Below are 57,671 nucleotides of genomic sequence, written 5' to 3'. Positions count from 1 at the left end.
AAAATACATCAGGCTTTTGGCAGTGTATCTCGACAAACAAATGCCATTGCGTTCGAATCATTAGGCGCATTTACTATTTTTTCTCGAAGTCAGAATACAGCTTTCATAAAAATTCTTAGCTTAAATCAGCGAGCACCGATGATAGGTCGAAGAATTAACCCTAACTACGAGTTTAAACGGCCACTTAACATCATTATAAATCAGCACCCATCAAAACAAACCACGCAATTTATTGAATATATGTTGAGCACAAAAGGACAGAAAATGTTAACGGATAATGGGTATTTTCCATTAGATTAGCCTGAGCGTCTTTCAGGGAATACTGTTTACTCAGCTTTTTGGCTGTCGCTTTTGTTAGCTTCTTGTTGATTTTCCTGTGCGGCTATTTTAGCGCGCTCTGCTTTTGAAATATAACGAGGCTTATTTTTACGATGTAGCTTAGCATTGGCTTTTTTCTGCTTTGCTTTAAGCGTTTCGTTGATCTTCTTTTTGCGATTCATCTGGTACCTACACTTCACTAACTTTCTTCAATTTAACTACAATAATCATTTTACCAGAAAGACCAAACGGGCGCTCTACCTCATTGATTTCATCGGCAGAAATAGCTAATAGGTGATGTTTAGGGACAATTACAGGGGACTCTTGTGAAGGATGCATTAATGCTATATCGCTTGTTACCGAGTAAATATATGTGAGTTCATCTACGGTAAAATTTAAATCAGTTACTTCATTAAAAGTTAGTACATCGGCCTGGTAATTCCCTTGTTTAACCATCACATTAAAATCATCAATTGGGCCGCCATGCAATAACGACATCGTTTGTGCGCCACCGTCAAAACAAGAATACTGCAGTAAGTCGCTTAATTCATCTGTTTGCTTTTTATCGTGGGTAAGGCTCACCCCTTGCCCAGAAATCAGTACTAGTTTTCGTGAATAACCACTGAAGTTAGAAAATACGCCATTTTGAGCAACTGTGGCTATACTTAATCGCCAATCAAAATCGTTAATCGTACCACCCGGGCTAATGGCTAACTCAAGCGTATGTCCTAAACCATTTTTCCAAGGGATTTTTCGATATTGCTGTGGCGAAATTAATGTAAACATAAGAAACTGCAGTTATTAAATGGATGCGCATTATAGCAATGAATTAGTATGCTAAAAGGCCAATATCGCGATTAATTTCTTGCGTAGCACACTAATTTGTTCAACCTATCACTCATCTGATAACCAAGCTGTGTAACCATTAATGAATTGGGTCCAAAAAGCGGGACACTGTGAGGCCTCAATTAGCGAAGCTTGCAATTTTTTGATCAGAATTGGGTCGACTATCGTACTCGATTCAACAACAAACATAGCACTGCGCTGCTGACCATGGTCAAATAACACTTGCAGACAAGCGATAAACTCGGCTAGCGATGTGGCTACTTGTTCTATTTCCCAAGTATCCTCACCTTTAAATGCAGTAAATACTGGGCAGTCATCATCGTTTAAATCAATAAAATAAACATCACCCAGTTCAGTATCTTTGGCAATAACCAACCAACTGTATTGCCAATCGCCTTCACTCTCGCCAGACAGAGATTGCCCCTGAGCATCCAAACCATATCCTATTTGCCCACGCGCTACTTCATCTTCATTGATAAGCAATTCAAACCCTTGAGGACCAAAAAATATATTCTTCTGTCCGGTTTGATTCAATAGTGCAAGCAGTTCTTCGTGGTTCATGGTTTTCACTTAAATTTCTAGGCGATATTGACGAATATGCGCATGCCACTATTTGTTGGTGTGAATGAGCGCATAAGAGTTGGCGCCAATTATATACGCGATACACTTATTTCACTATGGATTTATCTACCAGCAAGCCTTGTTATCTCACTAAATACAACTGAGCCATGTTTTAATATGTTTTGCCAATTCTTTTGGCTTTTCAAGTGGCAGCATGTGGCCACGACCTTGGGTTTTTATTATCTTGTGATGGGGGGCTAAACAGTTCAACTCTTCTATCCAAGGCCAATTCACCAAAGGGTCTCTCTCACTAGCATAAAGCGTTACCGAGATCTCAGTATCAGCTAATCCCGTTAATAAGTTTTCTCGATGCGTTGTATTTAGCATTTGACTGAGCAGTGTCTCCTGCCCTAATTGCCTGTCCATCGCTAAAATTTGCCAAATGATACTCTCTCTATTGGGTGAAGAATGTGTTTCTGTAGAGGGCTCGTCAAGGTAATTGCTCGCCTTTTTTCTGGTCATACCGCTATAGCCATGGCTTTTTACCCAACTCATTAAGCTTTGTCGTTGATTTATTTCATGTTCGCTTAAGTTCGATGGGCTATTAGCGACTACCAATACTTTCTCTACCCGCTCGGAGTGGTAGCATGCTAAATAACTTGCGATATAACCACCGAGTGAAAAACCGACTAAGTTAACTTTTTCATCCGGTAATTGAGCGAGTAACTGCTGCGCAATTTGTTCAAATGTTAGATGATTAGGGATAGCAAGGTGCTCAGGCGTATAAATACCTTTTAGCTCATCAATCACTGGCGACCAAAGCTGCTCATTACACATGGTACCAGGAATAAAAAATACACGTTTAGGCATTAAGATAAGTCGAGTTGTTTGGGTAAGGTAATGGTTGCAACAACACCTTGAGCATCGGTGCGATTACAAAGTGTTAATTCGCCACCTTGATTTCGTATCAGATCACGACTGAGGATAAGCCCTATGCCTGAGCCGTCGGGCTTTGTTGAATAAAAAGGAACAAACAAATTATCAGGATTCATGATGCCTGTTCCTGCATCAATGATGACAATATTGATTGTTTGTTGTGTCTCTTGCCAGTTCATTGCTACTGGCATATCCGCTTTTGATGCTTCAACTGCATTTTTAATCAAGTTAATCAGCGCTTGCTCTAATTGCCCTAAATCAACCATCACTTTATAATTTTCTTGCTGGGCAATAGTAATTTGAGGAAACAAAGCGTCAATACGATTATTGATATCGTCACTCGTGGTTATTTGTTTACTGGCTGGTGGTAATTTACTAAAGGCACTGTAATTCTCAACAAACTCCAGCAGTTGTAGCGAGCGGTTTTCAATCACTTGTAGTATATTTTTTTCAACCACTTGTTGCTCATTGTTAAGCGGTCCCATCAGCTTCATTTCCTGAAGCGATTGCGACATTGAATAAATAGGCGTAAGTGAATTTCTCACCTCATGATTTAACACACGTATCAATCGCTGCCACACTTGCTTTTCATTGTCTCGCAACTGCTGCTCTATAGAGAACAAAACCAAGAGTTGATAGTTTCTTCCATTGCGCTTGATCACATGGGTATTTACTTCAAACCTTTGCTTTAATGCCCCACTTTCGTCTTGCTGCCATTGGTGACACGATTTCGATAGCCCAAACGCGTTAGCATGTTTTCCTAATAATGAATTTACTGGGGTTTGATTGAGTGCCGAAAAGCTGGCATTAGCAGTATAGAGTTGATCATGATGATCTAAAACCAGGATGGGTAATTCCAATTCCTTGATCAGGTCAAAAACAAAGGATTCATTATGCAAATACTCATTGCGCTTGCCCGCTAGTTTGCTTCCTAATTTAGCAAAGTCTTTTTTCAGCGCATTAATTCTACCGCCAGTATAACCCGCTAAATGCCAGCTATTAAATTCATCATTGCCCAAAGAGTCCAATTGCAAGCCAATACGTTCAAGCACGTCTGTCGTATAGCTATAACAACGATAAAACAGCCACATACTTGGAATAAGAAAGGCAAGTATTATGGTTAAACTCTCAAGAAAGTCATACCCTTGCGACCAAATGATATATGCACAAGGCAATAGCGGCAGTAGCACCGAAACACTAAACAATAAGACTAATCGGGTTTCTAACGAATACTTCGCCGACAATTCATTTCTCCAATTCTTTGGGATCTAAGTCAAACTTTTCTAGTCGACGATAAAACGCTGATTTACTCAAACCTAAATACTCACCGGCGACCATGACATTGCCGTCATAATAACGCAATGCTTGAATAATGGCCTGCTTTTCGCTTTCTTCTAACGTCATCAGCGGTGAAGAGGTGGCTTGTTGAGCGTTGTATTGGCTTAATCCAAGCGATAGTGTATCTAGGCAATTATCGTCAGACATTATTACAGCACGTTCAATACAGTGGCTTAATTCGCGAACATTGCCCAACCAAGTATGCTTAACCATAGCCGCTTTAGCCTCTGTCGCAAGACTCATGCCTTCGCGTTTATATTTTTGTGCATGTTTTGCAAGCATATGCTTTGCAAGTATTAAAATATCGTCAGGTCGTTCTCTGAGCGGCGGAATATGCAACTCAACCGTATTTAACCTAAACAATAAGTCTCGTCGAAAATTATCTTTAGCAATCAACGCATCTAAATCTGCGTTGGTTGCAGATAATATTCTCGCATCGGTTTGACTGGTGTGGCTTGAACCAACAATTTCATATTCTCCGGTTTCTAATACCCGCAACATTTTCGCTTGAAGTGCTTGCGGTAGAGTCCCTATTTCATCTAAAAATAGCGTCCCTTTTGAAGCTATGTCGAATCGACCGAGACGATTTTCTTTAGCATCTGTAAAGGCACCTTTTTTATGGCCAAATAGCTCACTTTCAAATAAAGACTCTGGAATTGCTCCCATATTAACGCTAACAAAACGATTATCAGCACGAGCAGAATGTTGATGAATATATTTAGCTAGTAAACTTTTTCCTGTCCCATTTTCACCGGTAATCAAGATATTGGCATCGCTCATTGCAGCGCGTTGAGCTTTACGTAATAGTGAAGACATTTCGGGCGAGCTAACAAAGCCTTCCACGTGGACACTGTGGTTTAAAGCAGTATAACGGGCATTTTCCTGATGAAGCTCTGCGCTTTGTAGTTGCTGCTTCACGATTGAGACCAATCGTGTGTTTTTCCACGGTTTTTCGATGAAATCAGCAGCGCCAAGTTGCATCGTTTGCACAGCGATATCTACACTTGCCCATCCTGTCATCATCACAACGGGAATTTGACTAAATTGCTCTTTAAGCAGCCTTAAAAAATTCAACCCTTCATCGCCTGAGGTCGTGTCTAAGCTAAAATTCATGTCTAATAAAATCAGATCAACATGTTGCGATTTTAATTGTTTTACCCCTTGATGGGGACTGTCTGCTTCAAGACAAGTGAAACCATGATTGGCTAAGGCAATAGACGCTGACATGCGAACATCAACTTGATCATCAATGACTAAAATTACACTCATATATAACGCTAATTCTCTTTTATTATTATTTATCTCGACTCCTTAACCACTATTTTTCATAGTAGTTAAGGAGTATTCGTCGATTACTCGTTGCGCAGCGCACGCATTGGTCTATTTTTAATGATCTTTTGCATCGGTCGATAACTAGCAAAAAGTGCAATCACCACTGTCATCAGTAATACCGGCAGTGCTAAGCCAAATTCAAAACTTAACCATTGACTCAATTGCGTTTTATATAAGCCATAAATCGCAATAATTGCTACCAAGGCGATGGCAACTCCAATAGTCAAAGGCATTACAGCATCTTTAACTAACAAAGCATATAAGCGCGATTTTTTAGCGCCAAGCGCCATGCGAATGCCAAACTCAAAACGTCTTAGTCCTAAGTTATAACTGATCACCCCATAGATACCGACACTGGCAAGCAATAGCGTAAACGCGGCCAATATATAGCTAACGTACAAAGTTATCTTATCCAAGTAAATAATCTTATCATGCTCCGCTTCAAAAGAGCGGAACTCCCATATGTTCATTCTTGCATCTTGCTCTCGCAGAGCGCTCAGTAATTCAGCACGCGACAGAGTTTGCCCTTCGTTAACCTCAATGATGTAGTTATAAGAAAACGGCTGGCCTGGCCACCAAATATGTTTACCTTGGTCTTGATCATAATAATTGGGGTGATTAAAGTCTTCGGTAATCCCAACAATTTCGTTATCTTCATTACGCCCTTCATATACTTTACCTAACACATCACCTTGCGGGTCAAGCATGTACGCTAGGCTTTCACTGACCATGACTTCATGTTTCTCTGCGCGAATCGCCGCTTCACTAAAAGTACGTCCTTTAAGAATTTTCAGCCCTGTATGGTCAAAGTACTCAGGCCCAACCCACGCCTGAGGAATAAAAGGGGTTTGCTCTCCTTGCTTACTGGTTATTGTCGCTTTAGTAATACGAACTGACACGGGACTGTGACCTGTAGAGATCCTCTTTATTTTTGCAATTTTCCCAAGTTCACTTTGAACCTTAATTTGCTTTTCATAGCGCTCTGCCATAGACAGCTCTTTATTTTCATTACGAATAAAACCAATCACTGAATAGAAGTTTTCAATATGACTACCCATAGGACGATTTAAGGTTTGATGTGTTTTGGTCAGCGCCAAACACGCAATAATTATCAATGTTGAGGCCAGTGCCATTTGCAAACTCACCAACACGCGAACCGTTCTTCCTGAAACCTGATTTACACCACCTTTACCACTGGATTGTAACTGTGTGCTTAATGCGCGGTAGTTAATCAAACGCGAGGTAACAAAAGCAAAAAGATAAGCCAATAAAAGGCTTAACACGGCCGCCATCAGCAATAAATTCATGTCGATAGCTATTGACTGAACTAAAGGCAGTTTACCCAATGCTAAAAACTTAAACAGCTTTATGCCCCAAGCTGCAATAAATAGTGCAATCACCAAAGAGCTAACCATTAGAATTAACGTTTGCAATAAGATAGAAGAGAACAGCAATCCTCGTTTAGCTCCTAGCACCGCTTGTAGTGCCAAGGTTTTATGTTGAGCTAGTGCACGAGAGAAAAATAGATTGCTGACATTCACGACAGCAATGACAAACAGCCCCAATGTGCCAGCCAGTAAGAATAAGCTCAAATGCCCCTTATCACCTAACTCTACCGAGCGATATAGTGTGAGTAACGGCCTAAAATCCGTGGCTGTATCGTAGCCTTCAATCCATTCCGCACGAATCGATTCAATACTGTCATCAAAATCTTGGTACATTTCGTCATAGCTCACCCCCACCTTTTTAGTACCGACCATTTTTAATGAACCATAGGTGTTATCCCAGGGGTTATCCCATTCGCCATCATTGTAAAAACGTCGATCTGAGCCAAAATGAAGCCACAAATCAGATTTTCCTTCATAAAACATGTACGGCGGTTCATAGCTAGATGACACCACGCCGATGACCTTGTAGCTGTACTCCCCTTCTTGAATTGATTTTCCTAAAATATTCGGATCTTGATTGTAGACACTGCGCCAAAGATGTTCAGAAATTAAAATATTATCAGACGCTTGATCTATGTTTAGGTCTGACGAAAATGTTTGCCCTAGCACCAGCTTTACATTAAAAAGTTCGAAATAATCAGGCGTTGTATAGGTCACTGTATATTTAGGCTCGCCCGGTAAATTGGTGATCATAAATTCAGCTGGACTAATAGCGGCAGCTCGTTCGAAACTATTTTGTGTTTTAAACCAGTGGACTATTGCCTTATAACTTTGAAAGTGTGCATGAGTGCCCGATGGCGTATCTACTTCCTGCTCAAGCACATATAGATTTTTCTCGTCTAAAACGTTTAGCGGCTTTATAAAATAACTATTAACCAGCGAAAATACGACAAACAAGGTCGCCATCGTCAAAGACATAGTAACCAATACTGAGCTGACAAAACCCGGCGCCTGCATTAGCGAAGAAAATGCCAGTTTTAACTGGCTGGATATTTTGGTGAATTTACTCATCATTACACCGCCTCTGGCTCAGGGAAGCGCACGCTTTCAGGTTCATCATAGGACTTATTATTAGGCATTGACTGCGCATTCGATTGTTCGATAATTTTGCCGTCGAGCAAGTGTATCTGCTTGTTCGCGTGTCCGGCATAACGGGGATCGTGAGTTACCATACAAATGGTGGTGCCCACCTTATTTAACTGGCCTAAAATGTCCATCACGGCATCACCATTTTTTGAATCCAAGTTCCCTGTTGGCTCATCCACCAGTAATATTGATGGCTCGCCAGCAAGCGCTCGCGCTATGGCAACACGTTGTTGTTGTCCGCCTGATAATTGATTTGGCTTGTGTGATTGGCGATGCTCCATTTCAACCTGCGATAGTGCTTTGATAACGCGTTGTTGGATTTCTTCGCTTGAAAGCGCTTGTTCGCGGTAGGTTAATGGCAATGCCACGTTGTCAAAAACGCTTAATTCATCTATCAGGTTAAACGACTGAAAAACAAAACCAATATGCAAATTGCGCAACTCAGCTTGTTGATCCATTTTTAACGATGATGTGTCTACCCCTTCGATTTCGTAACGGCCATCAGTCGGAGAATCTAATAAGCCTAGAATAGACAATAAAGTCGATTTACCACAGCCAGAGGGACCACTGATTGATAAGTAATCACCTTGATTAATATCCAAGTTTATGTCCGTTAATGCCATTACTTCAATATCAGAGGTGGTAAAAGTTTTTGACAAATTTTTCAGCGAAATAATACTGCTTGTTTGTGTAGGTGTATCCATTATTGCTTCCTTTTCTTATATTTATTCAATTCAGTCTATTAGCTCAATTGTTGATTGCTGTCGCCATTGCGTCATATCCGAAACAATGACTTTATCGCCGCGCTGAACACCCTTAACCACTTGAATTTGACTTCCTGAAACTGTACCAAATTCTAATGATGTCAGCTGAGCTGTTTTTTGATTATTTGCAGCGACGAAAATATTCTTTGTCGTGTAAGGCTGAGTGTTACTCGGTTGTTCGACATACAGCGTATCAGCAATTTGTTTAACTAAAATTTGCCCTTCTACGGTTAAGTCCGGACGCGCGTTGGCGGGCAATTTCCCGAGTAAATCAAGTTCAATCATTACGCGTCCGTCGGTAACTATCGATTCAATCCGGATGACCTTAGCATCAACCGTTTCGCCAAAGGTATTGACGGTCGCCAACATGCCGATGGCAATTTGATCCGCTTGAGAATGCTGTACTTTTAACTGTGCAACGAGCTTCTGATCTGAGCCAACTAGAGCAAGTTGTGAACCAGCAATTACACTTTGGCCAATTTCTACAGGCAATGTTTGCAAGACACCATCTAGTCCCGCCCGCACCGTTAGTCTGTCGTGACGTTTTTTAATGGTTTGAAAGTTCGCCTGATATTGAATGACCAAATCCTGCAGGATATTGGTACGCTCTTTTTGCATCGCTTTTAGTTGAGTACGTCGTTTCTGCTCAATATCGACACGTTGACTCAATTGCCTAACATCAAGTTGCGTGCGTTTGTAATCAAGAATACTGACGATGCCTTTATCAATGAGTTTTCTTTCAGCTTCCGCTCTTAATTGGGCAATCTCCAAATCACTGTTCAGCAAGGCAATTTGTGCTTCACGTTCTAGCAATTGGCTTTTATGCGAGATGATTTGCTCTTTTGCTTGCGCCTGCTGGCGCCCTAACTCTAATCGAGCATTAACAAGCTCTTGTTCAAGTTGAGGATCAGAAAGAGTCAAAATCACGGTGTCTTTCGTTACTCTTGCGCCGGGATACAGTGAAATGCTTTCAACTGTCGCTTGTGACTGGCTGGTCAACATCCGTTGATTTTTAGCTTTCAATCGACCATAACCGCTGACCTTTACGTCAAAATCCCCTTGTAAAACCGCGGCAATTCTTATGTCAGCAGCTGACGGGGTAGCATCAATATTTACGGAAGAAATTGCCCACAATGATACGCTCAATAAAGACACTGTTAGCACAATCAGCCTAAGAGCTCGGTAACGTTTATTGTCGGTTCTATTTAATATGGTGGTCATTTCCATATTGCTGTCCATAGTTTAATGTGAGGTTACGAGAGGAGATTGCTAAATGCATACCAATTCTTTACTCATTGAAATTAAAGACTTTAATTCTTACCATCTTAAAAATGAAACAGCTAAAGTCCCAAATTTGGGAAAGGTAGTATAAAAAAGGGAATTCACTCGTTTGTTGGAAAGAGAATCAATTGAACAAAAAAACTAGTAAGCATCGTATTTAATATGCGCTTTATTAATAACTTGAAAAATAATATTCAAAAAAGAATAAATGTCCTCAAGAGTTACCTAAAATTTACATTCACTTCTATAGTTAAACCAATATCACCTTAACATCACTGGATGTGAAGCAACGGTTTGTTTAACAAGGAACGTTCAACTCTGTCCTGTAGGGGTCAAAAATGAACAATACGAATAAGCTATTCTTTTACTTGATCATACTACTGTTTACCGAGTCGGTCGTGTTAGCATTTTTAAATCAAACCTTTATTGAAGCGTTTGTGATTGGGTTGCCAGCTCTAGGAATAGCAATTTACTTCATTAACGTCATGCCTGATGCGAATCTCACTAAACATGTAGCCGCGCTATCAGTGATGATTTTTTCTTTTCTTCATATCCATCAAACTGGCGGTTTAATAGAAGTTCACTTTGAAATATTCATATTGATGGCCTTTTTAATCATTTTTGGTGATTGGCGGGTTTTTGTTTCCGCGATAGCCATTGTTGCAGTTCATCATTTATCGTTTTATTTTTTACAATCCAGTGGACAGCCCGTTTATTTATTTGATGAATACCGACTGAATTTTAATAATGTCGTCATCCATGCGGTCTATGCACTGATTGAGGCCTCTATTGCCGGCTATATTGCGAAACTTATGAAAGATGAAAGCAGTATAGGTATTGAACTATCAGACATAGCTAATAGCGTCACCAAAGACCCGACGGCTATTGATTTGAAAATACGTGCGATAGAAAGAAAAAGTGATATTTTGGACAACTTTAATAACTTACTGCTTCTATTTGATCAAGTGATCACGCAAGTTAAATCACGTGTTAGCAAGCTAAATCATAATGCGGAGCAGTTGAACGCTGCAAAGGATGAATTAGAACAATCATCAGCAAATAGACAAGTAGAAACAGATTCCATTGCAACGTCTGCTGAGCAAATGGCCGTGACAGTTTCTTCCATTGCAGAGGAAACGGCACAGCTAAGCGATCAAATGCAGGCGGCCAACCAATATACGCGGGAAACCAATGTTGACATTATTGATATCAATAAAAAGAACAAACAGTTAACCCAAGCACTGGAAACCACCAGTAACGAAGTCTCTGAACTAGCCAGCTCTAGTCACGCAATCACAACGGTATTGACTGAAATCACAGGCATAGCTGATCAAACAAATTTATTGGCTTTAAATGCGGCCATCGAAGCCGCTAGAGCTGGTGAACAAGGGCGTGGTTTTGCCGTTGTTGCGGACGAGGTTAGAGCGTTGGCGAACAGAACCAAGGAAAGCACAGATAAAATTAGCGAAACCCTTAATGTATTGGTGACGTATTCAAAAAGCACAACAGTGTCTATGGAAAAATGCATCTCTGTCGTAACAGAAGTCATCGAAGTCACCGACAAAGCCATCGCACAAATTGAGCAAGCATCTGCCATAGTGGAAACCTCAAGCGCTATCGCGATAAACGTTGCTGCGGCAGTAGAGCAACAATCGTCCACTACCGATGGTATTGCTCAAAGTACGGAAACGCTGCGGGCAACCGTTCAAACAGACATTGAAAAAATAGAGTTGCTTTCAGTTGAAGCGGAGGCACTTAAGTCGAGCGCAGCTGAAATGGAAGCCAGTGTGGCAAGTTTTAAATAACATGTCTTTCTTGAGCAGGCACACAGTGCATGCCATCGCCGTGCTTTTATGGCTGATTTGCACATTTGTTGCCTTTAGCTACTTTATTCGCCAACAGCTAGTCGCCTTTGATCCTAAGCGATCTCTTGTCAATATCGAGCAAGAAACATTTCAGCTGAAGCTCACCAGTCTTGTGCGCCAACCGTCACAACAATTGGCCAATACCGTTTTGCATTTTTTTGAAAAAAAATGTCGATGCAATAACATCTCAAAGCCACATATAAACAAGGTATTATTCAACGCAAGAAAACAAAACATGAGCATCATCAATGTAGAAGTGAGTAATACCAACTTAGTGCCAGCAACCCCCGCTATGGCGCTAATTGGCAGCGAAGGTGAACTTGTTTATTTTGGGCCCTACGGAGCAGGGATTGGCTGTTCAAATACTGTAGGGTTCGCAGAAACTGTTTTAAATAATTACTTCAAAGGCTATAACACACCAACGATTATAAGTGACATTGAAGGTTGCTATTGCCACACCGCATTAGATACATGATATTCACAGGCAAGGTAACGACGTCCGTTAGTCGCCAATTAAAGTCTACACGCCTTTCACTTTAACCCGATTATTGGTATCCCTACTTGTACGGATCAGGTCATTATTTTGCGGGATTTCCGTTAACTTAGCTTGCCTGTCATAAAGCACAACATTGACTGTTGCAGCTAAATTTAAGCAACCCTTGGTTGGCACATAAACAACAGCATCAGCTTTATCAATAACGTCTTGGCTGATAGTACCGTCTTCCGGACCAAAAACATAATAAGCGTGACTTGGGTGTTCAAATTCAGGTAGTGACACAGCGCCTTCAACAAGATCGACACAGATAATCGTCATTTCTTCAGGTACATTATCAAGCAAGCAATCCTTGGCCGTTAATGGAATCGTCGAGGTTCTATTTTTAGTATCGGTGTTAAACTTAGCAGCTCGAGCGAAACGCTCGCCACTGTAAAAGACTTGGTCGGCATTAAAGCAGCCCGCAGCGCGCATAACTGCACCGACATTGGTTGGACCTTTAGGGTTAGTTAAACCAATATGGACGGTATTTTTTTTCATTAATGAATATTCTTTTAGATTACTTTCTACTTGCTAGCGCAATTTTTGAGTTAAGCGGATCGCGAAACGTAAATTATCTTGGCAAGAAGAATCACAATAATTGAGCACTTATTAGTACCTGATAAGTGCTCAGTAAATTGGCGCATATATTACTTAATTAGTGACCAAAACACTATGGTAGAAATTAATGAACAGATACAAGATTTGAGTCGGCCTTGTTGTTTATTAACAATTTATTGGCTATACACGCTTTCCCCCGTATAAAAGCAGGTAAAGCAGAGTAAGAGAGCCGACTCATAAATGTTCTTACCTTTAGGCTGCAAACCAATATGATGTCCATTTAGCAGCTGCACTATTTGGATATGGTATATTCATCAATGATCAAGCTTCTGCTTATCCTCACAGTTTTCTCCGTGACATGTGTTTAGCCTGTGTTGCTCTTCTTTATCTTTGATTAGAATTTGTTTGATATCTTCCATTCTCTGCTTAACGGCTACTCCGTAGCTATGATCGTCACCCCACACATCTTCAAGCATTCGTATGGTCTGGTAGTCATGATCGGCAAAAATTTTACCCGCTCGTTGTGCACTCTTGGCGCTGTTTCCAAGTAAAGTTAACGCTTCAATACCTAAATTTAGTGCAGAATCGAACGTTTCTCTTTTAAACGAGGTGATACCTATGTTCATTAATTCATAGGCATGTCGTCTATCAAATGCCCTTGCTGCAATGGCTAAATCTGGGTAGTGTTTTTTAGCGATACTGGCTATTTCTAGAATTTTATCAGGATCATCAATTGCAATAACCAATAATTGCGCAGCTTTAGCGCCAGAAGCTTCTAATAAATCTTGTCTTGCTGCATCTCCATAATGAACTCTATGACCAAAGCGCTTGAGGAATTCAATCTGGCTTGGGCTGTGATCGAGTATGGACAAATGGTAGCCTTGTGCCGTCAGTAGCCTACCAATAATTTGTCCGAAGCGACCGTAACCAGCAATTATTACGCTGTTAGTTGGTTCAATTTGCTTAGGATCATCATATTCGTCTTGTTTCTGGCTAGAGCTGTTTAGAATTTTTTCATATACCATGATCAACAAAGGTGCAAGTAACATTGATATTGCCACGACTAATGTTGCCAACTTACTTTGTTCTTGGCTAAGGATATGGAGGGATGTAGTTAAAGATAACAATACAAACGCAAATTCACCGCCTTGAGCTAATGCCATACTAAACAGTAGCTTTTGCTTACTTTCCATTTTAAAAATCATTGCCAGTATGTAAAGTACAAACGCTTTAACGACAATCAATGCCGCAACTATCATTATAACTATTGCATAGTTTTCCAATAGCAATGGAAAATCTATCGACGCGCCAACGGCAATAAAGAACAAACCAAGTAATAACCCTTTGAAAGGCTCAATATCTACTTCTAGCTCGTGCCTAAATTCACTCTCAGCTAATACGACACCGGCCAAAAATGTCCCAAGAGCTGGTGACAAACCAACCTTTTGCATGATAACGGCTATCAATATCACCAAAAACAAGGCAAACACGGTAAATAACTCCCTCAAACGAGTCTCTGCAATGTACCTAAATAGAGGCGCTGATACATATTTACCTGCAAGTATGATTGATGTGATCACAGCTACCGAAATAATAACCTGTAGGTAAGCTGGGAAGTGCGCAATTAAGTTGCCATGTCCTGATAAACTTTTTACATCATCACTAAATGCTAATAGTGGGAGCAGCGCTAAAATAGGGATGACAGCTATGTCTTGAAACAACAAAACTGAAAACGCATTCTGACCTGCCTCCTGTTTTGTCCAGCCTTTTTCATTGAGAGTTTGCAACACAATAGCCGTCGAGGATAGAGCCATCATTAAACCTATCGCCAAAGACGTTTGCCACTGTAAAGATAAAAACTCAACACATATGGCAAAAATAAATATTGTTGTGATGAGCATCTGAAGGCCACCGAGACCTAGAATTGAGTGCCTTAACTTCCATAGTCGTGATGGTTGCAGTTCTAACCCCACAAGAAAAAGCATCATCACAACGCCAAATTCGGCAAAGTGCATAACGTCCGTTTGATCACCAACAAGCCCTAAAAGAAAAGGGCCTATCAATATCCCTGCCAATAAGTAGCCAAGTACAGATCCTAGCCCTAAACGTTTTGCGATTGGTACGGCCAAAATCGCCGCAGCTAAATATACAACAGCCAGCTCTAACATATTATGCCCTGCCCATGCCCGTTATTATTATGATATTCAGTATATGACGCTTTTGGAATTTAAGGGGGCTGTCGATAGTAGAAAATTAAAAACGATATGATTTTACCCACACGAATACATAAACGGCCTTTGGTTTACTCTCAAAAGCTAATGTGACTTTCACATTTTTTTAACGCAAAAAATGTATACTTAACCGTATTCCTGTTGCAACCAACAATTTAACCCGCAGTTAGCCATGAAAAATGTATATAACCTCTTACTCTTTGCTGTAATTTTCTTTTTTAGTTCAAGCAATTACAGTTTAGCCGATGTTGCGAATGATATAGATACTATTAGCAATAAATTTGATACGAGTATTTCTGAGTTTTCATTAGAAAAGGCAACTTATCTTGTTTATTTCGGTCATGACAACTCTAACCTTCAAGTTCTCGTTAGTGACAATAGTCGTAGGAAAAGTAGCGAAGCCTCAGCGTTGTTAACTCAGCATAAAAAACTCATTCAATCACGAAAAGAACGTGTTATTAACGTCCTAAAGGGGCAAGAGTTTCAAGTAATTCGCAGCTACAACGCCGTACCTGCCATCGTTATTCGTACGTCTACAGAGGTAATCAAAGCACTTGCCAAATCACCGTTGGTACAAAACATAGGTTTAGATAACAGTGGAGGAGTTGGTCACCTTAACGAAGCAATTCCACAAAGTAATATTGACTTAGTTAAGGCAATTCCTTTATCGGGTGAAGGCATAGAAGTCGCAATTATTGACTCTGGCTTAGATGAAAATCACCTAGACTTTACTGAAAGAGTTGTCTCTCGTGCCTGTTTTTCAAGTGATTGTACTGAATCGATTTATGATCAACACGGCCACGGCACTAATGTCACAGGAATCTTAGCCGGTGCAGGCACCATTGCACCACAAGGCGGGGCTCCTAATACTCAGTTGCATATTCTTAAAGTCTTAGATGCCAACAATAGCTTTGATTCGTCATCTCAAGTCGTTGCAGCACTTGATCACATTATTACTGAATTACCCAACGTTAGCATCGTAAATATGAGTATTGGCACTAGTGCACTGTTCACATCAAGTTGTGATGATAGCCGCAGTTGGACAAAGCCTTTGGCTGACGCTATCAATCAACTGCATGCCAGAGGCGTCACGTTGTTTGCCTCAGCAGGTAACGATGGCAATAAGGAGGCAATAACGGCACCTGCCTGTCTGCAAAACGTCATTGCTGTTGGCGCTACGTGGGATAGTCGTATCAGCAGCTATACGGGGTTTTGTACTGAGCCATCTCCTATTGCCGGAGAGCTGACTTGCTTTAGTAACAGCAGTGATAATGTCGATATTGTCGCACCCGGCGCAACGATTACTGCAACAGGAATAAATAGCGGCATATCACACTATAGTGGTACCTCAATGGCCGCCCCATTTGTCGCATCTTGTGCAGCGTTACTTCAACAAGCAAAACCTAGTCTAACGCCATTGGAGCTTCGTAAAACATTGGTAGAAAATGGCGGCGCTATGGTTACTGATAGTGAAGGTAGAAGCTTGCCGAGTTTAGATTGCTGGCAAGCCTATCAATCATTGAATATAGAAGAAACTCCAATTTTAACTCGGCTCAGCCCCTCATCACCATATACAACAACAGAACACTCGGTAAATTTTTCAGTAACAGCAAAGGATAATGAAGATGGTGATGTTAGCGATCAGGTCATTTGGTTGGTCAATGAAGTTGAATCTGATGTTACCGGCGACAATTTCATCAACAGCTTTGATGTTGGAGACTATACTGTCACAGCAAAGATTGTAGACAGTGCCAATAATGAGGCTCAAGTTAGTTGGCAGCTAAGTATAGTTAACAAGCAGCTTTATCCACCACAATTAACAATTAACTCACCCAATGAAAACAGTCAGTACCAAAGTGATCAAACGGTGACTTTTAATGCCATAGCTATTGATGTCGAAGATGGAGATATCAGCGACGCTATACAATGGTATGTGAATAATGAATGGATAGGTCAAAACGGTGTCTTAAACACCTCATTTGCCGCAGGTACTCATATTATCACAGCCGCAATAGTTGATACTGACCAAAATGAAACGCAAGCAGAAATCACGATTATTGTTAATGAAGCAACTGTAATTGAGCCGCCCTCTAGTGGTTCTAGCTCTGGAGGGGGTTCAATAACTCTGGGCTTATTAATCCTATTATGTAGTCGATTGTTCCTTTTCAAGTATAACAGGTAGTTGATTACTAATTACTCAGTACAAATGAATATGCTCCTTGGTTAGGTACTACCTCTTCGACGGGGCTAATATCGATAGTTTTGTTTAATAATGATTAAACCAACAGCTTCCTAGCGATGTAAATGTGTTTGGTTAATGCTTAAACTGTACACATACGGCACTCACTAGTAATTTACATTAATTTAATTTTAATATGACCTTATACACGAATGGTCATATTTGGAACAGCTACATTAGCTGCATCCACCACCTGATGTACATTAGGTGCAATAAGTGGTCCCAGTTGATAACTAGGGTTGTTGTCTGGTCCCCAACCCAAGTTATCCAATTGCGCATTTAGAGCAGGGTTATCTGGTGGTGCAGGCACCTGAATCGGCATATTGACGTTGGGATAATTGTTATCTACTCCAGTTCCCCCATGTGGCGTTGCATTGTTTTTGGTGAAATTCATTTCGCAATTGAACACCGTATTATGAATGTCCCCAACATGAAAGTTCGCCATGTTTGGGTTTTGCACTCTCACTCGGTAGTGAAGCCTTCTGTGAATATTGTTCGCAGCTTGCGCAGGATCAATTTTTAAGCTGTTTAGATTCATTAGATGTGCCTTTACGTGATCTTCAAAAATGCTTGAATGTTGCCCGTTAAACGCTGGAGTAACCGGAAACAGGTTTTGCGGAATAGCCTGCCCTCCAAGATTAGCATTCAATAAATGACCTTGATAAAGTTTTGGCCAATTACCATTGGTATAAGGAGAAGGGGTTGGAGCAGCGGCTGTTCTAGAGCCGGTTTTAGGGTTCGCCGGATCTAAATACGCATCCGTGTCAACACCGACAGTTAAGTCACCAAAGTGGAGCCCTCCAGCCCAATAATGTAAGTTACCTTGCTGAAACGAAATTTCAGTGGCTTTTTGTATTGTTTTACCATTCACGATACTTTGTTGGTTTAAGGATTTTCGGCAACTAACCGAACGGTCTGGCTGGCCAGTAATATTGGCCTTTTGTTGTAATGATTGCTTTCCTTTAACAAATTCTAAGTTTAAGTGCGCATTGGCATTTTGAGTTGACGCTTTTAGTTGCGTTAGTTGCTTGGCCTGCATACTAGTATTAGACGCCCGTTGAAACTTTCTTAGAGCAACAACCTCACAACGATTGTCTTGCAAAGCCATCGGCCTCCTTAATGATGTTCTTGCTCTAGTACCAACTGATATGCTCTTTCGACTATTGTCTGTTCGAGGTGAATGCGGCTTAATTTTTGAAGCAAACATGTTGTTTCCTTAGTGGCACTTTCTATAAAAAATAGAAGCCGATTGAGAATAAAGCAACAATTGTGAGTAAGTAAAAACTTAGAAGTAGCGAGTGATAAAAAAGAAAAACAGATAGCAGAGAGAATGGCGGGACGGAGGCTGCCGAAAACAATAAACAACCACTTGTTTACAAAGAAATTTACAGTAACTAAAAGCACATAGATGTTACCACCAGTGTTACTAAAATAAAAAATCAACATCCATGAAGTTGAAAACAACATTTTAATAAATTGCAACTAAAGACTTTACATATATAAGCCGTGTATCAATCTGACCGCCTCGATTAATAAAACTCAATCAAACCTGATAGTCTCATGTGTGCCAAAAGCGGAAGATGCTCCCTTACAAAGCGGTCTTATAAGCCACCAAAACTGCGAGTCACGGGGTCTTAGCTTTCATCGCTGCAGCGAAACTATCGAAAGAGTGCAAACCTGAATTATTGTCCATCAATAACTCCTCACATGCTTTCTCGCCGATGTGTTGTCCGAGTGCACGGTAACATTCGAACTGTTGTTCATCAAAAAACTGGTCTGCTGTCGATTGATGTGGGAAACTCGGATTTTGGTTACGATATTCTTTGATCACCTCATTCTCATCGTCAGTGTATGATGACTTTAAATAGAGTAAATAACCCACTTCAGGGTCGGAGTTGATATTCTTGTTTGAAGGGTAAATGATCTTTCCAAACGCACAATGTTCTTTGCTTAGGTTATCCTTCCCTTGATAAACGGCCTCTTCACTATTTTCTACACGAATTTTATCGACGTCGATGTCGATTTTAATTCCTAAGTCAATTTGAGCATAACGAATAAGTGTTGCCAAGCCGTTAAAGGTGAGGTCTGGATCAGCTTCCCCATCTCCTATAATAATGAACTTACATCGGCGACGTAAGAGTTCAATACCTGCTAGATTTTCAATATGACCGCCATCTGAGAGGTTGATCCACTTATGGCGCCCATCTAGTTTCATTAACATCTCACGAATCAGAGCTCTAGGAGGCACACGCCAACGGAAACGTTCCCAGAGAGTGTCGTAACATTTTGGCGAATTCTTACTTTTATTTACCTCACTACTAGATACAGATACATCGGCATCGATCTGAGTTTCCTGCTTTCTTATACCAGCATCACCAGTACCCTTTTTGTCGCGCATCAGTGTACTAATACTTGCACCTAAATATCCTCCTCCCGAGACCGATGACATAAAATCTATGTGGTCGAAGATGCCTTTTTTATGTAACGCTTGTACAATCCCCAAGTTGATCGTTGCGGAACGTATCCCTCCCCCAGATAACCCTATGCCCACCAGACTATGCTTTGTCGTACACTGCTTGAACGGAGATTCGTTCACACTGTGGAGTTTTCGACCATTTGATGGATGTTGATATACATTCTTCCAACGTTTCTCAACATCCTCCAATTCTTTTTCAAAAACCTCTTCGAAACGACATTCACCTGTAACATTTGTATCCTTCGGTTTTGTCTCCTGGATTTTATGCAACAGGCCTGGGTTAGGGAGCCAGTATCCTAGACGAATATTGAGTATTACCATAATTGCAACGAACCCTGGATTAGTTCCTCGTCCCATGTTGGGGGAAGCGGCCGCAGCCGAAATGGCCATAGCAGTCGCTAGACTCATTTGAGGATGAACTTGTTCCATCAATTCAGTTCTACAGTAGCCTGTGCGCTTTCCTCCAATAAAATTTTTGCTGAAAATGAAAAAATCACTTGCTCGATCTCTGATATTGGGATCAGTGCTCCCTTGTAAGTTCAGGCAAACATTGAGTAGGTGATATGGGGCTGTGGAACCATCATCATGCTGCCCGATATCGCTTAAGTTGATGTCTTTCTCAATTGAAATATCATCTTGGTTTTCGATCCCCACTAGGTAGGCTGATGCCAATCGATCGCGATACAAACTGTGTATGGAGGTTCGATTTACATCAACAAACAGCCAACAAAATAGATAAGCTTCAACGGCCAGAAACAAAACAAAATAGTGATTCTCTCCTGTGGCCGTGTATTCTTCAGTTAAAACGACGGCGAGCAGCTGTTCGCTATAGTACATTCCAATGGCAATGATAGCCGCAAGGGTAAAGAGAAATAAGTACTCTGCCCATTTGAAACTTTTATGTAGTGTCCCAACCACCACAACCACAACAATCAACAGAATAAATACTATTGGCACTATATAGAGAACAATATTAAGGAGGCCATCAATAGCGGGACGGTATACTAGGAATTCTGTCACATATAATATAACGAGGAACGGCAAAAATACGCCTAACAGTCCAATTAAGAACATCACTAACTTCTTTTTCGCTCCTGCAAAAACCGAAATCAGTTTGCTCGCACCACTTAGGATAGCCACTGAAACTCCTATCATCGATGCGAAGATATTATTCCAATTTGAATCTGGACTTACCAAGAACTGATGGAACTTGTCTACTAATAACGGAAGAGCTTCAAACAAAGCAAACACAAGGACAAAAAGTAAGGCCATACCAAATTGTCGTTCAAACCTATCTCTTTGGTTGACTGAGCTCCTACTACTAGTTCTCTCGATGCTTTTATTATGAACAGCAATTTCACTTACCAGAACATAAATAGGTGAGAGTAGGCACCAGAGCAAAGCGATTAGGCCGACCCAGAGTGTAATAGTAAAAGGGACCGGCATTGGCACGCCGTGAGATTCTTCTAATTTACCAGAACCCGGTGTAGTAAGTTCGCGGATATGTTTAAAGAGACATTCATCAACCGGATTTTCATTTTCGCAAGGCACTACTCCTTTTGATAATTCAGTGGCGTCTGACTTTGTAGTTTTTTTGATTTCTTTGCCAAATATTCTTAGCTGATTGATTTCGGGGTAAGCTTCTTTCATAAGCAAACGATTGAGCCGCCGCAGGCAAGAATTTGAACGTAAAAAGGAACTCTCGCCAACAATTTTCCAATACCCAATACTTCCTTTCGAGCATATCTGTTTGATTACTTTGTCTTTATCCTCTATTTTTTGGTCAATGAGTTCGCGTATGAGTCCAGTCTTATTAGGTTGCAACTTAATACCTTTAAAACGTTCAGGATCGTAAATCAATTCACCGTCTATGATTTTTCGAAATTCATGTGACAACGCTATTTCAAATTCATTCCCTTGAAAATCGTTTTCCAGCAAATTTTTCGTCTGTTCAGATAGCTGTCCTACAATCCATTTGTCAATATTTCTGGGTTTTGTTTTTAACTGTTTAGCGAGCTGTGTAGAGTTTTTCAATGAAAGTTCGTGTGTCATATCTGCTAACGACCGCAACTGCGGTCCATAAAGATGACCAATGACTGCAGAAATAATCAAAAGTAGAGATAGCAAAATCAAAAAATTGAGAAGGACGCCTCTAATGAGTACACCTGCCATCCTGAAATAATCCAAGAATCCTCGAGTTGCCATATAATTGGAGTGATTGCGTAGCCATGTGAGGTACACTGACTCTTCAGGCCCATTGGTCAAAGGAAAAGGAAACTCACTTAACTTGTGATCTTTTTCATTGTTATTTAAGTTGCTCATCTCTTTCTCCATGAAAAAAGAAGAACGATCCCTGTTATGACTGAATACTGCAATTCGAAAACGGTATCACACCGATTCACTCTCAGAGAATAGAGATTGCTGTGATAATTGAAGGTAAAAGTAAGATTAGCACATGGGAAAATTATTACTTAAGAATTGAATACAAACCGTTTATATCTAAAGCTACGTCATAATTCTCTTTATTTGAATTTAGTTGACGCATTTTTTTATCTTGTAATAAATTCTCAGTGAGATTCCTGACACACTTAAACCAGCAATAAAAACTCTAAATGAATCCTGCTAGATGACGCTTTGCTACATCATAAAACCGTCAACACCGTAATCCGATAATATTTACTGCTTTTTATCTTAACCTGAGTAAGAAATTCAAAGTCCTTAATGGTAGCTAAGTTGACTATCTACTATGATAAATTAAAGTCTAAATTAGGTAGACTCTGTGGCAAAATTTTCACTTCAGTTATCAGGCGCTAATGACTACTATGAACATGAAACTGTCTATAGAAAAGACAATACTGACAGTCCGTAATTCACAAAAATGCCAATAGCCGAAATACAGCGCTTTAGGCTACAACCTTCAAAACCTTGAAAGAGCAGGCACTAGACTTTGATTATCTACTGGTAGCTTTTTCCACTGTTCTGACCTCTGTAAAATTTGTTTAAAGTCAATAGAGAAACCTAAAAGCAGATGCAGTAGTTGAATATTTACTCCGTTGTGAGAACAATGTTGGCAGCGCACTCGCTTTCATGTACGTCTTTGCTCAACAATTTTTTAAGCTTCTTTCGATTAACAGCAATAGAGTGATCCGAAACAATGTATCTGTATAGGCTATTTGCCTAGATGGCTTTTATTCGATAAGCAAAGCTCACCGAATATAATAGCTCTAAGTTATTGTACTGCCTAATGGAGCAATTGGTCAGGTAGCGCATATTTCCTGCATGCATAAAGCCGTTAAAGTCACTCAACCAATCAGAAACTTTCTTCCCGATATACGGAAAGGTTCTGAAGATAAATCTAATTGCTTATATCGCGACAGCTCCAGGAGGCGATATGGTGACGCCTTCTACTGCATTCACAAGGCGATGAACCGGCGATTTGATATTATTGATCCAGTATTCGTCTTCTCCCTTGGCGAACCAAACGTATAACACGCCCCTATCCCGCCTTGATGGTTTATTCTTTTGATTGCGACCGTCGCTAACGCCCCCCTAAACTGTGGCCAGTAATGAACAACGGTTTGTCTCGGTTAGATTGCTTTTTGGGTCCCTTGGCAATGTCGCCTTCAACGCTATCAAAAGTTTTCAAGAACCCTTCATGCACTTTTCCGTGAAAAACATCACTCCCTACCACCCTACTTTTCGCATCAGTCTTAATATCTTCGTATATAGTTGCTTCAGTGCCACGAAAAGTAAGTACAAGATAATTCTCGCCACACAGCATTAAAGCCCGTGTGCCAGTTTGATCATTATTAAACCAGCCATCTTCATCAACTAATAGATTCAGACTTTGCAGTTTATTTTTTTGTTCCTGCTTTTTAGCCACAGCAATGTAAAGATATGCCTCGAAAAATCCGAAAGCCAATTTTCTTTGATTGTCATTATCGAGCACTTTCAATAAATATTCTTTGATTTTCTTATATGGATAATAACGACCATATCTTATTATTCTTTTTAATCCTTTTCGGGTAGTGTGAGGCCCAAGCTTTGGCTGCAACCAAAGCCTTTTAATATGGTAGTTCGATGATTGGTAGGCTCCTCTATTGAGAGGCCGATAACAAGTACGAACGCCGTATAAAACTCCAAGCCCTAAACTCGGATAGTCAACTGGGTCTCGAGCCCGAATAGCAAGGCAGAGTCAGCTTATTATGGATACAAAAAAATTCAAAATGAAATCAACATCAGTGTCGATACCGACAAAACACAACTCGATATATACATCCGCCCGTTAGATATCCATTTCACCGTAACTAACGATGAAAAAGGTATCAAGCAAGCCGTAAAAGAAATTAAAAAGCATCAGCCAACACGCATTACGATTGAAGCAACCGGGCGTCTTGAACAGGACTTTATTATGGCGTGTGCAAACGCCAACTTACCCTTTGTTAGTGCCAACCCTGCACACATCAAAAGTTTGCTGGAGCCATCGGCCAACATGCAAAAACAGATAAGCTGGATGCGCAATTAATTGCTCATTATAGTGAAGCGATAAAACCTAAACTCTCTGTGTTAAAACCCGCCACCATGCAATTAATGAGTGACTTACTTTCCCGTAGAAGACAGCTAATGGGATTACAAACCATGGAGAAGAATCGTCTTAAAATTATGCCGAAGACGATTAGCAGTATGATTAATCCCATCTTAACAGCCTTCAAAAACCAGCTCGATAAACTAGACCAAAAACTATTGAAACTAATGGAAAGTTGCGAGGATTATAAAACTAAAAATATGATAATCCAGAGCATGCCTTGTGTCGGTAATGTAGTTGCGTTCAACTTACTAAGTGATATGCCTGAGCTCGGGTATTTAACCAATAAACAAGCATCGTCTTTGATTGGTGTTGCACCATTTAATAAAGAAAGTGGTATCTACCAAGGTACTCGACAGATACGAGGAGGACGTCCAAAAATTCGAACGGTAATGGATATGGCGATGATGTCTGCAATTCAATGTAACTCAGTTTTCAAAGGCACTTACGAGCGACTATTAGCGGTAGGAAAGCCAAAGAAAACAGCGTTAATTGCCTGTTTAAGTAAGATGATTGTTATTTTAAATTCAATGGTGAGAGATGGTGTCATGTGGGATCCCAAAATGAGTTCAATATTAGGAATTGACACCATAGTCACTTGTTAGGGGTATTGGCCAAAATTTCTGTGTACGAATCCCACTTGATATATGCTATTTCCGCAACCTTCGCCATAAGATAAGCTGTTCTATCATTGTATGCCTGACGATGTGAAGGTAGCGCCTACTCCACTGCCGAACCGGAAGAATCAATGCTCTTTTTTATCATAACGCATTTTGTTCTCCTTGTTCATGCAACATTTTTAGGCACAACAACACTCTAGACTAACTTTAGATAAACTGTTGAGTTTTTGTCTACATTAAAAATAGAGGAAAGTTTTTAGTTGCTTCATTCGAAATTATTCCATTTTATAAATGAGTTAAAAAATTTTACAAAAAATATGAAAAGTAGACTATTTTTAAAGACAGTATGTGATAAACAGTAGATTAAATTGCTCGTTCACAGGAAAAGCAAATTAAAAATCTGGGTTGAATTTTAATTTTGGTGTTTGTGACCAATGACGCTTCGCTTTGGATATGTAAATTCATCTGTACCCGTTATCTAGATTACAATTGTCTACAGGGATGAATAACTATAGAGGCTTCTCCGCGTATATAAGGAATATAAAATGTGGGTGTTAGAGGGTGAAAAACTAACAGGGCCCGGACTAGGTGACCAAGGTATAACTCTCAAGCAGGTCTCAGAAGGTCAATGGGCAGTGGAGGCCAAAACAAGCTTTCCAATATTCAAAAATGACAATGCCGTAAACGCTTTTTTTGACAAAGACATTCCCGTTACGGCAAGCGAAAACAATTCTTTAACGTTACATTTTCCAGCCGACTGTGCGCTTATTGTTGAGCTAAATCCACTTATACCGCTTTTCCCGGCGAGCAATAAATGGGTAAAATGGAGCGACTCTTCGGCTGGAGATATCTCGTTCAAGATTACACATACGTGGCCAGACCCTTTTGATTTGACAATTCCATCCGAGAAAGAACTACTTCAAGCGGCAATCGAAAAGATTGAGAGTTTATCACCTGAAAAACAATGGAGTGCACTGCCCGATTTTGTCACCGGTATTTTTGATCGAACCTTATTAGATGTCGGGGGAAAACGCCCCAAGGTTTCCGACCTTAAAGTGTCTCTTGGAAAACCAACATGGGACCAAGATAGTTTCAAATTTGAAAATGCAACTGCGGAACTGACATTAGGCGAAAAATTATTATCTCTGACAGCTGAAACTGTTGTACTTGATCTGCGAACAAAGCAATTGGCTAGCGGCAATGAGGAGCTACGCTGCCGACTCAAAGAGATGAAAACACTACATCTCGGTAGCTACCTGAGCGTAGAGATAAACGCGGGCAGCGTGATTAAACTGACACCTGCAGCCTCACGCGCAAAGCTGAGTTGGGAAAATGATGGTTCAAAACCAATAATGTCGATATACATGCCTGGTATCGAAGGTGAAGAGCCCAAAGGCAAGGAAGGTCGTTTTATTCTTGATTGTAACTCTCCCGGTACCCCAAATGAAACATTTGAAATCGGCCCCAATGGTTTAACTGCGTCTGCCGTTTGTAGACCAATGACTCTGCCATTAAAGGGCGGAGATGGTGAACTTAAAGTGCAGGTTCAGGAAGGTAGCTTAAAGTTTGTCGAAGGCCGCTACACTGCAAGTATTTCAGCCAGAGCATCACTGCCTTTTTTGGAAGGCGCGAATGGTTTGCTACAGGTAATGGCATCGTCTGTTCCGGGTGAAAATCCATTCTTGGCAACCTGGCAAATGCAAATGGCTGAGGTTTGGCAAGATCCGACGGGATATCTGCAAATTGAAAATCCAAAAGCTTCGGTGACAATCAAATACACCAATGGGAAGTGGGATTTAGACGGCGCGGTTGGTGGACGGTTGCGTGTACTCAATGGGGCGAAATTACTTGGGGACGCAGGTGTATGGTTGGAAGATTTCCTCGAAGACTTCAATCTTGAATTTGATGGTCTGAAGCTATCTCAACTGACCACACTATCAAGTTCCGATTCCAAGGGTGACTCGAAATCAAAACCAGCGTCGATAACGCTGAAGCCAATCGGTCTGCCGGATGAACTGCGTTTATGGAAGCTGTTTCGTTTTAAACTTTCCTCATACCAGTTGTTTAGTGACGGTTCATTTGGATTTGGCGGTTTGATAGGCTTTGAGCAAGGAGGTGTTCGATTCAGTGGCACTTTGCCGCGATTAAAAGTGAACTGTAAAGGAGGGCTTAAAATCTCTCGTTTTGAGGATGAGGCCCTGTCCATTGAAGGGCAACTAACGACGCCGGGAGGTGTATCTGCCCGACTGAGTTTAATCCAGGTAGAGGATGAACTAGTATCTGAATTACAGGGTCAGGGTTCACTCGTGATGCCAGGATTCCCAGCGATTGGTGTCAACTGTTCAATTGGGCGCAGACCTGATGACCAACCTGTATTGATGCTATATGTGGAAGGCGATTTTCCTATTACCCTTTATCCCGGTATTATCATGCGCAAAACCGGTGTGGGGTTTGGCGTCAACAAAGTACTCAAGGGAACAAACGGTGTGCACCCCGAGGAACTGGTTCCAACATTGATTTCAAACCCAGCAGGTTTGCCAAACCCGGCACTGCCTGACGGGTGGGAAGTTAGCACAGAAGATGACATTGACGTCTCATTCGCAGCCCAAACCTATCTTGCACCCACGCCCCGTGGTAATGGGCCATTTCCTTATATAGGGCGAGCGACAATGTTTGTCAGGCCCACAAACGGATTTGTAATCCTTTTAGCTAGCAATTTGTGGGTTTTTACATCTCTTGAAGATGCTGGTACCGAGGCGTTCCAAAGAAAACCTGCGATGAAGGGGGTAGCTGCGCTGTTTCCTCGGCATGGCTACTTTGAGCTAATGGTGCGAACAGAGCGCTCTCCGCGAATGACAAAACCCGTACAGATTGTACAGAAGGCATTTGAGATAGGTTCTGGTGAATTTTACATGAAAGCGTCACGCGATGTATTCGTATATCGAGCGGGACCAATGAATGTTGAAGCGAGTTTAGCAGGAGTAAATTTCAAAGGGAGTTTGCTTTACGCCGTCCATGTAAGTGGCGATCAAGCAATTGCACTTAATCAATTTAGTCTTGCAGCCCATACAAATAAAAGCTGTGGTGCCAGTTTAAGGTTCGGCCCTTTGAGAGTTTCAGCCGGATTTAATTTATCTTTTGATCTACAGCTTGAAGCTTTAGCAGCAGGTATCGTGCATAAATCACACGGTCCTATTTTGTACGCTCGCGCGAACGTCATGGTTGCTTTTGCAATAGCTGCTTGGGTGAAGCTAGTTTTCAGTCTCACAATCAAGCTATGGCGCTTCAAAAAAAGCATTCGCTGGTCAAAAAGCTTCAGTACCACACTACGATTAAGCGCCCAGATAGATCTAGAAGTAGCTGTCTCTGCCAATTCAGCGCTTTATGGCCGGACGCAAGTCAAGATGCACTTATTTGGCTATCAATTCAAACCTGTACTGGAAATTGGCAATAGAAATGCCGGAGGTTTGACGACCGCCAGACATATCACAAACCAGATTGTATATCCGAAAAGCTTGCCCGCTTATCACTAGAATTGGAAGATAAAACGATGACTGAAAGCTATCGATTGATTTGCCGCAGCTTGCCTGACGATGACAACAGGAAGCGAGCGTTGCTGTTGCGCGATCCTACACCATCTGGTTCTGCTGAACCAATCCACTTTCTTCGAAGACCCACAACTGAAATGACTAGGCGAGGTGACATGTCAAAACAGTGGCTACCAGATTGGCGTTATCAATTCGCAATGCCCGATTCTGATCATCTGAATAATCTTCGTTACACCAGAGTTTCAGTCGAGCGGAACGAGGGTGAGCGGTTAATAAAGTTTCAGGTGTCCAGAGCGGCCCCACTGCGAAATGCGAAGATACGTTTTTTTGAAGCATTTGATAAGGTTTTGGATGAAAGTAGCAGTGCACAAGATAAAATTGACGTAACTGCGTCATTTTCAATTGATGCCACTGCAGGGCAAAACTCAGTCCTCGAAGATCAGGGCGATTCAATGAGCGAGCAAACAGAGGATAATCTTGTTGACGTAGGTAGCCCAGGAATATCGGCACTGCTTGAAGTCTTTTGGTCTGATTTGGATTTAGTCGAGCTGGCAGAATTGGGACTAGAGCCGAATGGGAGTCCAGGCTCCGTAACACTGGCTGTCCTTTCCGGTATGGTATTTGACTTGGATGGCAAACTAACCGATGCATCAGATTTAACCGCTAGACTTGAAGAATTTGCGCCAGGTGACTCGGATAGTTACAGGGAGTTACATGAAGAACAAAGTGAGATTAAACTTGATGTTCTTGTGCCTAAAGATCAGGTGGACTCTCTACCATTGCCACTGCTAATCGATCAATCAAGGTCAGGCTGCCGTATTCGAGTGGATTGGGATAAGGTCAGTTCAGAAAATCTGGACACTGGCCTTAAAGAGTGGAAAGACTATTGTTCGAAAGATACATCAAAAGATGTAGTAACAAAAAACATTGAAGACTATACACTCGTTTTGTATCGAGCCGTAGGACTAGTTGCAAAAGGAACAGAAGAAGAATTAGGCCGATTTCCTCCAGTAGTTGAATTTTTGGAGGACCAGGAACAAGTAGAAGCCGGCACAGGCAAATTGCCATACCCAACAGAGGAAAAGTGGCGGCAAGCCAACGAGGGCGTTTTTGATGGCTTGGGCGAAACGCGGTACTCAGGAGAACGGCTGCATTATCGTCTGGAATTAAGGAACGTGGTGGACCAGATTGTCGCCACAGGTAGCATTGCAGAATACCGGTTACGACTCGACCCTCCTCCTCCCCCTTTGCAGGCGCAAGTCTGTGTCAACAAAGACAATCAAATTTCATTTGAAATTGAAGTTCCTGAAGGCGAAGAAGCATCGGTGAAACCCTATGTTCTATTTCAAAAACGCCCATTGGATGCTTGCGGCTTCTATGGCACTGATGATGATCTATCATTGGAGGAAGGCTTAAGACAGGCAGATTTGAACTTTGACAAAGGTACTGGAATTCAAGACTATAGTGGTGACTGGTCTGAGCATCCAGCCTTTCAATCAATGCAGGGGAAATACCAAAACTTTGGTTTAAACGAGCTTGATATTGGTGGTGAAGCTTGCTGGCAGGTTTTAGTTAAGTCTAAAGACGGCAATGATGAAAGCGAAGACTGGCAAGATGTTGACAATATCAGTGAGCAAGGGAGATACAGAGTTGTTGCCTCTGGGATTCCTTTACCGGAATTAAATGATGGAAATCAACCTTGTGGGTTCCGCTTTTATGCAGGGCTTCGAAGGATAAGTGGCGACGACAAACGCTTGCCAGAGAGTCAAGTAGAACTCTGTGCCCACTTCCTGGCGAAGACCGAACTCCAAGACAATAAACGCAGAGACGTTAGACAGCGCGTTTTTCAATTGGAGCGATTGCCAGAAGTAAAAGACTCAAGAAGTTGGATTGAGAAAATGTCGGCCCTTTTAGTCGATGATGGTCGCATTTTATCCCAACCTCGACGACAGCCTTCTATGGCCTCAGAAGAGGAGCTTGAGCAGAGAACGCCATACAAAGTCCGCGTAAGCATTGACGGAACGTCAGCATCGCATGGTGAAAGTGGTGGTTTTCGAATCTATGCTCGCGATATCTTAGGCGACAATGATCGCCGTGACTTCACCCCCATAGGTGAGTTTGAAGCAGTCTCAATACCTATTTATCGTTATCGGCCTTACCAGTTTGACGGTCGAAAAGTTCTTGTTGCAGATGCAATTTCGGCGAACTGGGAGATCACGAAGCCCGGTGCAAGCACAGAAGATGCTGACAAAATGTTCCAAAGTTTTGCCGAAAAGTTGAGTTCTCGCTCCGGAACACATTCAACATTGGGACGATTAGTGAGCGAGCCCGGATTAAATCTCAATACTGGGGTAAAACCAGACGAAATACCCTCTCGTCTTGATGCGAAAGAACTGAAATATGCAACCGCAATGACACGCAACTTGAATGAAGCACTCAAGGCGATAGATGAGAAAATTTCTTCTCTTGAAAGCCTTGCAACATATGTAACTTCGGAGACTAAAAAAGATGAAGTAAGTCAGTTGCTACGCGGCAGCTGGCCGCTTTTAGGTCCATTTCTCGGTTGGGCAGTAGAATCAGGGTTTGCAAGGGATTTGATACTGCCTTTTAGCGTCAGCAAAATACAAGACATCAACCAATGGTTTGTAGAATTCACTTCTAACTTTCCTGGTAATGTGCGCGTATTCGTCTCAAAATTCACGCCGCCGGCAGCGCAAGCTTTAGCCGCAGAGTCTGTTGTTAAAGACTTGGTTTTGGCTACCGTCAGAATATTGGTTGTTCCCAATGAGGAAGAGCTCTCAAAAGCGGTTTCTGACAATGGCTTGCGCTCGGCGCTTAAGATTGCGCTCAGCGGAGAAAACCAACCTGAGTTAAGAGTTTTCCAGGAAAAAGGCGAGATACCTGAATGGCTTGTACTTGATTCCAGTGGTTGGGCGTCATTACTCTGGGACGGGATCCAGGACAAATGGCATCACAGACTTGAGTTCGCTGCTGAGCGACTGGACAGATATGAGAGAGCACATGCGTTTTTCAATATGGCTACTAGCTCAGTCTTAAGACCAGTTTCCTCTGATACCCCGGGTTCAAAAATATCCTTGGAAGTACCTCGCCGAGAGCCGGCGCCATCAGCACCCGGTATAATGGCCGCTAATGACCCTGTTCGAGTGAAGTTTAATGTAACCGACAGTGTTGAGCGAGAAGAAAGTACCCACAATGCATTGGTTCGAATGCGTTATGGTGACGTAGTGCTGAAAACAAGACTGCTTTGCCAGTTTCCATGGGCAGAAACCTACGCGGCAGCGCCTGAAACGTGGCCATTTCAACCCTACAAGCATGAATCGCCAACAGTCACTAAGCCCGGCGATGAGCAACTTCACAGTTGGGCAGATTGGAATGGGACGGACGAAATTGAGGAGCCTGATGCGCCCTATTTTCTGGTTTACCGCCGAGAAGTTCGTTGGCAAGCCGATGATGAAGAGGGTGAGGTGTCTCACGCAAGTTGGCAACGACGACCAGCAGCAATGTATGTGGAAGAGAATACGGCTTACTGGAATCTTGATGATGTCAATTTGAAATGGAAACTGTGCTTGCCAATTGTTTGCCTAGGACACCTCTTAAGTGATGAAGAATCGCAACATCCTGATGCCAAGTATGCGTTGGATTCCGGTAAACCTGTAGGCGACCTCCCAGACTTACAAACTAAATATGTGGTGTATCGGAAATTAAATAATAGCTCCGCATTTAGCAAATTTGTCGAGTTGACGGGCCCGGGATTCGAATCACCTTTATTGGGAAATGGCAGCCCTTATAGCTATCAATTGCAATTTGGAACGCCACTAGAAAAAGACGTAGAACTTAGCTCAGAGCTTGCTATTAGCCAAGACAGTTGGGAGATCGCATTCACGCCAGAACACTTTGGTCCATATCGACCAAAAGACGCACAATGGCTTCTCTTGATAAGCCGTGACGATATGCATGTGGAAATGGAAATTAAGGTGGAGGACTAGCATGAAACTCAAATACTTTGAATTGAAACTTCGTGGTTTAGAGTTAGGCTTTGATGATCCCACTAGTGTTTCAGACCCTCAAATTGGTGAAGAACAAATCCCTTATGGTCCTTTAGAACTGGACTTGTCTGATTCTGGGATTCCAAATGACCATCCAATCCGAAAGTTTACTCGTGCTTTCTACGTCCAGCAGAACAACCCTCAAGGATATCAGCCAACGGTTGTGATTATGGTGCCGGCTGTTGAATTTCTTTGGAAATTCGCGAGTGCTGATATCGATTTACCGATAGAACTCCAGTTTACCGAGAATGCCTGGCAATGGCGGCTGCTAAAAAGTGCACCAAATGACAATGGCAAGAACCTTGTGAGGGAGTTTGCCAATAAATTGAGAGATTTAATTGGTTCAGCAGATACGGGCACAGTGCCTTTCTTGGAAATCCCTGATTTGGATGCGCTGCGAATTGTCGGTGGCTCAATGTTGCCTGGTTCAGAGAATGAACATGAGTGGCGAACAGTCAAAATGGATGAACCAAATGACAATGGGATTACGCTGCAAACTCAGAATGGTTGGGTAGGTATTCGAACACTTGACGGCGGTCTACGAGTCAATTTATCAACCGTCCAGGTAAGTCGCTATGATACTGGCAAGTGTAAAATTACTTTTAAGGAAGATGACAAACGTAGTCACCTCCCTGATTCCAGTGTCAAAGTTCGGTTCAAACTGGACTTTAATGGAGCAGATGAAGAAGTCAGAGAAGAGACACTCATTAGCAATGTAGAACTTGCAAATGGACGACAAAAGACGATTTCAATGGATGTAGGTTGGTCTCACACTGATGAAGACCAAGCGTTCCCGTCAGATCAAACATCAGGCTCTCCAAGTTTATGGATTGGCGCACAACAGACTTGGCTCAATTTGACTCATCCAATCAACAATATAGTGCTGGGAACTGAGTCGCGTCGCTGGGATCTCAGTGCGGCATTATCTGCATTTGATGACATTGCAATTCACTGTTTGCTTGATCAGGCGGGTGAAAAGCAATTAGAACTTAAATTTGATGAATATGGTCACCCAGTTTCGGCGGAACTCATCATTGCCAACCCTGTTTTTGAATTTGTCTGTGACAAGGTTAACGCTATCAGCAGTGGTGCATTGGCAAGCCCCAACCACCCGCCAGTTCTTCAAATAGGAGAAACGGAGCGTTTGCACTTCATAGCCAAAGTTGCAAAAAAAGTCAAAAGCGACATGGTCAAATTCAAGGTCAAAGACAGCGTTCCGATGCTTGAGCTTCATCCTCATAATGCTGGACCAGCGTTACACAGCAATCAATTGTGGTTAAAACCTGGTTTTCCTGTAGTAGCTCCGCTGGAATGGGCGGTTAACGATTTACAAAGCAATCGCGCATTAAGTTTGCTCAGAGCACTGGTTCCAGTTGAAGCGCCATGCTGGCTCGACCTCAGTAAGGGATCGTCTGAATGGCTACTCGAAGCAGAGAAAGCCACGTTTCCCAACAATATTGTTGGGTCAACTCTGCTACCACTTACCCAATATTCGCAAGGACAATGCCTCGAATGGCGTATTGTTTCGAATACCCAAATAGCGGTTTTAGAACGTTTTGCAAATCCCCATCTGGACCGACAGTTTGGCGCCACTCGGATCAACAAAAATGGTTTAGATGCTAAAAGTGATATTGCCCCAGAACATGTTGCGGTTCAAAAAAGATATGTTGTAGACCCCAGTCAAGCGAAAATTAGTATTCAAGAATTCATCGAAAACAACGCGTTTGAATACGAGCCAACCGAACCCGTAGATAACGAAGTCACTAGCATTTCCTGCAACTATGATCAAACCGGGAATGATGCGTTTTTTACGTGTCAGGTGCTCAAAGATGGCGACTGTTTGCGCTCCTCTGTACTGTTAAGGCAACAATTTCAGGAGCGATTGAAGGAAGCTGCATTATCCCTAGAGCCATTGGCTGTGACCAATGAGAAGATGGTTCGATTCCAATTAATTGGTCTAGGTGCCGATCCAATGACATTTTTACCTTGTCACAGTGCATTGCAGGGCAAGGTAATGAGTATCCCAATAGATATCGGTGATAACGCAATAGACTTTGATGGGTCTGCGAGCTTACCTGCTCAATGGCTCCACGATCAGGTGCTATCTAAAGATCACGTACTACCTAAAGATCAGGAACTCAATTTCAAAGGATTTAAAGGTATTGAATCTCGCAGTATTACCTTGGAACCAAGCGAAATAAACAGAACATTGACGTTGAAGCAATTGGTTTATTGGTTTCAAATTGAAGGGGTTGCCTTCTCAATTCAGTCGGAAGATAAACTCACTATCTATCTCCGTGAAGAATCAAATCGTCCACTACTTGAGGGACCCAACGGCAATAACGCCATGATGCATTTAAATGAAACTAAAGACCAATTGGCCTGTGTGAAAACGCATAAATTGGCACCGGAGTTACTTGCCGAAGAACATTTGCTTCCGCAGCGCAAACTGGTTTTACGGCAGTCTAATCCGCAATTAAACCTTTGGGAGAATTCACAGCAACACAAACACCTAACGTTTGCCATTACAAAATATGACAACGATTTGCCCGGCCAAGATCACGCTTACATTCAGGCTGGCGTCTACCACGTGGCGTGGGCAAATGAATGCTACCGCGGTGGTATAAAAACTCCCCTGAATGGCACAGGTATTGTGCTCGGTGGCTTGACTCGTCTTTTTATGCGCTTGGAACGAGATGCAGAGAGTGGCGACTTAGTTGTTGCTGAAGGTATGGTCGGTTGGCGATGCCCCACTTTACCAGGTGGATTTGAGAATACCGGACGGGCCAGAGCAACATTTTATGCGAGCAAATCCAATGGTTGGCATACATTGCGTCTTTCAGGGTGTTGGCAACACAATGAGCAAGATGTCGAAGTCGCTTTGGTACGGCACAGCTTTAATATCAAATGGTCGCTTGATTCTGGCTTATGCAATATCCAAAACGCCAGTAAAAAGGTTTGGGGTATTGTAGGCAGAGGCCCATTAAATAAGCGAGTATTCGCTTATCAGACAATCGATTTAACAAAAAATGACGTTAAGTTTGGCGGAAGAGTCAAAACCCATGAATTGGAATCTGAAACGATCGATCTTGAAGAAGTTCGGACATTACCTACGAATATTACGAGACCCGCAGTTTCATTTGGCGTAGTCGAATCATATAGCCTCCGATGGGCTTTAAAAGGCAAACGTACTATTATAAATTGGATAGATCCAATCGCTATTGCAGAAGATTTTTCCGCCTTGCGAGATGATTTATTACCACATAGTTCAATCGCACCGGCGGGAAGAGCGCATCGTAAATGGGGTGATGCCGACAATGAGATAGCAGTCACGGAATCCGAGGAACATGGTGACCTGTTATGTCCGGTCATAAAATTAGAAGAGCCCGGCAAGTCAGTCGAACAACGCGCAAAAATTTGGCTGTTTACTGAAAAAGAAGGCGAGGAAATGGCCGTGCCACCAGGTTTTGTTGAATTTGCCGATCAAAACGATGACCAAGCGCCAATGGTCAGAACAGCTGAACAAATTCTAGCCTATATTGGTTGGCGCAAACCCGCTATTCTGGAAACATGGGTCGACGAAAAGGATGAACAAGGAAATAAAGTATCCACTCGTCCCCATTGGTCATTAATCGATCCGCCTTTGTTAAACATACATTCGTCGCTGGACTATTTCACTACCGCAAGTGCTAGCGGACATGCAGAATCAATCCACAGAAACTCGGATCTTGTGCCATTGAGTGGTGAAACTGACGACAGTTCGGCTGTAAAAGCCGATCTAACAATCCTTAAAAAAGAATCTGAAAAATCCAGCTCGTCGATACCCGTCGAGTTCAACGCCACTTTTGAAGAAGCTACTCAAGGTCTGTCAGAAGTTAACGTGCGTCGATGGATCCCCTTTGAAGTTAACCAACTACGCGAGCAGTTTCCCGGCAGCCCCTGGCCTTCATGGACAGAAATACCCCTCAACCCCGATTCAAAAGCTTTTGGAACCGCTTCAAATGCAACCAATATTCGCGTTGACTCTGCCAGTCCGCGCCCTGGTGAATTGATGGGAATATCATTGGAGCCTGCGAGTGGAAATCAAATTAAAGGTGCGATAAGCAGGAGCCCTCGCTCTCACGCCGTCGTAGAAATGGGCTCCAAAGTCGATGCCTCCAATGGAATTACCTGGTGGGTTGATCCTCCTATCCCGAAACTGAGTTTACCTCAAGACTTAGCGCAACCAGTATTTGCTTTATTGGCCGGCCGTCCCGGTGCAATAAAACTGAAAGTCAATGAAAGCTGGCCCTTGCGATGGATTGCAAAGGGAGATCTTGACGCATCGAATTTGCGCGTTGTTATGAGAATAAACGCACTCAGTGAAAACGAATCTGCAGAACTCGAAGTAAAATATGGCGATGTCGTATTCAGCAAACCAGTCAAAGGCAATTCACCTGAGCAATATTTAATACTGCCTCCGTCATCGCAAGGAGAGCTACTTCATATCCGGTTGATGCAGACATCGGAAAAAGACACTGAGTGGAATATTATTTTTGATGTTTATGCCATTGTTCAACCCTCGAGTGAATTTGAAATAAGGGTTGATGCACCGGTTGCTAACTCTAATCCAGATCATCAGGTTGCTTATCAACTCAATGCACCTTTCAATCTAATCAATGGCATTAAAACAGACGATATGCCGTTAAGAAGACCTCATACTGTAGCAATTTTGTCCAAGAATAATCTATTAGCTTATGGGCCTTGGCGAGTGTCATATACACCACATTTAGCCGACGACAATAATTCGATCTTTTGGCGCGCTGAAAGCCACTGGAACGAAAACATTCAGGAAGAATGTGAAATTCTATGTATAGCGCCGGATGGCTCGGAATTATGGATCTAAGCAGTTACATGAAACTAGCTTTACTTTAGGTGAAGTGAGACTCAGGAGTTTATTAATTGTTACTTAGTTGATAGAAAATGGATAAGAGGTATTGAAAACAACTTCTAAAAAAGCCTAAGTTTGAATGGCTTGATGTGAGAAAATCAGAGTTCAATGATTGTATAGAATTTTAATTAAAGACTTAGATTGAATCGATACCCTGTAACATAACTATCCCTAATATCTTGTTAGTCGATTTCTGGATATCGCTAACTCTATTATTAATTGAGCGCAATTCACTTTTATTATTTAAATGCTCCTGCAAAATAACATCTGGACTGTTTAATGAGTGTCCAATATAGAAAACATAACTATCTCTAGGATCTATTAACGCATAAGCCTTGTAACGTGACATTTTTTTCCTACTAAACTGATTATGAAGTTAATACCAAAATAGTAGAGAAAATCAAAAATAATTTCAACCAATTGTATTTAAAGGTTTTTGTGTGCGCAAATTGCGCGCAGCTGTAGTAAACTTCTTCGAAAGAAAGTTTAAATTTATCATTTATCATTTATCAAAATATGCAGGATGGTTTTTTCGAATACGAATAGCCCGTCCTTTTTCTACTGCAGAATGTGTTTGTTTGATGATCATGATACCTGGTCCGATACAGTCAGTATGAGAGCCACTAGACAACAAATGTCCTACTGTAGATATTGGCATATTTTTCATTCGTATATCTCGAATTGACATTTTATTATCAGTTTCATTATTTCGGTTACTTTTAAAGTAGTTAATAAAATTATTTAACCAATACATATCAGTTTACCCCTTTGTAATACTTCAAATACCTCAAAGTAAAATTTAATTCTAAACAGTTATGAACAAGCAACTCTCTAGCGAATTTTCACTTGCATAAATTGTCTTTATTGAAAGTTTCATACAACCTACATTAATTAAAGGGTAACTTGAATTTATTAGCTCTAGAGAGGATGACAGAATATTATTCTGTGCATAGTGTTAACCTCAAATTACACATTTAAATTATGCTTTTGCATGATTACAACCATTTTTGAATGGGAATCGCATACCAGATAAACAGAATTTAAAAGCCAATCCTTGGCAAAAGAGGTCCTAAATAGAGTATTCTTTACAACAAGTTTCATCAACTAGTTACAAGCAATTGAAATTAAACAGTTTAACTTGCAATATTCAGTTTCAAATCTAACACTGATCTTCCACACTCAAATTCAGCCAAACCATGATCTAGCAAATATTGATGCCAAAGAGTTATGGCTTGCAGACACTTCTCATTGGCAAAGGTTTGAATGTAGGCTTGGTCGACTTGGCGCAACTGGTGATTTAGTAAAAACTCACCAATAACATAATCAACACCGAGTTCGAGCCAAGCTGTACGTGCAAGTTTTCTAAGATCATGAGCACTCCATTTCCTACCAGCCAGTACAGAGACTTTTTGCGATGCATATTGGGCAGTCACAGCCTGTTGAACATCCTTTTTCTTTGGAAATAAAAACGGACTTCGTTGATATTTTAACGGTAACTGTTGTTTATGGTATTTTAGTAACTGCCACACTAACGGTGTTATAGGCAAGCGAAGATTTTGCCCTGTTTTGGTATGCTCAGCTGGAATTCGCCATTGATTATGCCGTTTATCAAAATCACTCCATCTTGCCTGACTGGTTTCTCCGACCCTTGTGCCATAAAAGAGCATTAATAAAACTAAACTTTGTTGCATAGGTTTTTCATTGATAATCTGTTTAAAGACCTTTGGCAAATCAACCAATGTGAGTCTTGCTAGTTTCGCTTTCGCTTGTTGACTAGAAAAATCTTTATAAGTTAGTGATTGCAAGGGATTCTCAATAATCACCCCGACACCATTAGCTGTTTTGAACGCACGTTTTAGCACCTGAAAAACTTGTTTTACTGTTGAAGGTTTATGAGTTTGCAATAGTGGCCAGCATAACTGTTGATCAAGTACACTCCTAGATAGCCGTTTTACGGGCACCTCACCTATTCTCTCTAGTAAATGACTTTCAATGACTGAGCGAATTCCTTTTCTCGAATGTATCGATAAATTATTATTTGCTAAGCATCTATTTAAATACCAGCACAAAATATCTGCCACCGTATTATTAGCATTAAAGGATGCTTCAACAAAGTGCCCTTGTTGGGCAGTTAGCATCATTCGCTCTAGTGCTATATCTAGAGCTTTTCTCGCGGTAGTTGTTGATATTTCGGGATAACTCCCCAACTTCACCCATCGATTTTTGCCTTGGACTCGTTTGACCAAGTAAAATGTACCGCTTTTACGTGAGCTGTGATAACGATAATAAAACGGTTGGCTACTATCCTTTAATTGAAATATCCGTTTATTTTTTTGATTTTCAAAAATCATTTTGTTTGATATCAAGAGCTCAACTGTTCTATAGGTCATTGTGAGAGCCTCGTACTTCAATATCATTTCTTATTAAATTGGTTAATGATATTTTTACCAAATCAAAATCGACTATATCTGGAAGCTTCACCCTTTCAGGTATACCACCCCTTTTTATTCCTTGAAATAACAATTCATCATCTTGTAGCACTTTAGACAAGACACTTGCAGTTCGACCATATTGTTTTCTCATATTTCTATATTTAGGAAATAATGAATCAGCAACTCTATTTGCAGCTTCTCGTTGACAATTTCTTGGCTGAACATTTTTTATAAGCTTTCTATGTGCTTTAGGGTAAGCACCTAGAAAATATTCGTCAGGATTGAGCATCGCTTCATTTGGTATAAATATTACACCTTGGTTTTTTAAAACAACTTCATGGCGAAACCATTTTCCATAACGACTATCGTGCTCTGCTATTTTTTGCTCTATATATTTTGGATAGACTCTTAAGTATTTAGCTGAACTAAAAGAGCCCAAATACCATGTCTTATTAGCTCCCTTACCTTTGGTATCTGGTAAAGGTGTTTTTCCAGATGCCGGTTTATATAATTTATTACTGTAATCTTTCTCTACACGTCTAACACTGTACTTTCCAGTAAAATCATCGTAACAAATATCAAGTCGCCTTATGACGCCTACAAGTTTATTGCTTAACTCAAAAAGTCTATAGAAACCACTTTTATGAAGTTCAATTATCGTGCACTGCGAGCCACTTAGTTCAAGTTTAATAATCTTGTTTTTAAAGTATTTAATACTGCCTTTAGGCTTTTTTTCAAACTCAGGGAATGAAGAGTAAAGCAAAAAACCGCTATCAAATTTATTCATATAGCGTGGTGTAGCATTGCTAAGTCTAATACCAACTGTTTTTAAATAATCAATGATTACAAGTTTTTTATAATCAAAGTCAGCTTGTTCTTCGGTTTTAAACTCAATAGAAATGTGATCAATTTTCGTTTTATTTTGTGGACAGTTTGTCATTAATTTATTCTCGACAATATTTATATAAAGGTGAATAGAAATAAGGGCTCTGTAACTTGTATTAAAAGCGGGAATGATAGCCTTAATAATCATTCCCGCTATTCAACCACTACTGAGACTGTTCCATTTTTGCTGTTAACCATTGGTCAATTTCACACTCATTCCAAGCTACGGCACGGGCGCCAAGCTTAATATTTTGCGGAAACGTTTTTTGCGACATCATTGCGTAAATGCTGCTTCGGCTTAGGCCTGTTTTTGTTTTTACTTGTGGTAGACGAATAAATTTCATAAGTATTCCTGGGGGTATAGAAACCCCTTAACAAATTCAGTTAATAGTAATATTTTGTGTGTTTAACTAATGAATAATCGAATTAAAAATTGGCAGGAATGTTTTGGTTAGAATGTCTAAAATTCATTACTTTTAAAACATATACATATGTTACTCGAATCGGATATCGAGCGACCCAAAGTAAATAAACTCTAGTCTGAGAATTAATCTGTATTTGAAGTAAGTTAAGGAAAATGATCGCCCAGCATAGGAGGCTATACAATTCCTGAAGGAGTTGTTGTTTGAATTTTTGTTTCTTAGAATTTGACCATAGAGAAAAGTGCTCACCGTCAAAAATTGACATGAACGATGCATCGGAATTAGCGCCAAGATTATCAATTAAAATAATCTTGTTTATCCCTCTAGTTACCAATTTAGTATAATTTAGTCGGCTCTTGCCGTTCCTCTATTCTGTGGTGTCCAATAAGATCTACGATCGTACGATAACAGTAAATCAATCAATGTCAAATAGTAAAGTACAATCGATTGCTAAATAATTTAAATAGCTTTCAGATGTTTAATGTTACTTATCACGCTCATATTGCCAGTTGAACTTTCTTCAATATGATTTGACCACCAGCACATCATTACTTTTCTCTTTTCAAGATATTCTGCTCTGTTATAAGCCTTACGCACTTCATTTTTGTCCACGTGTGCTAATGCAGCTTCAATTACATCAGGGTTAAATTCTTGCTCATTTAAGGTTGTGCTAGCCAACGCTCTAAAACCATGGGCGACCAACCTATCTTGGTAACCAATCCGCCTTAGCGTTTTATTGACAGTTTCTGTATTAACATGCTTTTTAGGGTTGTTACGTGATGGAAATACAAAGTCAGTATAAGGCCTTCTATGTTGCTCCAGCACTTTCAGTATGTTTTGAACTTGCGGCGATAATGGAATGATGTGCTCTCTCCCCATTTTCATGCGAGAGCCAGGAATAACCCATAAACCATTCTCTAGATCAAACTCGTTCCAACACGCCTTTGCTGATTCATTTGAACGAGTCATGGTATGCAACTGAAATTCTATTAATGCTCGTGTAACTACAACAAGGTTAGCTGCATTCAAAGTCTGCATGAACTCAGGCAACTCGTCGGGTTTAATTGTCGCCATATGCTTACGTTTAGGCTTTTCAAATGCAGCATTAATACCACTTAACGGGTTTGCATGAACTAAGCCTGTATTAACAGAAAAAGTCATGATTTCATTTAACCGCTGAGCCAATCGCCTTACTGTTTCCAAATTCCCCGCAGCAGCAACTTTTTTAAGTGCATCTATGGCAATTGGAGCAGTTAGTTTGGAGATAGGATATTTTCCTAAAGGTGGAAATACATGAATTTCTAAAGAGCGCCATATGTCTTTAGCATAGTCTGGCTTAATAGAACTTTTCTTTATATCAAACCAATCTACAGCGACAAATTTTAATGTATTTTCTAACAAGCCTTTTTGCTGATTATGTATTTCTAAACGGTGCTCTTTCGGGTCTATATCCTGAGCAAGTAACTCATGGGCTTCTTTGCGCTTCTCTCTTGCGTTAGCTAAAGAAACCGCTGGATAAGAACCAAAACTAATATTCGCCCGTTTTTTAATGAAAGGCCTAGTGTAATTAAATAGCCAAAGTTTAGAGCCGCTTGGTTTTACCCTGAGTTGTAATCCATCACCATCAGCCAGGTTATATTCTTTTTCTTTAGGTTTTGCCTGTTTTACTTCTGTATTAGTTAACGGGGTTGTTCTTCTAGCCATAGTAACACCATCATGGAAAACTTATGTTTTAGTAACACTGGAAAACTGCTAAAAAAAGCGTAGTAACACCAGTTCAAGCCCAATAAAAATAAAGAGCTCCGCATTTTAACCAAAAACCAGCCAACGCAAAAACCTTATTTTTAGTAACACTGGCTATGTTTAACGCCTGCCAGTGTTACTACGAATGTTACTAAAAGTTTTGGATGGAGTAAAACACTAATGGACTTAGATAGACACCAAGTTTCTGTAAAACATAGGAAAAATAAAGACACCAAGACTTTAATGGAAGTTAGGAGAAGAGAGAATGGCGGTGACGGAGAGATTCGAACTCTCGAAAGGTTGCCCTTTACACACTTTCCAGGCGTGCTCCTTCAGCCACTCGGACACGTCACCTTAAATTTGAAATAGTTTCATCGGGCAGTAAACACATCCCTGATGATCGGCACCCAATCCATTCGTCCATGAATGTCTGCCGTTACTTGAAAAAGCAGCGCTTTTTCAATTTGATAACGCCCCACTCGGACACGCCACCTTGAGAACTTTAAGAAGATTTTCTTTAAGCGGCGCTATGTTAGGTAATTTAACGCAGTTAATCAATGACAAACTGCGCTTTTAGCGCTAATTGACTAAATAGTCGGCATTTGCAATCAGTTGTTAAGGATATTAGCAGCAAAGTCCAACATCTTATTCGTAGATTTAAGGGCACCTTCCCTAATATCCATATCTACAAATACCTCTTTACCTGATGGGTTTATTAGCGCTTCTTCAATTGCTTGTAGTCCATTCATTGCCATCCAAGGACAATGTGCGCAGCTTCTACACGTAGCGCCTTCTCCGGCGGTTGGTGCTTCGAAAAATTCTTTTTCAGGGCACAGCTGCTGCATTTTATAGAAAATACCACGATCGGTGGCTACGATGAATTTTTGGTTAGGTAAATTCTGCGCTGCTTTAATCAGTTGACTGGTTGAGCCAACAGCATCTGCCAATTCGATAATTTCAGCGGGAGATTCAGGGTGCACAAGTACGGCTGCATCTGTGTGCATTGCTTTCATGTCGCTTAGCGCTTTAGTTTTAAATTCATCGTGTACAATACACGCCCCCTGCCACATCAACATATCAGCGCCAGTTTGTTTTTGAATATAGTTGCCTAAATGACGATCTGGGCCCCAGATAATTTTTTCACCACGTTCATCCAAATGCTCAACAATTTCAAGTGCACAAGAAGAAGTCACGATCCAGTCTGCTCGCGCCTTCACTTCAGGAGAGGTATTGGCATAGACAACAACCGTACGATCAGGGTGTTGATTACAAAATGCATCGAACTCTTCAATTGGGCAGCCAAGATCGAGTGAACAAGTCGCATCGAGTGTCGGCATTACTACGTTTTTAGTCGGGGTTAGTACTTTGGCCGTTTCACCCATAAACTTAACACCAGCGATGATCAAAGTATCAGCATCATGCTCATTGCCAAACCTTGCCATTTCCAATGAATCGGCAACACAGCCCCCGGTTTCTTCAGCCAGTGCTTGAATTTCAGGATCAGTGTAATAATGAGCAATTAGTACGGCATTTTTTTCTTTAAGAAGCTGTTTGATACTGTTCTTGTATTCGTGCTTTTCTGAATCAGATAGAGGCAGAGGCTTGGCTGGAAATTGAAAATCAATATCTACGGCTAAATTCGATTGCGACATGTAAAACTCTGGAGCAACTTTGCTAAAAACTGGGACGCAATTATACGCTAAACATTTTCGAATGTGTATATGCACAAAGGCTTATATCAAAGCAGTTAAAGAGCGATGAAATTAAAGAAGTTTTTAGGTAGCTGTTAGAATTTTTATTAGAAAGTGGTCGGTCGTGAAGGATTTATTCCGTACATCCTGTACTTCACCCTGCGGGCGGTGCCTTGCACCTTCAATATTGTTCCTGACAATTTTGTGAACCTTCTTCTCAGGTTCTAAAAACTGATCAATGTGAAATGTAAAATGTAAAATATGGACATAATGACATGCTTGAGAAGTTGGTCGGTCGTGAAGGATTTGAACCTTCGACAAATTGGTTAAAAGCCAACTGCTCTACCAACTGAGCTAACGACCGAATATAGATTTTATACAAATAGATGGCCACTTAAAAAAAGTGGTCGGTCGTGAAGGATTTGAACCTTCGACAAATTGGTTAAAAGCCAACTGCTCTACCAACTGAGCTAACGACCGAATATAGATTTGATACAAAAAGATGGCCACTTAAAAAAAGTGGTCGGTCGTGAAGGATTTGAACCTTCGACAAATTGGTTAAAAGCCAACTGCTCTACCAACTGAGCTAACGACCGAATCTAATTGTTTGTTACAAGCTCCGCCACAATATTGGTAAGAAAGTGGTCGGTCGTGAAGGATTTGAACCTTCGACAAATTGGTTAAAAGCCAACTGCTCTACCAACTGAGCTAACGACCGGTAACTTGTAATCTTGTGACCTCTCGGTCACGCGCCGCATATAATACTCATATAAATTTTTAGTGCAACAACAAATTTATATTTTTTTTGAGTTTATGTTCTGTTTGCTCAAATACAAAGCAAACAGAACAAGTTATCGGCAGTTTATTGTTGTAAGCTAGATAACCTAGGTTGAGCAAGCTGGGCAGGTGTTGACGAGGGGTACTCGCTGATCAATTGCTGATAGATAGCAACCGCTTTACCCTTCTGTCCTTGCTTTTGAGCAACCAATCCTAACTTTAGCATGGCATCAGGTCTTTTATTTGAATCTTTATATTGTTCAACAACAATATTAAATTCTGTACCAGCTTCATCTAAGGCGTTTTTATTAAATAAAAGCTGTCCTAACCAATAATGCGCATTAGCTGCATAGGTAGAATTAGGGAACTTCTCATTGAATGCTCTAAATTCAGGAATAGCCTTGTCATACTGCTTTTCTTTAAGCACCATATTTACAGCACGATCATACGCTTCATTTTCAGTTAAATTGGCGCTATAAACTGTTGCAGGCGCCCCTGCTACGCCTGTTGGCGCAGCTAATGTTGAAGGTACTTGATTGGCTGGTTTTAATGCTTGCGATACACGTCGATCGAGCTCTTGATATAGTTCTCGTTGACGTTCAAGCACTTGGCCCAATTGATGACTATGCAACTCAGTGACACCACGAAGTTCATTGACTTCATTTTGCAATTCATCAAGTTGGCGTTGAATATTTACCTGCGCACGGTTACGTGCATCTAATTTTCGTTCTAAGCTCGCGAGTTGTCCGGAAACTCCGCCAACAGGCTGAGAACTCACATCTATAACGGGCGCAGGCTCTGTAGCCAGTACAATAGGTGTACCGACTACTATGGCAAGCCCAATAATAATCTTATTGAGTTTCATCGACAGCCTTGTATTAGTAAACTAAAACAGCGCGACGGTTTTTAGCGAACGCAGATTCTGTGCGGTCTTTAACCATTGGCTTTTCTTCACCGTAGCTAACTACGCTAAGTTGTGAAGAAGATACACCCATGTTTTCTAAATAAGTTTGAACGGCTTTTGCACGACGCTCGCCTAATGCAATGTTGTACTCTGGCGTGCCACGTTCATCAGCGTGACCTTCAATTAATACATTTACATCTGTATTTTCATTAAGGAATTTCGCATGTGCATCTAAAATAGTTGCGTATGTGCTATTAACTGTTGAAACGTCAAAATCGAAATGTACGATGTGCTCACCACGAAGGCGTTCCATCTCTTGGCGCTTTTGTTCTTCAATTTCAGCGGCACGTTGTGCTGCTGTAACTTGAACGTTATCTTGTGCTTGTTCTACAGTTTGAGTGCTGTTTGTGTCTACTTGGCTTTGAGCGTCAGTATCAGAGCTTGAGCTACAAGCGCCTAAAGTAAGTAAAGGTAATGCAATAGCTAGGCTTTTAACTATTTTGTTTAAGCGCATTTTATTTTTTCCTTATTCATGTAATTTGAATTAACTAGTTATTTTTATAAAAACGGTGACCAAGCTGGTGACTTCACTTGACCGTTTAAAGCAGGTAAACGCGCTTTAAAACGACCATCTACTGACACTAAACTCAGTACCTGTCTATTATTGTGCAAAGTACTGTATATGATCATACCACCGTTAGGTGCAATACTTGGCGATTCGTCTAAACGTGTTTTAGTTAATACCTGAAACACATTTGAACCTAATTCTTGTTTGGCTAAATGGTAACGACCACGGGTTCTGTTAACCATGACCAGTTGACGGCCATCTGGAGTAATTGAGCCACCCAGGTTCATTTCACCATCAAAAGTAAGCCTTCTTATTTTCCCATCGACTAAATTTACGCGATAAAGCTGTGCTTTTCCACCCCGTTCTGAACTAAAAACAAGAGATTTACCATCAGGAGACCAGCTTGGTTCAGTATCTATTGCACGATGACGTGTAATTCTTCTTAATTTTTTAGTTGCTAAGTCCATGGTATAGACCTCTGGGTTACCGTCTTTAGACAGCACCATCGCCAATGTTTTTCCATCAGGCGACCAACGCGGCGCACCATTTATGCCTTTATACGAACTTACTAATGTACGTTTTCCTGTATAAATATCAATAGTATAAATTTGTGCCTGTCTGTTTTCGAATGTCACATAAGCCAGTTGGCTTCCATTTGGGTGCCATGTTGGTGACATTAATGGCTCTTTCGAACTCAACAAAGTATGTTCATTGTAACCATCGTAGTCTGCGATCACTAATTGATAAGGGAAATCTCCTTGATCTCGGACAATAATATATGAGATTTTTGTTAAAAATGCGCCTTGAGCACCCGTTAACCGTTCATAAACAACATTACTAATACGATGTGCGTAACGTCGAAATTGTTCACTACCAATTTCGGCTTGGCTTTCTTCAAGAATATGGTCTGTTGTATTAACCAGTTTACCACCGCTTAACATCTGCGATTGACCACCAGTTATTTGGCCACGAATAACGTCAACCAATTGGTAGGATACTTGGTATCGACCAATTGACGTTTCAGTTACTTCGCCGATAACTACCGCTTCAACACCTTCAGCGGCCCATGCCGCATAATCTATTTCATTAGCTTTTGACGGAATTTGTGGAAATCGTGAGGCGTCAATAGGGCTAAACTTACCACTACGCAGTAAATCATCGCTGATCACACGAGAAATATTCTCAGGTAATGGGCTCATGCCCTGCCATTTAAACGGTAGCACAGCTATTGGACGCGCACCGTCAACCCCTTCAGTAATTACAATCTCAAGGGTAGCAAATGCTCTAAAAGAAAATAGTGACAGTAAAAATACCATCAATAGGGACTTCGATTTGATCAAGTTGACAATCTCTCTTGTTATCATTGTTTTTCTATACTCTAAAATTCAGGTACAACCGTTAAACTAATCGTACGCATTTCTTTAAACACTTCAGGATCTTTCGATACAGGTAATGTTTGCGCCTTTAACACCGCATTTTTAGCCGCGTTACATACTACAGCAGCACCTTGGCCCGTTTTCACGTTCGTGACAAAACCCGATGGTGCAAGACTTATAGTCAATTTACAAGACTTTCCTTCCATCGTTGCCTGATCAGTAATTAAATAACGCTGAATTGTTTGCGTAATGAGCGCTGTAAATCGGTTAATCTCGCTGACCATTTGTTGCTGACGAGCTTGTTGACGCGAAGCCATTTCTTGCTCCATTTGTTGTGCTAATAATCGCTCTTGCTCTGCACGCTCTTTCGCTTCTTTTTCTTTGCGTTTTTTCTCCGCCGCTTTTCGTTTACGCTCAGCTTCTTTTTTCTTTCTGCGCTCTTCTGCTTTTTTAGCTTCAGCCTCTTCTTTTAAGCGTTTCGCTTTTGCTTTGGCAGCTGCTTGCTCGGCATTTTTGCGCTCTGTTTCTTTTTGCTTGCGAAGTTTTTCCGCAGCATTGGCTCTTTCTCTCGCTTTTTTAGCTTTATCATCAGCGAGCTTTTTCTCATTCTCTTTTTTCTTACGTTGCTTTTCTAAATTCTTTATTCTTTGTTCTTCATCAGCGCGTTTCTTACGTGCCGCTTCTGCCCGCTTTTCCAAATCGCGAATACGCTTTTTCTCAGCGGCTTCTGCATCTGCTTTTTGTTTTTTCAGTTTTTTGACATGCTGTTCAACAGCACTTTTGTTAACAGCAACGGCTTTGATGGGCTGACTTACCGCAACAGGCGTTGGCTTAGGTTTTGGCGTCATACTAAAGTCACCAAACAGTAAAACCATTGCCAACGCAACATGAATCAGCAAACTTAAGGCGATCGGCAGTCCGTACTTCGTTTTCACCTATCTATTGCTCCGGAGAATCAGTCATTAAACCGACAGACGGTACACCCGCTTTTTGAAGTAACACCATCAGTTGTACGACAGCGTCATAAGAAACAGCACCATCCCCGTTAACTACCACTGGTTTTTCAGGGTCAAGCATTAATGCGGCAGCTACTTCAATTTCAAGCTGCTCACCGGTGACTAATTTATTCTTGCCTGTTCCTTCAGAAATATAATACTTACCGTCAGCGTCAACAGAGGCAACCAGCGGAGGCTTAGAATCTTCTGATAAAGGCTCTGATTCGGCTTTTGGCAATTCAACTTTCACCCCTTGCGTGATCAGTGGTGCCGTTACCATGAAGATAATCAACAGTACCAACATAACATCAATGTAGGGTACAACGTTTATTTCAGCGACTTTGCGTCGTCTTACTCGGTTATACATATTAACTATCGCCTTTCACTATTCTGCCGTTGCTTGGCGTTGCAATATGCTTGAAAACTCTTCCATAAAGTTGGCATAGCTATTCTCTAGCTTTTCAACTTGGTGACTAAAACGGTTAAATGCCATTACCGCAGGAATAGCCGCAAAAAGCCCCATCGCTGTAGCAATTAGCGCTTCTGCAATACCAGGAGCTACCATAGCTAGCGTAGCCTGTTGAACCGCACCTAAGGCGATGAATGAATTCATGATTCCCCAGACTGTCCCAAATAAACCAATATAAGGACTAATTGAACCCACAGTTGCCATGAAAGGTAAATGTGTTTCTAAACTATCGACTTCTCTGGATAACGCGACACGCATTGCCCGATGTGTGCCTTCTACAATAATTTGAGGCGACTGAATATTGCTTTTTCTTAATCGAGCAAACTCTTTAAAGCCAGCAACAAATAAGCTTTCGATCCCTTGCACAAACTGGCGCGCAGAAATTTCATTGTATAGTTTTGTTAAGTCAGCACCGCTCCAAAACTTATCTTCAAAGTTTTTTAATTGAGAGGCAGCATCTTTTAAAGCTTTTTGGCGTTGAAAAATCATAGTCCAACAGGCTATTGAAAAACCTAACAAAATTAGCATTACTGATTTTACTAATAAACTTGCTTCCAAAAATAAATCGATAAATGAAATCTCAGCTGACACTTTTTAACGCTCCTAATATGGTCGATGGAATAGCACATGGCCTACTTCTAGCAAAGTCGACACAAGCAACCTTCACTTTGACTCGACACAATTCCTGATGATGTTGATTTGTTATAATTTGATTAAAGACTATGCTAGCTTTTTTTAATTCAAGGATTTGAGAAGAAACCGTGATCAAATCATCGAGTTTTGCCGATGCAATATTGTCCATTTCAACCTTTCTGACCACAAAACCTAGTGAATGTTCTAAAAAGTTAGATTGATTGATATCTAAAGAACGCAACCATTCTGTTCGAGCTCTTTCTGAATACTTTAAGTAATTAGCGTAATAGACAATACCGCCAGCATCTGTGTCTTCATAATAAACCCGAATGGAAAGCTGATGAGTAGTCAATGGCATGAAGAACGGTTCAAAATGGGTGCATGTGTCTTTGATTGCCTTATCTTAATGAGTTTAGCTAACGCACTCAAGCGTTAGAGACACAAGTTTACAAATATATATCAAATATTTTTTTTTGTTTTGTCCTAGCGAGTCAAAATTGTTCACATCAACAAGAAGAATTAATAACCTGATGTTATGCATATAATTTGAATATTTATTCCAGCTTACCGTAAGATATGAGGCTACAATGAATATCCATCCAACATTCAAATTATAAAAACAACTTCGCATTAGTTTTTTTTATGCGAAAACGAAATTTTTTTAGTTTGAGTAACTGGCACAACCTCTTTAAAATACAATTACTTTCTGAGCTAGCGCTGTGATTGCTATGTCACAAGCCCAGATATTTTGAAAAGATAGTTTTCTATCTCTTCTCTCTGACATGTTTCCTGGAATTTTAAAACTTCCTTCTATCAACTTTATTAAGTTGGCCCGCATCAAATATGCGGGCTTTTTTTTGCCTAGAATTTAGTGCTACTGACATCAATTAAATATGTATCAAAGAAAAGCAATTATAGAGACTATTTCATTAACCTGTCTTAACGAAAGAAAAACTGAATTAAAAAAGATTCATTCACTCATTCATCAATAACAGGCTAACAAATGGAGTGAATTATCCTGGTTTAGATAGGTCAAAATGAGCGTAAGCTCTGTCTGTAGCAATACGCCCTCTTGGGGTTCTTTGCAAAAAGCCTTGCTGAATCAAGAATGGCTCAAGTACATCTTCAATGGTTTCTCTTTCTTCACCAATTGCTGCGGCTAAATTGTCAAGGCCAACAGGTCCGCCCATGAATTTTTCGATAATGGCGAGTAGCAATTTTCTATCCATAATATCAAAACCTTCCGTATCAACTTCCAACATATCAAGCGCTTTGCCTGCTGTGCCTTTAGACACTTGACCTTGTGTTTTAATATCAGCGTAATCGCGAACACGTCTTAACAGGCGATTTGCTATCCGCGGTGTGCCTCGAGAGCGACAAGCAACTTCAAACGCGCCTTGTTCATCGATAGCTAAATTAAGAAAATGGGCTGATCGAGAAACAATATCTGTTAAATCTTTGTTATTGTAAAACTCCAATCGTTGCACAATGCCAAAACGATCTCGAAGTGGCGATGTCAAAGCCCCTGCACGTGTGGTTGCACCGATTAATGTAAATGGCGGTAAATCAAGCTTAATGGAACGCGCTGCTGGCCCTTCTCCAATCATAATGTCTAGTTGGTAATCTTCCATAGCAGGATAAAGCACTTCTTCAACCACAGGGCTAAGACGATGTATTTCATCAATAAATAGCACATCATTTTCTTCTAGGTTGGTCAACAGTGCTGCCAAGTCGCCGGCTTTTTCTAATACTGGCCCTGAGGTAGTGCGAATACTTACGCCCATTTCATTAGCGACGATATTAGCTAGCGTTGTCTTTCCAAGGCCTGGAGGACCGAAAATCAACAAATGATCTAATGGCTCACCACGTTTTTTAGCGGCAGGAATAAATATTTCCATTTGTGCTTTAACGTGATCTTGTCCGGTATAATCAGCCAATAGTTTGGGACGAATAGCGCGATCAACACCTTCATCTTCTATTGTTTCTACCGGTTGGATCAATCGATCAGCTTCTATCATTTATTTACTTCTTTATACAGTGGATTTGAAATACGCTAAAACTTAGCGTTAATTATACCAATTACAACATTGACTTTAACGCATCGCGAATAAGATCTTCACTACTTTTGTCATTACTATATATTGCTTTAATTGCTTTGTCCGCTTGCCCTTGGCTATAGCCCAATGAAACAAGCGCATTTAACGCATCACCTTTGGCACTTGACATCATCGACTGCGTTAAATTAATTTCTAATGGAGTAGCGTTGCTAGTAGTTGAAGGCACGTCGACATGCCAATCTTTAATACGATCACGCATTTCAATCAATAAACGCTCAGCGGTTTTTTTACCGACACCGGGGATTTTGACAATTGTCGTCACATCATCGTGTGCAACACAACTGACAAACTGCTCAGCTGACATACCCGATAATATCGCTAACGCCAATTTGGGGCCCACTCCGCTTGCTTTGATCAATAATCGAAACAGTTTACGCTCTACTTTATTCGCAAAGCCATATAGCAATTGTGCGTCTTCACGAACAATAAAATGAGTATATATAACCGCTTCTTCATTTAATTCTGGTAAGGCATACATACTCGTCATTGGCACAGTCACCTCATAACCAATACCCTGACATTCGATAACAATATCAGGTGCTTGTTTTTCAATTAAAATGCCACGTAAACGACCAATCACAGCAATGTTCCATTAAAGTATTTTCGCAAAGCTTATCACTATATATTTATACAGTAAATAGATAACATGGGTAGATTACGATTAACGAAGACGACCTCGTACAGTTTTTACAGCCTGTCCGGATAACTTACTTAACGAGGTGTGACTATGGGCGTGACACAAGGCAACGGCAAGCGCATCGGCAGCATCGGCTTGAGGTGTTCCAGGGAGTTTAAGTATCGATTTAACCATATGCTGTACTTGGGTTTTATCCGCAGCACCGGTACCTACAACAGATTGCTTAATTTGCCTCGCAGAATATTCTGCAATATCTAACCCTGAATTAGTGGCTGCAACAATGGCAGCACCGCGCGCTTGACCAAGTTTCAATGCAGAATCAGGGTTGGAAGCCATAAACACTTGTTCGATGGCAAACATATCAGGTTTAAATTGAATAATGAGCTCAGAAACACCAGCAAAAATAGTCTGTAACCTTGAGGCCAAATCATTTCCTGATGAAATTGCTTTAATGCAGCCACTGCCTAAGTAATTAAACTTTCGTCCTTGCTGCTCGATGACACCATATCCCGTGTAACGAGATCCTGGGTCAATGCCTAAAATAATACTCAAAATTTAATTTTCACTCTATTTTCCACTAGGGATTGTTGTTCTTTCAATTTGCAGCAGAGACTGCATTAAAGTTCAACAATGCCTGAACACTGTAATGTTGCACTTACCATATAAAAAAAGCGCGCCAATGGCGCGCTTTTTTTAATGATTCAATCGATTAATCTTGTTTGACGTCTTCTTTAGCGATTGTGGCTATGTTTAACTCAGCAAGTTGCGCTGGATTTGCTTTACCTGGCGCATTAGTCAATGGACACGCCGCAGTCGTTGTTTTAGGGAAGGCCATAACATCACGAATAGAAGTCGCGCCTGTCATTAACATTACTATACGATCTAATCCAAACGCTAGACCTGCATGCGGTGGAGCCCCATATTGAAGTGCTTCTAATAAGAAACCAAATTTCTCTTGGGCTTCTTCGTCGCTAATGCCAAGTAGTCTAAACACTGTAGATTGCATTTCTTGATCGAAAATACGCACAGAGCCGCCACCTAGTTCACAACCATTTAACACCATGTCATAGGCATCAGACAAAGCGCCAGCGGGGTTCGCTGCTAACTCTTCTGGTGTCATGTTGCTTGGTGCCGTAAATGGATGATGAAGTGCGTGGAATTGACCATCAACTTCTTCGAACATTGGGAAGTCAACAACCCAAAGAGGTTTCCACTCATCAGTTGTTAAACCTAAGTCTTCACCAAGTTTCAAACGAAGTGCGCCTAATGCTTCAGTGACCACGTTGTATGTGTCTGAACCAAAGAAAATTATATCGCCTGTTTGTGCATCAACGCGTGACAATAAGCTATTAACCGCATCTTCTGATAAGAATTTCAGAATTGGCGACTGTAATCCTTCCATGCCCGCTTCAATATCATTGACTTTCATCCACGGCATACCTTTAGCGCCGTATATGCCAACAAATTTAGTGTAGTCATCAATGTTCTTACGAGATAGCTTGTTACCGTTAGGTACTTTAACTACCGCGACACGGCCTTTCTCGTCATTTGCTGGACCTGAGAACACTTTAAACTCAACATCTTTTAAAATATCAGCAACGTCGACGATTTCTAACGGATTTCGTAAATCTGGCTTATCTGAGCCAAAACGTGTCATTGCTTCTAGATAAGTCATGCGTGGGAACTCGCCTAAATCGACATCTAGCATCTTAACGAATAACTCACGGATCATCTTCTCCGTGATTGCCATCACTTGATCAGCGCTTAAGAATGACGTTTCAATATCAATTTGCGTAAATTCAGGCTGACGATCAGCACGTAAATCTTCATCACGGAAACATTTAACGATTTGGTAATAACGCTCCATGCCAGACATCATCAGCAGTTGTTTAAACAACTGAGGTGATTGTGGTAAAGCAAAGAAACTACCTTTATGTGTTCTACTTGGTACCAAGTAATCACGAGCACCTTCTGGTGTCGCTGCTGTTAAAATTGGCGTTTCAATATCAAGGAAGCCTTGAGACTCTAAAGATTGTCTAACAGCAGACGTTACTTGTGCACGAAAACGCAAACGCTCTGTCATTTCTGGACGACGCAAATCTAAGTAACGGTATTTTAAACGATTCTCTTCTGAGTTCTCTTGATTCGAATCCAGCGGTAATGGCGCAGACTTATTTAGAATTGTCAGTTCCAAACCTAGAACCTCAATGCCACCCGTGGCCATATCTTTATTTACTTGCCCTTCTGGACGAGCACGTACTTTACCTTTAACTTGTACACAAAACTCATTACGTAAGGTATTGGCCTTGGCAAGTACTTCAGGTAAATCTGGATCGTATACAACCTGTACGATACCTTCGCGATCACGCATATCTAAGAAAATTACCGCTCCTAAATCACGACGACGATTTACCCAACCACATAAAGTGATTTCTTGACCAATGTGAGATTCGTTAACCTCACCACAATAAAGACTACGCATGTAGAGTTATCCTGAAACTTATGAAATGACTAGCTAACCTAAGCGCAAGCTAATAGTAGCTATAAAAATTGCGGACATTATATAGAAAATACGCTCAATGTCACCTTAGAAACTTTGTTATTTGTGCGCCAAGTCACCTCATTGCATAGTTGTTTTTACCAGCTGTTTTAACGCGATACATCAGATTATCCGCCATATTCAGTAATTCACTTTCTTCCGTACCATCTTCTGGATACACAGCTATCCCAATACTACAACCAATATTGGCTTGGCCTTGCTTAAAAACAAAGGGCTCAGAAATCGACTTAATAATTTTCTCAGCAATATAAGCTGCCCCTTGCTTACTATTGAGTCCCGTTATAAGAATGGCAAATTCATCGCCACCAAAGCGAGAAACTGTGTCGGAGTTTCTAATGCATTGTTCCAATCGTCGCGCAACTTGCAATAAAACTTGATCTCCCGCGTCATGGCCATAAGAATCATTGATTTTCTTGAAACCATCAAGATCGATAAACAATAGCGCTAATTTCAGCTGTTGCCGTTGATGCATGGAAATTGCTTTTGATACCTGCTGTTTCAATAGCACTCTATTGGCTACACCAGTCAATTCATCATGGGTCGCCATGTGTTTCATTTTATCTTCAAGTGTTTTTCTAAGTTTTATTTCTTGTCTTAGTTTTCTATTCCATATCGCTATCACCAAAATAATAATGAAAATAAGCACTCCAAACTGAGCTGCAACTTTGGTGACAAAACGTTTATCTAATCCAGTTTTGATATTGACGTCAAACCACTTATCAAAAATCTCTTGTTTTGTTGGAGAGTCAATGGTTAAAAGTGCCTTATTTAAGATGTTGATTAACAACTTATTCTTTTTAAGTACTGCTATTTTGCTTGACTCAATCGGTATCTCTTCAACTAAAGATACTGCCATTGGGATTATATTCTCACGCTTTGCTAATTCAGACAAAACAGGCAAAGTATCGATGAAGCCATCAACCAACCCCTGTTGTACTGCGGCAAGGCCTTGTTCAACAGAATCAACAACGGTGATATTTATCTGTGGGTGGGCAAGTCTGATTTCACCGATTAACTGATAGCCTTTAACTAACGCCAATCTCTTACCATAAAAATGATTAATATTTTGCTGCGTGGCTAAGAAGCGGCTATGCAAAACTCCCCAAGGCATGTCCCAATAACTTTGGCTGTAAGCAATAGTTTTTAAACGTTCTTGGTTTTCGGCAAGACCCGCAATAATATCGACTTCTTCATTATTAAAGGCGTCAAATAAATTTGCATAACTTTCATAGACTTTAAACTCTACGTCAAAGCCAGCCCGTTCTGCAAGAAGCTTTATCAGGTCAACGTTTACACCATCCGCCTGTCCATTTTCATTTATAAATTCAACAGGTGCCCAGTCATTAGCAATACCAACCGTAAATGACTGATATTTAGCTAAAAAATCAAACTCTTCGGCATCTAAATTGAGCTTCTTCACCTGTTTGTTAAAGTAGCCATGCTCTTTCAGGGTTAACCAGTTTTGTTCGATATCTTTCAATTTTTCCAAAGGTAACAATTTGAACCCATCAGAAATAACTTTAGCCAATTGAGGATTGTTAGGATTAACCAAGCCATACATATTATTGTTGAATACTGGATCATTCAGAATGAAAAAAGACGACTGTAAATTGGCATTCACCAATTTAACGTTCATGTTTTCAACTTCAGAAATAATGGCGTCAATCTCACCTTTTTCTATTGCCAAGATCATTTCACCATGTGAAGCAAATTCTCTCACTGTAATTTGCGGGTAACTAGTTTTAAATTGTGTTAAATAAGGAGACGTCGTAAATAAGCCAACCCGTTTGCCATACAGTCCTTCAATTGAATTAGCCGACATAGCATCTTTAGCAACAAATATTTTTGAGTGAGAGGTATACACATGGGAAGCAATCTTTAATCCTGTTGTTGAAGGA

40 protein-coding genes, 5 tRNA genes and 1 pseudogene (2 of these 46 cut by a window edge) are annotated in these 57,671 nt (G+C 40.9%); 8 read left to right on the top strand and 38 right to left on the bottom strand.

Features of this window, described 5'->3' with window-relative positions:
• On the top strand, positions 1-300 hold the end of the coding sequence (locus QUE03_RS07705; RefSeq protein ID WP_286266779.1) for a substrate-binding domain-containing protein. Its footprint begins 612 nt before the window's first position; 300 of the gene's 912 nt are visible here — the last part of the coding sequence; its start codon lies off the left edge, out of view; it ends in the stop codon at positions 298-300.
• A 26-nt stretch (positions 301-326) separates the two neighbouring features.
• Here the strand turns inward: QUE03_RS07705 and QUE03_RS07700 are convergent, their stop codons facing one another.
• From QUE03_RS07700 to QUE03_RS07660, 9 genes are all read right to left on the bottom strand, one after another.
• Complete coding sequence (locus QUE03_RS07700) at positions 327-500, bottom strand: DUF2986 domain-containing protein (RefSeq protein ID WP_286266777.1); 174 nt, start codon at positions 498-500, stop codon at positions 327-329.
• Positions 501-507: 7 nt separating this feature from the next.
• A complete protein-coding gene (locus QUE03_RS07695) occupies positions 508-1,104 on the bottom strand; it encodes a HutD/Ves family protein (protein WP_286266775.1) in 597 nt (198 codons plus the stop codon).
• A gap of 108 nt (positions 1,105-1,212) precedes the next feature.
• Positions 1,213-1,725, bottom strand: a complete 513-nt coding sequence (locus QUE03_RS07690) for an SMI1/KNR4 family protein (protein WP_286266772.1) — start codon at positions 1,723-1,725, stop codon at positions 1,213-1,215.
• Positions 1,726-1,875: 150 nt separating this feature from the next.
• Complete coding sequence (locus QUE03_RS07685) at positions 1,876-2,595, bottom strand: alpha/beta fold hydrolase (protein WP_286266769.1); 720 nt, start codon at positions 2,593-2,595, stop codon at positions 1,876-1,878.
• Positions 2,595-3,905, bottom strand: a complete 1,311-nt coding sequence (locus QUE03_RS07680; protein WP_286266767.1) for a sensor histidine kinase — start codon at positions 3,903-3,905, stop codon at positions 2,595-2,597. The genes QUE03_RS07685 and QUE03_RS07680 overlap by 1 nt, the downstream gene beginning before the upstream one ends.
• A 1-nt stretch (position 3,906) precedes the next feature.
• The gene (locus tag QUE03_RS07675) at positions 3,907-5,268 is read right to left on the bottom strand and encodes a sigma-54-dependent transcriptional regulator (protein ID WP_286266766.1); all 1,362 of its coding nucleotides are present in this window, start codon (positions 5,266-5,268) and stop codon (positions 3,907-3,909) included.
• Between the two features lie 83 nt (positions 5,269-5,351).
• A complete protein-coding gene (locus QUE03_RS07670) occupies positions 5,352-7,793 on the bottom strand; it encodes an ABC transporter permease (protein ID WP_286266765.1) in 2,442 nt (813 codons plus the stop codon).
• Positions 7,793-8,569, bottom strand: a complete 777-nt coding sequence (locus tag QUE03_RS07665) for an ABC transporter ATP-binding protein (RefSeq protein ID WP_286266764.1) — start codon at positions 8,567-8,569, stop codon at positions 7,793-7,795. Before QUE03_RS07665 ends, QUE03_RS07670 begins: the two co-directional genes overlap by 1 nt.
• A gap of 30 nt (positions 8,570-8,599) precedes the next feature.
• On the bottom strand, positions 8,600-9,850 hold the full coding sequence (locus tag QUE03_RS07660) for an efflux RND transporter periplasmic adaptor subunit (RefSeq protein ID WP_286266763.1): 1,251 nt from the start codon (positions 9,848-9,850) through the stop codon (positions 8,600-8,602).
• Between the two features lie 398 nt (positions 9,851-10,248).
• On the opposite strand from QUE03_RS07660, the gene QUE03_RS07655 reads away from it, so the two are divergent.
• Both QUE03_RS07655 and QUE03_RS07650 read left to right on the top strand, forming a co-directional pair.
• The gene (locus QUE03_RS07655; RefSeq protein WP_286266761.1) at positions 10,249-11,715 is read left to right on the top strand and encodes a methyl-accepting chemotaxis protein; all 1,467 of its coding nucleotides are present in this window, start codon (positions 10,249-10,251) and stop codon (positions 11,713-11,715) included.
• Positions 11,696-12,250, top strand: coding sequence for a DUF6436 domain-containing protein (locus QUE03_RS07650; RefSeq protein ID WP_286266759.1), 555 nt, complete (start codon positions 11,696-11,698; stop codon positions 12,248-12,250). Before QUE03_RS07655 ends, QUE03_RS07650 begins: the two co-directional genes overlap by 20 nt.
• A gap of 45 nt (positions 12,251-12,295) precedes the next feature.
• On the opposite strand, the gene QUE03_RS07645 is transcribed toward QUE03_RS07650, so the two are convergent.
• Complete coding sequence (locus tag QUE03_RS07645; protein ID WP_286266757.1) at positions 12,296-12,808, bottom strand: RNA methyltransferase; 513 nt, start codon at positions 12,806-12,808, stop codon at positions 12,296-12,298.
• 374 nt (positions 12,809-13,182) lie between these two features.
• Entirely contained in the window at positions 13,183-15,036 is a 1,854-nt protein-coding gene (locus tag QUE03_RS07640; protein ID WP_286266755.1) for a monovalent cation:proton antiporter-2 (CPA2) family protein, read from the bottom strand.
• 235 nt (positions 15,037-15,271) lie between these two features.
• Here QUE03_RS07640 and QUE03_RS07635 point away from each other — a divergent pair, with 235 nt between their 5' ends.
• Positions 15,272-17,281 (top strand): S8 family serine peptidase, encoded by a 2,010-nt coding sequence (locus QUE03_RS07635; RefSeq protein WP_286266754.1) that lies wholly within the window; start codon positions 15,272-15,274, stop codon positions 17,279-17,281.
• 199 nt (positions 17,282-17,480) lie between these two features.
• On the opposite strand, the gene QUE03_RS07630 is transcribed toward QUE03_RS07635, so the two are convergent.
• From QUE03_RS07630 to QUE03_RS07615, 4 genes are all read right to left on the bottom strand, one after another.
• Positions 17,481-18,545 (bottom strand): hypothetical protein, encoded by a 1,065-nt coding sequence (locus QUE03_RS07630; RefSeq protein ID WP_286266752.1) that lies wholly within the window; start codon positions 18,543-18,545, stop codon positions 17,481-17,483.
• Between the two features lie 417 nt (positions 18,546-18,962).
• Positions 18,963-22,136 carry a patatin-like phospholipase domain-containing protein gene (locus tag QUE03_RS07625; protein ID WP_286266749.1) on the bottom strand — a complete coding sequence of 1,058 codons (3,174 nt, stop codon included), beginning with the start codon at positions 22,134-22,136 and terminating at the stop codon, positions 18,963-18,965.
• A 1,041-nt stretch (positions 22,137-23,177) separates the two neighbouring features.
• Positions 23,178-23,306 carry a hypothetical protein gene (locus QUE03_RS07620; RefSeq protein ID WP_286266747.1) on the bottom strand — a complete coding sequence of 43 codons (129 nt, stop codon included), beginning with the start codon at positions 23,304-23,306 and terminating at the stop codon, positions 23,178-23,180.
• Between the two features lie 46 nt (positions 23,307-23,352).
• Positions 23,353-23,868 carry a lipase family protein gene (locus QUE03_RS07615; protein ID WP_286266745.1) on the bottom strand — a complete coding sequence of 172 codons (516 nt, stop codon included), beginning with the start codon at positions 23,866-23,868 and terminating at the stop codon, positions 23,353-23,355.
• A 165-nt stretch (positions 23,869-24,033) separates the two neighbouring features.
• On the opposite strand from QUE03_RS07615, the pseudogene QUE03_RS07610 reads away from it, so the two are divergent.
• From QUE03_RS07610 to QUE03_RS07595, 4 genes and pseudogenes are all read left to right on the top strand, one after another.
• Positions 24,034-25,004 (top strand): annotated as a pseudogene (locus tag QUE03_RS07610) (IS110 family RNA-guided transposase).
• Between the two features lie 560 nt (positions 25,005-25,564).
• Complete coding sequence (locus QUE03_RS07605; RefSeq protein ID WP_286266743.1) at positions 25,565-28,552, top strand: hypothetical protein; 2,988 nt, start codon at positions 25,565-25,567, stop codon at positions 28,550-28,552.
• Between the two features lie 35 nt (positions 28,553-28,587).
• On the top strand, positions 28,588-32,574 hold the full coding sequence (locus QUE03_RS07600) for a hypothetical protein (protein ID WP_286266742.1): 3,987 nt from the start codon (positions 28,588-28,590) through the stop codon (positions 32,572-32,574).
• A gap of 1 nt (position 32,575) precedes the next feature.
• Complete coding sequence (locus tag QUE03_RS07595; RefSeq protein ID WP_286266740.1) at positions 32,576-37,519, top strand: hypothetical protein; 4,944 nt, start codon at positions 32,576-32,578, stop codon at positions 37,517-37,519.
• 547 nt (positions 37,520-38,066) lie between these two features.
• Here QUE03_RS07595 and QUE03_RS07590 read toward each other — a convergent pair.
• From QUE03_RS07590 to QUE03_RS07480, 23 genes are all read right to left on the bottom strand, one after another.
• The gene (locus QUE03_RS07590; protein ID WP_286266738.1) at positions 38,067-38,222 is read right to left on the bottom strand and encodes a hypothetical protein; all 156 of its coding nucleotides are present in this window, start codon (positions 38,220-38,222) and stop codon (positions 38,067-38,069) included.
• Between the two features lie 475 nt (positions 38,223-38,697).
• Positions 38,698-39,954, bottom strand: a complete 1,257-nt coding sequence (locus QUE03_RS07585) for a tyrosine-type recombinase/integrase (protein ID WP_286266736.1) — start codon at positions 39,952-39,954, stop codon at positions 38,698-38,700.
• Complete coding sequence (locus tag QUE03_RS07580) at positions 39,944-41,029, bottom strand: replication initiation factor domain-containing protein (RefSeq protein ID WP_286266734.1); 1,086 nt, start codon at positions 41,027-41,029, stop codon at positions 39,944-39,946. The genes QUE03_RS07585 and QUE03_RS07580 overlap by 11 nt, the downstream gene beginning before the upstream one ends.
• 16 nt (positions 41,030-41,045) lie before the next feature.
• Complete coding sequence (locus QUE03_RS07575; protein WP_286266732.1) at positions 41,046-41,225, bottom strand: AlpA family transcriptional regulator; 180 nt, start codon at positions 41,223-41,225, stop codon at positions 41,046-41,048.
• A 537-nt stretch (positions 41,226-41,762) separates the two neighbouring features.
• Complete coding sequence (locus QUE03_RS07570) at positions 41,763-43,007, bottom strand: integrase domain-containing protein (RefSeq protein ID WP_286266730.1); 1,245 nt, start codon at positions 43,005-43,007, stop codon at positions 41,763-41,765.
• 305 nt (positions 43,008-43,312) lie between these two features.
• Positions 43,313-43,400 (bottom strand) — tRNA-Ser (locus QUE03_RS07565).
• Between the two features lie 254 nt (positions 43,401-43,654).
• Positions 43,655-44,698, bottom strand: a complete 1,044-nt coding sequence (gene nadA / locus QUE03_RS07560; protein WP_286266729.1) for a quinolinate synthase NadA — start codon at positions 44,696-44,698, stop codon at positions 43,655-43,657.
• A 327-nt stretch (positions 44,699-45,025) separates the two neighbouring features.
• Positions 45,026-45,101, bottom strand: a tRNA-Lys gene (locus QUE03_RS07555).
• 40 nt (positions 45,102-45,141) lie between these two features.
• A tRNA-Lys gene (locus tag QUE03_RS07550) sits at positions 45,142-45,217 on the bottom strand.
• Positions 45,218-45,257: 40 nt separating this feature from the next.
• A tRNA-Lys gene (locus tag QUE03_RS07545) sits at positions 45,258-45,333 on the bottom strand.
• A 46-nt stretch (positions 45,334-45,379) separates the two neighbouring features.
• A tRNA-Lys gene (locus QUE03_RS07540) sits at positions 45,380-45,455 on the bottom strand.
• Between the two features lie 144 nt (positions 45,456-45,599).
• Positions 45,600-46,379: a tol-pal system protein YbgF gene (gene ybgF / locus QUE03_RS07535; protein WP_286266727.1), complete on the bottom strand. Its 780-nt coding sequence runs from the start codon at positions 46,377-46,379 to the stop codon at positions 45,600-45,602.
• A gap of 13 nt (positions 46,380-46,392) precedes the next feature.
• Positions 46,393-46,932, bottom strand: a complete 540-nt coding sequence (gene pal / locus QUE03_RS07530; protein WP_286266725.1) for a peptidoglycan-associated lipoprotein Pal — start codon at positions 46,930-46,932, stop codon at positions 46,393-46,395.
• A gap of 44 nt (positions 46,933-46,976) precedes the next feature.
• A complete protein-coding gene (tolB, locus tag QUE03_RS07525) occupies positions 46,977-48,326 on the bottom strand; it encodes a Tol-Pal system beta propeller repeat protein TolB (protein ID WP_434020161.1) in 1,350 nt (449 codons plus the stop codon).
• A 38-nt stretch (positions 48,327-48,364) separates the two neighbouring features.
• Entirely contained in the window at positions 48,365-49,297 is a 933-nt protein-coding gene (gene tolA, locus QUE03_RS07520) for a cell envelope integrity protein TolA (protein ID WP_286266723.1), read from the bottom strand.
• Positions 49,298-49,301: 4 nt separating this feature from the next.
• Positions 49,302-49,724, bottom strand: coding sequence for a protein TolR (gene tolR, locus QUE03_RS07515; RefSeq protein ID WP_286266722.1), 423 nt, complete (start codon positions 49,722-49,724; stop codon positions 49,302-49,304).
• An 18-nt stretch (positions 49,725-49,742) separates the two neighbouring features.
• Positions 49,743-50,417 carry a protein TolQ gene (gene tolQ, locus QUE03_RS07510; protein WP_286266718.1) on the bottom strand — a complete coding sequence of 225 codons (675 nt, stop codon included), beginning with the start codon at positions 50,415-50,417 and terminating at the stop codon, positions 49,743-49,745.
• Positions 50,407-50,817 (bottom strand): tol-pal system-associated acyl-CoA thioesterase, encoded by a 411-nt coding sequence (gene ybgC, locus QUE03_RS07505; protein ID WP_286266716.1) that lies wholly within the window; start codon positions 50,815-50,817, stop codon positions 50,407-50,409. Before ybgC ends, tolQ begins: the two co-directional genes overlap by 11 nt.
• Positions 50,818-51,472: 655 nt before the next feature.
• A complete protein-coding gene (gene ruvB, locus QUE03_RS07500; protein WP_286266714.1) occupies positions 51,473-52,477 on the bottom strand; it encodes a Holliday junction branch migration DNA helicase RuvB in 1,005 nt (334 codons plus the stop codon).
• A gap of 61 nt (positions 52,478-52,538) precedes the next feature.
• Positions 52,539-53,156 (bottom strand): Holliday junction branch migration protein RuvA, encoded by a 618-nt coding sequence (gene ruvA / locus QUE03_RS07495; protein ID WP_286266712.1) that lies wholly within the window; start codon positions 53,154-53,156, stop codon positions 52,539-52,541.
• Positions 53,157-53,237: 81 nt separating this feature from the next.
• A complete protein-coding gene (ruvC, locus tag QUE03_RS07490; RefSeq protein WP_286266710.1) occupies positions 53,238-53,765 on the bottom strand; it encodes a crossover junction endodeoxyribonuclease RuvC in 528 nt (175 codons plus the stop codon).
• 157 nt (positions 53,766-53,922) lie between these two features.
• The gene (gene aspS, locus QUE03_RS07485) at positions 53,923-55,695 is read right to left on the bottom strand and encodes an aspartate--tRNA ligase (protein ID WP_286266709.1); all 1,773 of its coding nucleotides are present in this window, start codon (positions 55,693-55,695) and stop codon (positions 53,923-53,925) included.
• A gap of 133 nt (positions 55,696-55,828) precedes the next feature.
• Positions 55,829-57,671, bottom strand: the 3' portion of a protein-coding gene (locus QUE03_RS07480) for a transporter substrate-binding domain-containing protein (RefSeq protein WP_286266707.1). 1,022 nt of this gene lie beyond the right edge of the window; the window shows 1,843 of its 2,865 coding nt (coding positions 1,023-2,865); its start codon lies off the right edge, out of view — the gene reads right to left on this strand; it ends in the stop codon at positions 55,829-55,831.

Origin of the sequence: Thalassotalea atypica, assembly GCF_030295975.1 — a bacterium.
GTDB lineage: Bacteria > Pseudomonadota > Gammaproteobacteria > Enterobacterales > Alteromonadaceae > Thalassotalea_F > Thalassotalea_F atypica.
The sequence above is the reverse complement of the archived record's forward strand: the minus strand, read 5'-3'. Positions and strand labels throughout refer to the sequence as shown.

Excerpts from the sequence above, each read along its gene's own strand:
- QUE03_RS07700 (WP_286266777.1), bottom strand. The coding sequence starts at position 500 with ATGAATCGCAAAAAGAAGATCAACGAAACGCTTAAAGCAAAGCAGAAA.
- QUE03_RS07695 (WP_286266775.1), bottom strand. The coding sequence starts at position 1,104 with ATGTTTACATTAATTTCGCCACAGCAATATCGAAAAATCCCTTGGAAA.
- QUE03_RS07690 (WP_286266772.1), bottom strand. The coding sequence starts at position 1,725 with ATGAACCACGAAGAACTGCTTGCACTATTGAATCAAACCGGACAGAAG.
- QUE03_RS07685 (WP_286266769.1), bottom strand. The coding sequence starts at position 2,595 with ATGCCTAAACGTGTATTTTTTATTCCTGGTACCATGTGTAATGAGCAG.
- QUE03_RS07675 (WP_286266766.1), bottom strand. The coding sequence starts at position 5,268 with ATGAGTGTAATTTTAGTCATTGATGATCAAGTTGATGTTCGCATGTCA.
- QUE03_RS07670 (WP_286266765.1), bottom strand. The coding sequence starts at position 7,793 with ATGATGAGTAAATTCACCAAAATATCCAGCCAGTTAAAACTGGCATTT.
- QUE03_RS07665 (WP_286266764.1), bottom strand. The coding sequence starts at position 8,569 with ATGGATACACCTACACAAACAAGCAGTATTATTTCGCTGAAAAATTTG.
- QUE03_RS07660 (WP_286266763.1), bottom strand. The coding sequence starts at position 9,850 with ATGACCACCATATTAAATAGAACCGACAATAAACGTTACCGAGCTCTT.
- QUE03_RS07655 (WP_286266761.1), top strand. The coding sequence starts at position 10,249 with ATGAACAATACGAATAAGCTATTCTTTTACTTGATCATACTACTGTTT.
- QUE03_RS07645 (WP_286266757.1), bottom strand. The coding sequence starts at position 12,808 with ATGAAAAAAAATACCGTCCATATTGGTTTAACTAACCCTAAAGGTCCA.
- QUE03_RS07640 (WP_286266755.1), bottom strand. The coding sequence starts at position 15,036 with ATGTTAGAGCTGGCTGTTGTATATTTAGCTGCGGCGATTTTGGCCGTA.
- QUE03_RS07635 (WP_286266754.1), top strand. The coding sequence starts at position 15,272 with ATGAAAAATGTATATAACCTCTTACTCTTTGCTGTAATTTTCTTTTTT.
- QUE03_RS07630 (WP_286266752.1), bottom strand. The coding sequence starts at position 18,545 with ATGTTTGCTTCAAAAATTAAGCCGCATTCACCTCGAACAGACAATAGT.
- QUE03_RS07625 (WP_286266749.1), bottom strand. The coding sequence starts at position 22,136 with ATGAGCAACTTAAATAACAATGAAAAAGATCACAAGTTAAGTGAGTTT.
- QUE03_RS07605 (WP_286266743.1), top strand. The coding sequence starts at position 25,565 with ATGTGGGTGTTAGAGGGTGAAAAACTAACAGGGCCCGGACTAGGTGAC.
- QUE03_RS07595 (WP_286266740.1), top strand. The coding sequence starts at position 32,576 with ATGAAACTCAAATACTTTGAATTGAAACTTCGTGGTTTAGAGTTAGGC.
- QUE03_RS07590 (WP_286266738.1), bottom strand. The coding sequence starts at position 38,222 with ATGCCAATATCTACAGTAGGACATTTGTTGTCTAGTGGCTCTCATACT.
- QUE03_RS07585 (WP_286266736.1), bottom strand. The coding sequence starts at position 39,954 with ATGACCTATAGAACAGTTGAGCTCTTGATATCAAACAAAATGATTTTT.
- QUE03_RS07580 (WP_286266734.1), bottom strand. The coding sequence starts at position 41,029 with ATGATTATTAAGGCTATCATTCCCGCTTTTAATACAAGTTACAGAGCC.
- QUE03_RS07575 (WP_286266732.1), bottom strand. The coding sequence starts at position 41,225 with ATGAAATTTATTCGTCTACCACAAGTAAAAACAAAAACAGGCCTAAGC.
- QUE03_RS07570 (WP_286266730.1), bottom strand. The coding sequence starts at position 43,007 with ATGGCTAGAAGAACAACCCCGTTAACTAATACAGAAGTAAAACAGGCA.
- nadA (WP_286266729.1), bottom strand. The coding sequence starts at position 44,698 with ATGTCGCAATCGAATTTAGCCGTAGATATTGATTTTCAATTTCCAGCC.
- ybgF (WP_286266727.1), bottom strand. The coding sequence starts at position 46,379 with ATGAAACTCAATAAGATTATTATTGGGCTTGCCATAGTAGTCGGTACA.
- pal (WP_286266725.1), bottom strand. The coding sequence starts at position 46,932 with ATGCGCTTAAACAAAATAGTTAAAAGCCTAGCTATTGCATTACCTTTA.
- tolR (WP_286266722.1), bottom strand. The coding sequence starts at position 49,724 with ATGTATAACCGAGTAAGACGACGCAAAGTCGCTGAAATAAACGTTGTA.
- ybgC (WP_286266716.1), bottom strand. The coding sequence starts at position 50,817 with ATGCCATTGACTACTCATCAGCTTTCCATTCGGGTTTATTATGAAGAC.
- ruvB (WP_286266714.1), bottom strand. The coding sequence starts at position 52,477 with ATGATAGAAGCTGATCGATTGATCCAACCGGTAGAAACAATAGAAGAT.
- aspS (WP_286266709.1), bottom strand. The coding sequence starts at position 55,695 with ATGCGTAGTCTTTATTGTGGTGAGGTTAACGAATCTCACATTGGTCAA.